Origin of the sequence: Microbacterium sp. zg-Y818 (assembly GCF_030246905.1) — a bacterium.
In the GTDB taxonomy this organism is placed as follows: Bacteria; Actinomycetota; Actinomycetes; order Actinomycetales; family Microbacteriaceae; genus Microbacterium.
This window is the reverse complement of sequence record NZ_CP126741.1, coordinates 803,763-861,433: the sequence shown is the minus strand read 5'-3', so window position 1 is coordinate 861,433 and position 57,671 is coordinate 803,763. Positions and strand designations below refer to the sequence as shown.

The 57,671-nt window shown below is 70.2% G+C and carries 50 protein-coding genes (2 of these 50 cut by a window edge); 22 read left to right on the top strand and 28 right to left on the bottom strand.

Annotation, left to right across the window (positions count from 1 at the left end; genetic code table 11):
• Nucleotides 1-87, bottom strand: the 5' end (the start) of a protein-coding gene (gene nusA / locus QNO21_RS03805) for a transcription termination factor NusA (RefSeq protein ID WP_257519412.1). The gene continues 903 nt to the left of window position 1, outside the view; the window shows 87 of its 990 coding nt (coding positions 1-87); the start codon lies at nucleotides 85-87; its stop codon lies beyond the left edge, outside the window.
• A gap of 102 nt (nucleotides 88-189) precedes the next feature.
• Nucleotides 190-2,046, bottom strand: coding sequence for a lipase family protein (locus QNO21_RS03800; RefSeq protein ID WP_257519413.1), 1,857 nt, complete (start codon nucleotides 2,044-2,046; stop codon nucleotides 190-192).
• A 55-nt stretch (nucleotides 2,047-2,101) separates the two neighbouring features.
• On the opposite strand from QNO21_RS03800, the gene QNO21_RS03795 reads away from it, so the two are divergent.
• Complete coding sequence (locus tag QNO21_RS03795; protein ID WP_257519414.1) at nucleotides 2,102-2,935, top strand: DUF1206 domain-containing protein; 834 nt, start codon at nucleotides 2,102-2,104, stop codon at nucleotides 2,933-2,935.
• A gap of 21 nt (nucleotides 2,936-2,956) precedes the next feature.
• On the opposite strand, the gene QNO21_RS03790 is transcribed toward QNO21_RS03795, so the two are convergent.
• Nucleotides 2,957-4,711, bottom strand: a complete 1,755-nt coding sequence (locus QNO21_RS03790; protein ID WP_257519415.1) for a proline--tRNA ligase — start codon at nucleotides 4,709-4,711, stop codon at nucleotides 2,957-2,959.
• Between the two features lie 53 nt (nucleotides 4,712-4,764).
• Nucleotides 4,765-4,935 carry a hypothetical protein gene (locus QNO21_RS03785; protein WP_257519416.1) on the bottom strand — a complete coding sequence of 57 codons (171 nt, stop codon included), beginning with the start codon at nucleotides 4,933-4,935 and terminating at the stop codon, nucleotides 4,765-4,767.
• 442 nt (nucleotides 4,936-5,377) lie between these two features.
• Here QNO21_RS03785 and QNO21_RS03780 point away from each other — a divergent pair, with 442 nt between their 5' ends.
• The 11 genes from QNO21_RS03780 (at nucleotide 5,378) to pcp (ending at nucleotide 18,405) form a co-directional block, all read left to right on the top strand.
• Nucleotides 5,378-6,196 carry a glycosyltransferase family 2 protein gene (locus QNO21_RS03780; RefSeq protein ID WP_257516657.1) on the top strand — a complete coding sequence of 273 codons (819 nt, stop codon included), beginning with the start codon at nucleotides 5,378-5,380 and terminating at the stop codon, nucleotides 6,194-6,196.
• A complete protein-coding gene (locus QNO21_RS03775) occupies nucleotides 6,196-7,140 on the top strand; it encodes a glycosyltransferase family 2 protein (protein ID WP_257519585.1) in 945 nt (314 codons plus the stop codon). Before QNO21_RS03780 ends, QNO21_RS03775 begins: the two co-directional genes overlap by 1 nt.
• Complete coding sequence (locus QNO21_RS03770; RefSeq protein ID WP_257519418.1) at nucleotides 7,137-8,471, top strand: lipopolysaccharide biosynthesis protein; 1,335 nt, start codon at nucleotides 7,137-7,139, stop codon at nucleotides 8,469-8,471. The genes QNO21_RS03775 and QNO21_RS03770 overlap by 4 nt, the downstream gene beginning before the upstream one ends.
• Complete coding sequence (locus QNO21_RS03765) at nucleotides 8,468-10,072, top strand: glycosyltransferase family 2 protein (RefSeq protein ID WP_257519419.1); 1,605 nt, start codon at nucleotides 8,468-8,470, stop codon at nucleotides 10,070-10,072. Before QNO21_RS03770 ends, QNO21_RS03765 begins: the two co-directional genes overlap by 4 nt.
• Nucleotides 10,069-11,841, top strand: coding sequence for a hypothetical protein (locus QNO21_RS03760; RefSeq protein ID WP_257519420.1), 1,773 nt, complete (start codon nucleotides 10,069-10,071; stop codon nucleotides 11,839-11,841). The genes QNO21_RS03765 and QNO21_RS03760 overlap by 4 nt, the downstream gene beginning before the upstream one ends.
• Nucleotides 11,842-11,959: 118 nt before the next feature.
• A complete protein-coding gene (locus QNO21_RS03755; protein WP_257519421.1) occupies nucleotides 11,960-13,411 on the top strand; it encodes an MATE family efflux transporter in 1,452 nt (483 codons plus the stop codon).
• A complete protein-coding gene (locus tag QNO21_RS03750; RefSeq protein ID WP_257519422.1) occupies nucleotides 13,408-14,391 on the top strand; it encodes a polysaccharide pyruvyl transferase family protein in 984 nt (327 codons plus the stop codon). The genes QNO21_RS03755 and QNO21_RS03750 overlap by 4 nt, the downstream gene beginning before the upstream one ends.
• 2 nt (nucleotides 14,392-14,393) lie before the next feature.
• Nucleotides 14,394-15,638 (top strand): hypothetical protein, encoded by a 1,245-nt coding sequence (locus tag QNO21_RS03745; RefSeq protein ID WP_257519423.1) that lies wholly within the window; start codon nucleotides 14,394-14,396, stop codon nucleotides 15,636-15,638.
• A complete protein-coding gene (locus QNO21_RS03740) occupies nucleotides 15,635-16,534 on the top strand; it encodes a glycoside hydrolase family 16 protein (RefSeq protein ID WP_257516319.1) in 900 nt (299 codons plus the stop codon). Before QNO21_RS03745 ends, QNO21_RS03740 begins: the two co-directional genes overlap by 4 nt.
• Nucleotides 16,531-17,556 carry an acyltransferase family protein gene (locus QNO21_RS03735; RefSeq protein WP_257519424.1) on the top strand — a complete coding sequence of 342 codons (1,026 nt, stop codon included), beginning with the start codon at nucleotides 16,531-16,533 and terminating at the stop codon, nucleotides 17,554-17,556. The genes QNO21_RS03740 and QNO21_RS03735 overlap by 4 nt, the downstream gene beginning before the upstream one ends.
• 219 nt (nucleotides 17,557-17,775) lie before the next feature.
• Nucleotides 17,776-18,405: a pyroglutamyl-peptidase I gene (pcp, locus tag QNO21_RS03730; protein ID WP_257516321.1), complete on the top strand. Its 630-nt coding sequence runs from the start codon at nucleotides 17,776-17,778 to the stop codon at nucleotides 18,403-18,405.
• A 22-nt stretch (nucleotides 18,406-18,427) separates the two neighbouring features.
• Here the strand turns inward: pcp and ispG are convergent, their stop codons facing one another.
• The gene (gene ispG, locus QNO21_RS03725) at nucleotides 18,428-19,579 is read right to left on the bottom strand and encodes a flavodoxin-dependent (E)-4-hydroxy-3-methylbut-2-enyl-diphosphate synthase (RefSeq protein WP_257516322.1); all 1,152 of its coding nucleotides are present in this window, start codon (nucleotides 19,577-19,579) and stop codon (nucleotides 18,428-18,430) included.
• A 194-nt stretch (nucleotides 19,580-19,773) separates the two neighbouring features.
• Between ispG and QNO21_RS03720 the strand changes: the two genes are divergently transcribed.
• Entirely contained in the window at nucleotides 19,774-21,714 is a 1,941-nt protein-coding gene (locus QNO21_RS03720) for an anthranilate synthase family protein (RefSeq protein WP_257519425.1), read from the top strand.
• 26 nt (nucleotides 21,715-21,740) lie between these two features.
• On the opposite strand, the gene QNO21_RS03715 is transcribed toward QNO21_RS03720, so the two are convergent.
• Entirely contained in the window at nucleotides 21,741-23,045 is a 1,305-nt protein-coding gene (locus QNO21_RS03715) for a M50 family metallopeptidase (RefSeq protein ID WP_257519426.1), read from the bottom strand.
• 304 nt (nucleotides 23,046-23,349) lie between these two features.
• Here QNO21_RS03715 and gad point away from each other — a divergent pair, with 304 nt between their 5' ends.
• The 5 genes from gad to pflA all read left to right on the top strand — a co-directional run bounded on the left by gad (nucleotide 23,350) and on the right by pflA (nucleotide 31,371).
• Nucleotides 23,350-24,729, top strand: a complete 1,380-nt coding sequence (gad, locus tag QNO21_RS03710; RefSeq protein ID WP_257515401.1) for a glutamate decarboxylase — start codon at nucleotides 23,350-23,352, stop codon at nucleotides 24,727-24,729.
• A 10-nt stretch (nucleotides 24,730-24,739) separates the two neighbouring features.
• Entirely contained in the window at nucleotides 24,740-26,335 is a 1,596-nt protein-coding gene (gene gadC / locus QNO21_RS03705; protein ID WP_257515402.1) for a glutamate/gamma-aminobutyrate antiporter GadC, read from the top strand.
• A 101-nt stretch (nucleotides 26,336-26,436) separates the two neighbouring features.
• A complete protein-coding gene (locus QNO21_RS03700) occupies nucleotides 26,437-28,056 on the top strand; it encodes a Mur ligase family protein (RefSeq protein ID WP_257515403.1) in 1,620 nt (539 codons plus the stop codon).
• Nucleotides 28,057-28,279: 223 nt separating this feature from the next.
• Entirely contained in the window at nucleotides 28,280-30,553 is a 2,274-nt protein-coding gene (gene pflB, locus QNO21_RS03695) for a formate C-acetyltransferase (RefSeq protein WP_257519427.1), read from the top strand.
• A gap of 5 nt (nucleotides 30,554-30,558) precedes the next feature.
• On the top strand, nucleotides 30,559-31,371 hold the full coding sequence (pflA, locus tag QNO21_RS03690; RefSeq protein WP_374113710.1) for a pyruvate formate-lyase-activating protein: 813 nt from the start codon (nucleotides 30,559-30,561) through the stop codon (nucleotides 31,369-31,371).
• Here pflA and dxr read toward each other — a convergent pair.
• The gene (gene dxr / locus QNO21_RS03685; protein ID WP_257515299.1) at nucleotides 31,359-32,450 is read right to left on the bottom strand and encodes a 1-deoxy-D-xylulose-5-phosphate reductoisomerase; all 1,092 of its coding nucleotides are present in this window, start codon (nucleotides 32,448-32,450) and stop codon (nucleotides 31,359-31,361) included. The two genes, pflA and dxr, sit on opposite strands and share 13 nt — an antisense overlap.
• A gap of 16 nt (nucleotides 32,451-32,466) precedes the next feature.
• Nucleotides 32,467-33,414, bottom strand: coding sequence for an FKBP-type peptidyl-prolyl cis-trans isomerase (locus QNO21_RS03680; protein ID WP_257515300.1), 948 nt, complete (start codon nucleotides 33,412-33,414; stop codon nucleotides 32,467-32,469).
• 83 nt (nucleotides 33,415-33,497) lie between these two features.
• Between QNO21_RS03680 and QNO21_RS03675 the strand changes: the two genes are divergently transcribed.
• On the top strand, nucleotides 33,498-34,313 hold the full coding sequence (locus tag QNO21_RS03675; protein WP_257515301.1) for a lysophospholipid acyltransferase family protein: 816 nt from the start codon (nucleotides 33,498-33,500) through the stop codon (nucleotides 34,311-34,313).
• Nucleotides 34,314-34,328: 15 nt separating this feature from the next.
• On the opposite strand, the gene QNO21_RS03670 is transcribed toward QNO21_RS03675, so the two are convergent.
• Nucleotides 34,329-34,799 carry an OsmC family protein gene (locus tag QNO21_RS03670; protein WP_257519428.1) on the bottom strand — a complete coding sequence of 157 codons (471 nt, stop codon included), beginning with the start codon at nucleotides 34,797-34,799 and terminating at the stop codon, nucleotides 34,329-34,331.
• 51 nt (nucleotides 34,800-34,850) lie between these two features.
• On the opposite strand from QNO21_RS03670, the gene QNO21_RS03665 reads away from it, so the two are divergent.
• Nucleotides 34,851-35,840, top strand: a complete 990-nt coding sequence (locus QNO21_RS03665; RefSeq protein ID WP_257519429.1) for an asparaginase — start codon at nucleotides 34,851-34,853, stop codon at nucleotides 35,838-35,840.
• A gap of 37 nt (nucleotides 35,841-35,877) precedes the next feature.
• Entirely contained in the window at nucleotides 35,878-36,993 is a 1,116-nt protein-coding gene (gene ald, locus QNO21_RS03660) for an alanine dehydrogenase (protein WP_257519431.1), read from the top strand.
• Nucleotides 36,994-37,034: 41 nt separating this feature from the next.
• Here ald and QNO21_RS03655 read toward each other — a convergent pair whose 3' ends face one another.
• From QNO21_RS03655 to prmC, 19 genes are all read right to left on the bottom strand, one after another.
• Nucleotides 37,035-39,818 (bottom strand): FtsK/SpoIIIE domain-containing protein, encoded by a 2,784-nt coding sequence (locus QNO21_RS03655; RefSeq protein WP_257519433.1) that lies wholly within the window; start codon nucleotides 39,816-39,818, stop codon nucleotides 37,035-37,037.
• A gap of 67 nt (nucleotides 39,819-39,885) precedes the next feature.
• Nucleotides 39,886-40,797 (bottom strand): PP2C family protein-serine/threonine phosphatase, encoded by a 912-nt coding sequence (locus tag QNO21_RS03650; RefSeq protein WP_374211416.1) that lies wholly within the window; start codon nucleotides 40,795-40,797, stop codon nucleotides 39,886-39,888.
• Between the two features lie 57 nt (nucleotides 40,798-40,854).
• Nucleotides 40,855-42,810: an ABC transporter ATP-binding protein gene (locus QNO21_RS03645; protein ID WP_257519435.1), complete on the bottom strand. Its 1,956-nt coding sequence runs from the start codon at nucleotides 42,808-42,810 to the stop codon at nucleotides 40,855-40,857.
• Complete coding sequence (locus QNO21_RS03640; RefSeq protein WP_257519436.1) at nucleotides 42,807-44,540, bottom strand: ABC transporter ATP-binding protein; 1,734 nt, start codon at nucleotides 44,538-44,540, stop codon at nucleotides 42,807-42,809. Before QNO21_RS03640 ends, QNO21_RS03645 begins: the two co-directional genes overlap by 4 nt.
• A 99-nt stretch (nucleotides 44,541-44,639) precedes the next feature.
• Complete coding sequence (locus QNO21_RS03635) at nucleotides 44,640-45,626, bottom strand: aldo/keto reductase (protein ID WP_257516627.1); 987 nt, start codon at nucleotides 45,624-45,626, stop codon at nucleotides 44,640-44,642.
• Complete coding sequence (locus QNO21_RS03630; protein WP_257516628.1) at nucleotides 45,623-46,381, bottom strand: DUF5684 domain-containing protein; 759 nt, start codon at nucleotides 46,379-46,381, stop codon at nucleotides 45,623-45,625. Before QNO21_RS03630 ends, QNO21_RS03635 begins: the two co-directional genes overlap by 4 nt.
• A 63-nt stretch (nucleotides 46,382-46,444) precedes the next feature.
• Nucleotides 46,445-47,200 carry a YaaA family protein gene (locus tag QNO21_RS03625; RefSeq protein WP_257519437.1) on the bottom strand — a complete coding sequence of 252 codons (756 nt, stop codon included), beginning with the start codon at nucleotides 47,198-47,200 and terminating at the stop codon, nucleotides 46,445-46,447.
• Between the two features lie 79 nt (nucleotides 47,201-47,279).
• Nucleotides 47,280-47,540, bottom strand: coding sequence for a F0F1 ATP synthase subunit epsilon (locus QNO21_RS03620; RefSeq protein WP_257517075.1), 261 nt, complete (start codon nucleotides 47,538-47,540; stop codon nucleotides 47,280-47,282).
• Nucleotide 47,541: 1 nt separating this feature from the next.
• On the bottom strand, nucleotides 47,542-48,987 hold the full coding sequence (atpD, locus tag QNO21_RS03615) for a F0F1 ATP synthase subunit beta (protein WP_257517074.1): 1,446 nt from the start codon (nucleotides 48,985-48,987) through the stop codon (nucleotides 47,542-47,544).
• 19 nt (nucleotides 48,988-49,006) lie between these two features.
• Entirely contained in the window at nucleotides 49,007-49,909 is a 903-nt protein-coding gene (locus QNO21_RS03610) for a F0F1 ATP synthase subunit gamma (protein ID WP_257519438.1), read from the bottom strand.
• A gap of 20 nt (nucleotides 49,910-49,929) precedes the next feature.
• Nucleotides 49,930-51,570, bottom strand: coding sequence for a F0F1 ATP synthase subunit alpha (atpA, locus tag QNO21_RS03605; protein WP_257517223.1), 1,641 nt, complete (start codon nucleotides 51,568-51,570; stop codon nucleotides 49,930-49,932).
• Nucleotides 51,571-51,634: 64 nt separating this feature from the next.
• On the bottom strand, nucleotides 51,635-52,423 hold the full coding sequence (locus QNO21_RS03600; RefSeq protein ID WP_257516956.1) for a F0F1 ATP synthase subunit delta: 789 nt from the start codon (nucleotides 52,421-52,423) through the stop codon (nucleotides 51,635-51,637).
• Nucleotides 52,423-52,974 (bottom strand): F0F1 ATP synthase subunit B, encoded by a 552-nt coding sequence (locus tag QNO21_RS03595; RefSeq protein WP_257495043.1) that lies wholly within the window; start codon nucleotides 52,972-52,974, stop codon nucleotides 52,423-52,425. The genes QNO21_RS03600 and QNO21_RS03595 overlap by 1 nt, the downstream gene beginning before the upstream one ends.
• 28 nt (nucleotides 52,975-53,002) lie before the next feature.
• Nucleotides 53,003-53,239: an ATP synthase F0 subunit C gene (atpE, locus tag QNO21_RS03590; RefSeq protein ID WP_141380743.1), complete on the bottom strand. Its 237-nt coding sequence runs from the start codon at nucleotides 53,237-53,239 to the stop codon at nucleotides 53,003-53,005.
• A gap of 44 nt (nucleotides 53,240-53,283) precedes the next feature.
• Entirely contained in the window at nucleotides 53,284-54,087 is an 804-nt protein-coding gene (atpB, locus tag QNO21_RS03585; protein ID WP_306813542.1) for a F0F1 ATP synthase subunit A, read from the bottom strand.
• 131 nt (nucleotides 54,088-54,218) lie between these two features.
• Nucleotides 54,219-54,707, bottom strand: a complete 489-nt coding sequence (locus tag QNO21_RS03580; RefSeq protein WP_257519439.1) for a Cg1360 family ATP-synthase-associated protein — start codon at nucleotides 54,705-54,707, stop codon at nucleotides 54,219-54,221.
• Nucleotides 54,704-55,858 carry an MraY family glycosyltransferase gene (locus QNO21_RS03575; protein WP_257519440.1) on the bottom strand — a complete coding sequence of 385 codons (1,155 nt, stop codon included), beginning with the start codon at nucleotides 55,856-55,858 and terminating at the stop codon, nucleotides 54,704-54,706. The genes QNO21_RS03580 and QNO21_RS03575 overlap by 4 nt, the downstream gene beginning before the upstream one ends.
• Nucleotides 55,855-56,565 carry an L-threonylcarbamoyladenylate synthase gene (locus QNO21_RS03570; RefSeq protein WP_257519441.1) on the bottom strand — a complete coding sequence of 237 codons (711 nt, stop codon included), beginning with the start codon at nucleotides 56,563-56,565 and terminating at the stop codon, nucleotides 55,855-55,857. Before QNO21_RS03570 ends, QNO21_RS03575 begins: the two co-directional genes overlap by 4 nt.
• Before the next feature lie 67 nt (nucleotides 56,566-56,632).
• Nucleotides 56,633-57,520 (bottom strand): peptide chain release factor N(5)-glutamine methyltransferase, encoded by an 888-nt coding sequence (prmC, locus tag QNO21_RS03565; RefSeq protein ID WP_257519442.1) that lies wholly within the window; start codon nucleotides 57,518-57,520, stop codon nucleotides 56,633-56,635.
• 116 nt (nucleotides 57,521-57,636) lie between these two features.
• Between prmC and cysK the strand changes: the two genes are divergently transcribed.
• Nucleotides 57,637-57,671, top strand: the beginning of a protein-coding gene (gene cysK / locus QNO21_RS03560) for a cysteine synthase A (protein ID WP_257519443.1). The gene runs 904 nt beyond the window's last position; only the first 35 of its 939 coding nucleotides appear in the window; its start codon is at nucleotides 57,637-57,639; its stop codon lies beyond the right edge, outside the window.

Here is a 57,671-nt window from a genome sequence, read left to right as displayed (position 1 = left end):
GGCCTGCTCGATGATGCGCACGAGCTCATCGAAGGGGATCTCCTTCTCGCGCTCGATCGTCTTCAACAGTCCGAGATCGATGTCCACGGTGTTCTCCCTATTCAGCTCTTTCACGGCGCGCGAACGGCGCGACCGCATCCCCCATACGTTACCGGATGCCGCATGGCGGGGCCTGAGAACGCGTCGGCCTCACTGCGGACAGGAGTCCAGCACGCGGTCGGCGCGCGCGGCACCGCTCACGGTGTCGGTTTCGGCGCCCAGGACGGTCTCGCTCCACCGCAGCAGCAGCGGGAGCATCGTGGAGCGCGGCTGGAGGATGTCCTGGTGGCCGCCGTCGGGGACGACCCAGGTGAAGACCCGCTCGCCCTCGGCGCACAGCCGGGAGACCAGGCTGCGCTGCAGCACGGTCGGAAGCACTTCGTCCTGCGCACCCCAGCCGACGAAGATCGGGCTCTGCCACGGTCCTTCGGGCACGTTCTCGGCCAGGCGCTCCCCGAGCGCCCCTGTCGTCAGGTCCGGCAGCGATACCGGCTCATTCTCGGACAGTCCCAGCGCGGTGAGCGCCGAGACCACGACGCCGGGTTCGCTCAGGCACCGCTGCGCCATCTCTCGGATCACCTGCCGCGCGCCCTGGGCGACGTAGTCCTCGAGGTGCACGTCGGCATACGTCTCCGCATAGGGCACGAGCACCCACGACACCATCACCGTCAGCAGCGCGTTGGCCTCACCCGACGCGAGCTCCTCGGCGAGCGCCAGCGGATCCGCGGCGGGTGCCAGGAGCGCCGTGCCCCGCACATCGACCCCCGGGGTGTAGTCAGGGGCGATCTGGGTGGTCCACAGCGCCGCATGCCCGCCCTGCGAGTGACCCCAGACAACGGTGCGCGGGGACAGCACGAGGTCCTCCAGCTCACCGGCGGCCAGCACCGCGTCAAGCGCCGAGCGGGCCTCGCCGCGGCCGATGAGATAGGGGAAGTCGCCGGGCGCGCCCTGCCCGGTGTAGTCCGGCGCGACCACCACCCAACCGTTGGCGATGGCCCGGTTGACGTCGGGGATGGCCCAGTGCGTGGCGGTGCCGTCGGCGAGACTGGGGGCGCAGCCGCGCGCGACCCCCGTGGTGCCGTGGTTCCAGATCACCACGGGGCGGGGACCGTCCGCCGGTTCGTCGGGGACGATCACGAAACCGCTGGCCACCGCCGGGTCACCGAGCGACGAGCGGGTCGTGTAGAGGATGCGCTGCACGGTGGCTCCCGGCGGCGCCGCTCCGAGGTAGTCGCCCGATCGGATGAGCCGGCCGTGTCCCTCGGGCAGGTCAGCGGGCGGATCGTAGAAGGCGTCGACGACGGGCGCGCCATCGGCGAGCCAGCCGTTCAGCCAGGATCCGCCCGCCGCCGCGGCCACCAACAGCGCCGCTACGGCAAAGCGCCCCACCGCGACCCACGCCCGACTGCGGCGGCTGCGCAGACGCGTCCGCGACGGGTCGACACGCTGCCCGTCGGCGAGGATGCCGCGCACGCCTCGCACGACCAGCGTCACGCCGAACACCATCGTGCGCACACCGAAGAGCACCGCCACGACCAGCACGCTGACGTCGGGCCAGGTCAGCGCCAGCACGCCGAAGACGATCTGGGCCCCGCCCCACGCGACGTCGAGCACCCGCCGGCTGACACCGCCGCGACTGACGGCGTCACCGAGAGACGCCACGCCCGCGAGGATCAGCAGCACCGCCAGGGCGGTGGGGAGAAGGTCCAGCCTGCCGCCGAACCAGACGGCCAGTGCGATCCCCCCGACGATCCAGGCGATGCCGACCGCCCGGTTCCACCGGTGGCGATGGCGGGGCGCGATCATCTCGACCACCCCCGCGACCACGGCGCTCGCACCGATGTAGACCGTCAGCAGCAGCAGCGAGGTCAGCGGTCGGAAGACGATGAGAAGAGCGAGCCCGACCACGACGAGGCCCATCGCGAGCAGAGCCGGCGCCGGAGCGCGCACCAGCAGCCGCGGGAGAGCCGCCAATCCCGCGCGCAGTCCCACAGCTGGCTTTGTCACCCAGGAAGCGTACTCGCGGTCACCTCCGTGAACCCTGCGCCCCTAGGCTGTGGCCGTGCCAGAAACCGTCTCACCGCGCGCCAGCCGTGAGGTCGCCCGTGAGGTCGCCTACCACCCGGCTGCCCGGTTGGGCGCGAGAGCCGGATACGTCGCGAACGGCGTCGTCCACGGTCTCATCGGGTCGATCGCCCTGGGCGTGGCCTTCGGCGGCACGGGCGAAAGCGACCAGACCGGCGCGCTGAAGGCGATCGCCGACGCCCCTCTCGGATTCGCCGCGCTCTGGGTGCTCGCCGTGGCCCTCTGGGCACTGGGCACCTGGCACCTCGCCGCGGGCGTGCTTGTCCGCGACCCGCAGGGCGACGTCAAGGGCGCCGCGAAGAAGTGGGGGGTGCGGGCGGCGGAGTGGGGTCAGGCGGCGACGTTCTCGGCCATCGGCTTCATCGCGGCCGCCGTAGCGCTGGGCGCACGGCCGAACGCGGAAGAGGCCGCCGAGCGGGCCAGCGAGGGCGTGCTCACCGTCGCGGGCGGGTCGATCCTGCTCAGCCTGGTCGGACTCGGCGTCGCCATCGGCGGCATCTCGTTCATCGTGATGGGGGTGATGCGCAGCTTCCACAGCAAGCTGGACATCCCCGACACGCCGCTCGGGCACGCCGTCGTCCTGCTCGGCGTCGTCGGGTTCATCGCCAAAGGCATCGCGCTGGTGATCGTCGGCATCCTGCTGCTGGCATCAGCCGTCACGATCGATCCCTCGACCGCGGGCGGACTCGACGGCGCTCTGCAGGCGCTGCTGGCGATGATGTTCGGGCCCGCGCTGGTCGCCGCGGTCGGAGCCGGGTTCATCGCGTACGGGGTCTTCTGCCTGTTCCGCGCCCGCTACGCCACCCTCTGACCGGCGCGCGGGCAGCGAACGTCAGCCGCGCAGCCGCGCGACCGCGTCGGCCGCGGCGACGACCTCGCGCTCACCGGTGCGGCGATCCCACAACTCCACCTGGCCTTCGGCGGCGCCCCGGCCGACGATGACGATGTGCGGCACGCCGACGAGTTCGGCGTCGCCGAACTTGACGCCGGGCGAGACCTTGGGGCGGTCGTCGTAGAGCACGTCGAACCCGGCATCCTCGAGGTCGGCCGACAGTTTCTCGGCGAGCTCGAACGCGGCGGCGTCCCGCCCCGTCGCCACGACATGCACGTCGAACGGCGCGACGGATGCCGGCCAGATGAGGCCCTTGTCGTCGTTGTTGAGCTCGGCGATGATCGCGAGGATGCGGGTGATGCCGATGCCGTAGGAGCCCATCGTGACGGTGACGAGCTTACCGTTCTCGTCGAGCACCTTCAGCCCCAGCGCCTCGGCGTACTTGCGGCCGAGCTGGAAGACATGGCCGATCTCCATGCCGCGCGCGAGCTCGACAGGACCCGAGCCGTCGGGGGCGGGATCCCCCGCGCGCACGGTGGCGACCTCGACGAACGCGTCGGCGGTGAAGTCGCGCCCCGCAACGAGGCGGGCGACGTGCTTCTGATCGATGTTGGCGCCGGTGATCCACGCCGTGCCGTCGACCACGCGGGGGTCGAGGAAATAGCGGATGCCGGTGGCCGACTCCTCGCCGAGGATCGGTCCCTTCTCGGACCACGGGCCGATGTAGCCCTTCACCAGCAGGGGGTTCGCGGCGAAGTCCGCCTCGGTCGCCGGCTCCACAGCGGCGGGGGCGAAGGCCACTTCGACGCGCTTGTCGTCGATGTCGCGGTCGCCCGGCAGTCCGACGACGACCAGCTCGCGCGTGCCGTCGAGGTGGGTGAGGGCGAGCACGACGTTCTTCAGCGTGTCGGCCGCGGTGTACTGGCCGTCGAGGTGGGCGTTGCAGTGCGCCACGAGCGTCTCGATCGTCGGGGTGTTCGGGGAGTCGAAGATCACCGGGGCGGGTAGTCCGTCGAACGGGATCGGGTCCGGGACGACCGTGGTGAACGCCTCGACGTTGGCGGCGTAGCCGCCGGCGGAGCGGACGAACGTGTCCTCCCCCACCGGGGTGGGGTGCAGGAACTCCTCGGAGCGCGATCCGCCCATCGCACCGGCATCCGCCTGGACGATGACGTACTCCAGTCCGAGGCGCTGGAAGATGCGCTCGTACGCGTCGCGCTGCGCCTGGTATGAGGCGTCGAGTCCGGCGTCGGTGTAGTCGAACGAGTACGCGTCCTTCATCGTGAACTCACGGCCGCGCAGCAGGCCCGCCCGGGGACGCGCCTCGTCGCGGTACTTGTCCTGGATCTGGTAGATCGACAGCGGCAGGTCCTTGTACGACGAGTAGAGGTCCTTCACGAGCAGCGTGAAGACCTCTTCGTGCGTCGGCGCGAGCAGGTAATCGGCTCCCTTGCGGTCCTGCAGTCGGAACAGAGCGTCGCCGTACTCCTCCCACCGGCCGGTGGCCTCATAGGGCTCGCGCGGCAGCAACGCTGGGAAGTGCACCTCGTAGGCGCCGGCGGCGGCCATCTCCTCGCGCACGATCTGCTCGATCTTGCCCTTGACGCGCAGCCCCAGTGGCAGCCAGGCGAACACGCCGGGCGCCTGGCGGCGGATGTAGCCGGCGCGGACGAGCAGCCGGTGGCTCGTGACCTCCGCATCGGCGGGGTCTTCACGGAGGGTACGGAGGAAGAAGTGCGACAGACGGGTGACCACGAGGATTCAGTCTACGGATGCCGCGGCCCGGCCGTGGCTGCCACGGCCGCGGGTCAGCGTGTGCGCGTGTACTCGGTGACCGTGACGGCGGTGAACGCAGAGCAGGCGCGTACGTCGCACAGGGAGCATTCCGTGCCCGGGCGGTAGTGCTCGTGCGCCTCGCGAACGTGCCCGCACGCGCACATGTTCGACTGCGGTTCGGTCTTCTTCGGGGTCTTTCTCATGTCTCGTCCCTCCCTCGGCCGACGGGACTCCCCGGGCTCGGTCATCCGGGGTTCCCTGTCCTCCCAGACAGCCGCTCACTCCATTGTGGACCGCAAATGTCGTTTGTCCACCGAATGGGGGACGTCACGCGCCGACGACGCCCCGCTGTCCCCCATTCGGTGGACGAAAAACCGCGGAATTCCGCCGATGTCCTCCGAAGAGGGGACACGTTTCGGCCAATTGGTAACCGGCCCCGTCGGTAGCGTTCACAGGGATGTAACACCCGGCCGGAACGCTCAGACCATCGACATCGGAGCATCAGGTTCCCTGGCCGGGCCTCCACCAAGAGGACACGACCCCCTGGGTGCGAAGGCGCGCCGCCGTGCATGCGCCCGCCCGATTTCGTGGCATCGCCGACCCTCGGAAACCCATCGCGCCCCCCGACGAAAAAGGTGACTCCCTGTGACCATCCCCGTGCACTCCGCACCCCGCATATCGATCATCGTCCCCGCCCGGAACGAGGCCAAGAACCTCGAGATCGTGCTGCCCCTTCTTCCCGACGTGCACGAGATCATCGTCGTGGACGGTCACTCGGTGGACGGCACCGCCGACGTCGCCCGCCGCGTGCGACCGGGCGTCGACGTCATCACCCAGACCCGCAAGGGCAAGGGCAACGCGCTGGTGTGCGGTTTCGAGCACGCGACCGGGGACATCATCGTCATGTTCGACGCCGACGGCTCCGCCGACCCCGACGAGATCCCGCGCTTCGTCGACGCGCTCGTGCAGGGTGCCGACGTCAGCAAGGGAAGTCGTTACATGGCCGGCGGCGCGAGCGAGGACATCACGTTCCACCGCAACCTCGGCAACCGGGGCCTCAACCTGCTGACCAACATCCTGCTCGGCACCCGCCACTCCGACCTCTGCTACGGCTACAACGCCTTCTGGCGCCGCATCCTCCCCGCCTTGGAGCTTCCCGCAGCGCACATCCCGGGTGCCGAGGGCCAGATGGTCTGGGGCGACGGCTTCGAGATCGAGACCCTGCTGACCTGCCGCATGGCCGAGAACCGTCTGCACGTGGTCGAGGTTCCGAGCGTCGAGCTTCCCCGCATCCACGGCGAGAGCAACCTCAACGCCGTCACCGATGGGCTGCGGGTGCTGCGCACCGTGCTCGACGAGCGGATGAGGCGCTGGGGTCGCAAGCGCGGTGCCCGCACAGCCGGCTCCCCGGCTTCGCCCGCCCCCACGGCGCCCGCCGAGCGCGCGGAGTCGATCGGCCGGTGATGTCGGTCAGTGTGGTGATCTGCGCGTACACGCTCGATCGCTGGGATCAGCTGGCTTTGGCCATGGCCTCGGTAACGGACCAGGCGATCGCAGACGAGACGATCCTCGTCATCGATCACAACGACGAGCTGCTGCGTCGCGCCCAGGCCCGGTGGCCTGAGTCGCACGTGCTGGCCAACGCCGGCGCGCAGGGACTCTCCGCCGCGCGCAACACCGCCCTGCAGGTGGCCCGCGGCGACATCGTCGCGTTCCTCGACGACGATGCGGTCGCCGAGCCCGGATGGCTGCGCACCCTCGTCGACGGATTCGCAGAGCCGTCGGTCGTCGCCGTCGGCGGCAGCGCGGTGCCGCTGTGGCCGGGCGACGCTCCGGCGGTGCTCCCCGAGGAGCTGCTCTGGATCGTCGGGTGCAGCTATCGCGGACTTCCCACACGACCCGGCCCGGTGCGCAACGTCATGGGCTGCTCGATGGCCTTCCGCCGCGACCCGCTGCTCGCCGTCGGCGGCTTCAACACCGACACCGGCCGCGTGGGCAAGCTGCCCATCGGCTGCGAGGAGACCGAGGTGTGCATCAAGCTGCGCCAGGTCGACCCGGCCCACATCGTGCGGTACGAGCCGTCCGCGCGCGTGCGCCATCACGTCAGCGCCGACCGGACGCGAATGGCATACGTCGCCCACCGCAGCTGGTGCGAAGGGATCTCCAAAGCGGGGATCGCGCGTACCGTCGGGCGCCAGGACGCGCTCTCGGCCGAGTCCGCCTATGCCTCGCGCGTGCTCCCCGCCGCCCTCTGGCGGGAACTGCGCCGCGGGCCGCAGGGCGTGCCTGCAGCCGCCGCCATCGTGCTCTCACTGCTTCTCGCCGGCGCGGGTTACCTGCGCGGGAGCGTCGCCCCCGTTCGGGCCGGCAGCCCGCGCCGCTCGCTGACAGGGCGGACGCCCGCGTGACGGGGGTACGGCGCCGGCACCCCGACGCCCCCGGCGCCGGCACCTCGGTGGGTCGACGCATCACGCGCGACTCGCTCTGGCTGTCGGCGGGGTACGCCGTGACCTCGGTGTCCGGGTTCGTCTTCTGGATGCTGGCGGCACTGTGGATCCCGCAGGCCCAGCTGGGCCTGGAGGCCTCGGCACTGGCGGTCATCATGGCCGCGGCCGCGCTGGCGTCCAACGGCCCGGGAAGCGCGCTGGTCGTCATGCTCCCGCTGGGCGGCCCGGCAGCCTGGTCGCTGCTGGGGCGCGCCTATGCCGTGACGGCGGGGCTCGGCGCGGCGACCGGACTCGTGGCGGGAGGGCTGGTGGCCATGGTGCTGCGTCCGGATCCGCCGGTCGTGGTCACGGTGGCCGTGGTCACCCTGTGCACCGTGGTGTGGGCTCTGTTCAACGTGCTGACCCAGGCGCTGGCCGGCGCCGCCGACGCCCGCAGCACCCTCCTGCTCAATGGCTCGGCGAACCTGCTGAAGCTCGCCCTGTTGGCGGTGCTCGCCTTCGGGGCGGTCGGCCCGGCGCATCCGCTCGTGACGGCCACGATCGTGCCCGCTGTCTGCGCGGTCGCCGTCGGCGCCCTCGTGCTGGTGCCGCGCGCCCTGCGACGGGAGCAGGCGCGGCGGCCGAGCACGCACACCTGGAACGCCGGGGTCGCCCGGGCGTTCGGCCTCTTCACCGCGCAGAACGCCATGGCTGTCGGAGTGGTCCTTTGCGCGGGACTGTCGCTGTCGTTCGTCGTCACGGCCCTGGCCTCCCCCGAAGAGGGCGCGGTGTTCGCCATCGCCTATCAGTTCAGCGTCGCGCTGGACCTCGTGGGCGTCGCCGTCGCGACGGCGCTGGCCAAGAGCGCCGCGGCCGACTTCGACCCCAGCGCGGTGCTCGCCCGGTCGTACTCGCGCTCGGTCTTCTTCGTGGTGGGCGCGTTGGGAGTGTGCGCGACCGTCGCCACACCTCTGCTGTTCCTCATCGCCGGCAAGGCGTACCCACCGCTGTACGGCATGGCCGTTGTCGGCGCCCTGGCGCTGGCGAGCCTCATTCGTCCCGGCTACGACATCTGGTCCGCGCTCTCCCGCGCGCGGCACCGGGTGCGGCCGGTGCTGTGGAGCAACCTGCTCTACGTCTTGATCCTGTTCACCGTCGTGCTGCTGCTGGTCCCCTCGTACGGGGCCCTCGGCGCAGCGCTGGCCATGGTCTGCGGCGCGTGCGCCCTGGCAGCCGTGGGCGCGGTCGGACTCCGTCGTGTGCGCGGCCTCGCGCCCGCATACGCCCTCGACCCGAAAGGTGTTGCCGCATGACGGCACTGACTCTCCCCCTCGCCATGCCCCTGCGCGGCGACGTCGACCGACGAGACGCGATCTGGGTCGGCCTCGTCGAGGCCGACGACGTCGCCGCGTCGCCGGACGCCGTCGTACTCGAGTCCGGCGGATCGTTCGACCGGGCCCGCCTGCTGGTGCGCGACCGCGGATCGGTGCGCGGCTACGTCACCCTCCCCGTCGCGGAGGGCACGCTCGACCCGCACGCCCTGCAGGAGGCGATCGCTGCACTGCCCTCGGTCCCTGCGGCATCCCGCCCGGAGCCGACCCCCATCACGGTGGTCGTCTGCACCCGTGACCGCGCCGACATGCTGCGGGAGTCCCTCGAGGCCATCCGGGCGCTGGAGTACCCCTCGTACGAAGTGGTCGTGGTCGACAACGCGCCCGCGACCGGCGAGACCCGCGATCTGCTGGCGTCGCAGTTCCCGGACTTCCGCTACGTGCGCGAGGATGCCGCCGGGCTCTCCCATGCCCGCAACGCCGGGCTCCGCGCCGCGCAGTCGGCGATCGTCGCGTTCACCGACGACGACGTCAGCGTCGACACGCAGTGGCTGTGGGCGATCGCCGCCGGATTCTCACGCGGTCCCGACGTCGCCTGTGTGACGGGCGTGGTGCCGACCGGCGAGCTGCGCAACGAGGTGCAGGCGTACTTCGACGCCCGCGTCAGCTGGTCCAAGCTCACCGCCGCGCGAGTGTTCCGCCTGGACGACCCACCGTCGGATCTGCCCATGTTCCCCTTCTGCGTGGGCGAGTTCGGCACGGGCGCGAACTTCGCCGTCCGTCGGGCGCACATGCTGGAGCTCGGCGGCTTCGACACCGCCCTGGGTGCCGGCACCCGCACTCAGGGCGGTGAGGACCTCGACATGTTCCTGCGCGTTCTCTATGACGGCCAGGCGATCGCGGTGGAGCCCGCGGCACTGGTGTGGCACCGCCACCGGGACGACCTGGCCGCCCTGACCGCCCAGGCCGTGGGCTACGGCCGCGGATTCGGCGCCTGGGCGACCACGGTCGCACTCGACCCGCGCATGCTGGGAGCTGCGGTGGCCCGCTCGCCCCGCGCGCTGGCGCGTCTGCTGCACAAGCCCATGTCGACCGTGGACGACTCCCCCGCCTCGTCGACCCTCTCGGTCGCGGCGAAGAAGGTAGGCCGCGTGGAGCTGCGGAGCATCGTCGGCGGCCCTGCCGCCTACTTCGCGGAGCGTCGCACCCAGCGTGACGCCGGCACCCTCGCGGGTCCCGCCTCGCGCGGGCCGGCGATGGAACGTCGCTGCTGGTCGGGGCTGGCGGCAGTGGGCGGGTTCAGCGGTCTGCTGGCGCTGCTTCCGCTGCCGACCGGGCTGTCGCTGCTGTTCGTCGCGGTGTTCATCCTGCTCGGTCCCGGCGCGCTGGTGCGCGCCTGGGTGGTGCTCCCACCCCACTTCGCGCCCATCGTCGTCCCGGCCATCGGGGTCTCGACGATGCTGCTGCTGACCACGGCCGTCGTGTACGCGCAGCTATGGAACCCCGTGGCGTGGCTGTTCATCCTGGCGGGGGCCACCTGCCTGGGCGCCGCAGTCACCTTCGGCATCAGGAGGACGGCATGACCCTCACCGCACCCCGCACGCACGCGTCGGCACCGCCCGTCGAGCCGTCGAGCGCTTTTCGCCCGTGGCTGGTCCCTGCGATCGTCCTGGTCGCCGCCGCCACCTGCTGGGCGGTGGCGCTGCCCGGCCTTCGCGACGCACCGTGGAACCTCTTCGGGCTGCTCGCCGCCTCTGGACCGCTCTTCCCGGTGTCGATCGTCCTGGCAACGGTCGCGTTCTGCCTCGCCATCGCGCTGCGCACTCACCGCACGGCCGGCGCCGCGCTGGTGTCGACCGTCCTCATGATGCGGCTGCCCACCGCCGTCTCCACCGATGCCCCCCTCTATTCGTGGACGTACAAGCACTTCGGCCCCACGGACTACATCCAGCGTTTCGGCGTGGTCGACGTGGACGTGGACATCTACCACAACTGGCCAGGGGCCTTCTCCTTCATCGCGTGGCTGAACACCGTCACCGGCGTCGAGACGATCGCCGTCGCGCAGTGGTTCACCGTCGGCTCCCAGCTGGCGGTGACCGCCGCGGTGTTCTTCCTCGCCCGCACCTACGGCATGGGCACGCCCACGGCCCTGGTCGCGGCGTTCGGCGCCCACACCGCCAACTGGGTCGCGCAGGATTACCTCTCCCCGCAGGCGATCGGCTTCGCCCTCGCCATCGTGGTGATGGCCCTCCTGCTCGCATCGGGCACGACGAAGGCCGCGGCCTGGGTGGCTGTGCCGATCTTCGCGGCCATCGTGGTCACCCACCAGCTGACGCCGTACTGGCTGCTCGCCGCGTTGTTCGTGCTGACCCTGCTCGGGCGGGTGAAGCCGAAGTACATCTTCCTCGTCTTCGCGGCGATCGCGATCGGCTACATGCTGCTGCACCTGAACGTGCTCAGCCAGTTCGGGCGCCTGCTGAACTTCGACTTCCTCAGCAACATCCTGACCCCCTCGGCACGCAACGAGACCCTGGGAAACCCGAGCCTGGGACAGGTGGTCAGCTCATGGTCCGCGCGAGCGGTGACCCTGCTGCTGTGGGTGTCGGCCGGCATCGTCACCGTGGTGCGCCTGGTGCGCCGCCGCGACCAGTGGCGCGACACGCTCGTGCCGGCGGTCGTCGCCTTCTCCCCCGGTCTGATCCTGGTAGCCCAGGGCTACGGCGGCGAAGCACTCTTCCGGGTGTTCCTGTATTCCATCCCCGGCTGCATGCTGATCCTCGCGCCGGGCCTGACCCGCATGCTGCGCGGAGAGGCCGCCCGCGCCCGCCGCACCGCGCAGGCGGGCGCCGCCGTCATCGCGTCGATCGCCGGCCTGCTGTCGATGCAGGCCTACTACGGCGGGTGGTTCGCGAACCTGGTCACCCCCGAATCGGTGCGCCTGACCACCGACATCCTGCAGAACGAGGATCCCGCCACCCTCACCATCGGCGTCGCACCGGGCGCCCCCGGTCGCCTCGTCGCGGAGTACGTGGACTTCGTGCAGGCCAACCAGCAGTTCGACTCCGGCATCGACATGTGGCTGACGTCGTGGCCAGGGTGGGAGAACGAGCAGTTCGCCGACCCGCGCCGCGTCACCCGCCTCACCGACAGCCTCGTCTGGGAGCAGCGACCGGCCCTCGTGGTCATCACGCAGCAGATGCGCGATTACAGCACCTACTACGGCACCCTCCCCGACGGCGCGCTGGGACGGTTCGAGAACATCCTCGAGGACGACCCCCGCTGGGAGCTCGCCCACGAGTCCGACGAGACGCTCGTGTACCGCCTGAACCTCGGCGTCACCCCGCAGGGCTGAGATGGGCAGCGCAACCGAGACGACGCGGCGTCACAGGGCGTCGGCCGCGCCGAGGGGAGGCATCACCGGGGCGGTCATCACGACCTACCTCGCGCGCTTTTCCTCGATGATCGCGTACGTGGTGTTGCTCCCCGTGGTGCTGGGGGCTTTCGGTGCCGAGTCGTACGGGCTGTACATGCTCACCGTCGCCCTCGGTGCGCTGTTCCAGCAGGATCTGGGGATCGGGGATGCCACGACGCGCTTCATCGGCGTCGCGCGGCCCTCGGGCGACGTCGCCCGCATGCGCAGCGTCGCCTCGGCCAGCAACGTGTTCTACATCGCCGCCGCCCTCGTCCTGGCGACCGCGACCGCGGTGGCCTTCGCCCTGACGGTGCCGAACGCGGACTTCAGCGACGAGCTCGGGTCCACGGCGTGGGCGCTGGCGATCCTGGGCATCGGCAATGTCTTCCTCCTGTTGGTGTTCTCCGCGAACCGGCAGATCCTCGCGGGCATCGGCCGCCTCGCCGAAGTGAACTACCTGCTCATCGGGCTCGCCGCGTTCCGCGTCGTCTTCACCGTGATCGTGTGCTGGGCCGACCTCGGCATCGTGGCGGTCGCGGTCGTCGACGTGCTCGGCATCCTGGGCTTCGGCATCGCCACCTACGTGGTGCGGCGCCGCCGGGCTCCGGAGGTCACCGCGCGGTTCGCCGACTTCCGCTGGGACGTCTTCCGGGAGCTCTTCCGTGTGAGCTCGCAGCTCATGGTGCTCGGGATCGCCAGCGTGGTGATCATGCAGGTGGGCGGCATCCTGACCGCGCTCCTCCTCCCCATCGGCTTCACCGCGGTGTATGCCGCCGGCCAGCGCATCTACCTGCTGGTGAAGGAGGTGACCGGCTCACTCGCCGTCGCCCTGCTCCCGACCGCCTCGATGCGCCACGGCGGTGCCGAAGGGGCCCCGATCGGGCAGATGTACCTGCGCGGCACGAGCCTGGCGAACATGCTGATGACCCTCGTGCTCGTGCCGATCGTGATCTTCATGCCGCAGATCATGAACGTCTGGCTCGGCGATGCCGGGCCAGGCGCCGCGCTGGTCGCGCAGATCCTGGTGCTGTCGATGTTCGCGAACAACAATCACCTGCTGGCGGTTCCCATCCTCACCGCGCAGGGGTCTCTGCGCGGCTATGCCGTGCTGCACACGATCTGGGCCGTCTCGGGGACGCTCCTGGCCACAGCGCTGGGCGGATCCCTCGGGCTCCCCGGTATCGCCCTCGGGCTCGCCCTTCCGATCCTGTTCCTCGAACCCGTGTACATCGCGATCGCACTGCGGCGCCTGCACATTCCGCTGCGGGACTTCGCCGTGCGCTGCCTGGTGCTGCCGTTCGCGACCGTCGCCCCCCTGGCGGCTCTGCTGTACGCGGCGAGCCTGACCGGCCCCCCGCTCCCGCTCATCGTGGCCCTCGCGGGCGTCTGGGTCGCGGCAGCGCTCGCGCTCTACTACTTCCTCGCTTTCGACAAGACCTCGCGCGCCCGGCTGAGGTCGGCTCTTCCCATCCGGTCCCGCACCGGCCACGTCCTGGAGGACTCCCCGTGACCCTGCCCACCGAGAACACCCGTGAACCCCGCCCGCACACCGCCGGGCACTTCATCGACGAGATGCAGCGTCGCTCCTTCGACGCGCTCACGCAGCTGCACCGCGGCGTGGAGTCGCTGGTGCTGACCGACTTTCCCGACTACGAGAACATCGGCGACTCGGTGATCGCGCTCGGTCAGGCGGAGTTCTGGCGCCGTGCCGGCATCCAGGTGGAGGCGACCTACTCCTGGCGCACGATCTCGCCGAAGGTCTACGACTCGCACACGACCGTGGTCATCCAAGGCGGCGGCAACTTCGGCGGGCTCTACCCCCAGCACAGCGAGCACCGCTACCGCCTGGCCGAGCGACTGCGCGACGAGACGCTGCTGATCCAGGAGCCGCAGTCGGTGCACTTCGCCTCGGCATCGGACCGCACGCAGTTCGCCAGCCGCATGGCATCGCGGCCGCAGCTGCGCCTGGCGGTGCGCGACACCGCCTCGCTCGCGGCGGTGCGCGACCTCGTCGCCGATGTGACGCTGGCGCCGGACAGCGTGCACATGCTGGGGCGACTTCACGCCGCCGCCCCGACGCGCCCGGTGGTCCAGCTGCTGCGCCGAGACGATGAGAGCGCTCTGCCGCCGGGCACCGGGGCCGAAGCCGTGGACTGGCCGGCGATGACCTTCGCCGATCGCCTCCGCCGCCGCGCGCGCCGCACCGTCATCGAAGGTGCCGTGACCCGCGGGATGAACCGCACCACCGACCGCTGGTTCGCCGATGCCGCCACGCGCCTGGCCACGGGCGTTGCCCTCCTCGCCCCCGGTGAGACGATCGTCACCGATCGCCTCCACGCCATGCTGATCGGGCTGCAGATGGGCCGGCGGGTCATCGCGATCGACAACGCCAACGGCAAGCTCACGAGCTACGCCGCGACGTGGCTGGCGGACCTCGAACTGCCGCTGCAGTTCGCCCCCGATCTGCAGACGGCCCTGGAGATGGTCTGAGAATGGTCGTCGCACGTGACGAGGAGGCCGGCGCGGTGCCGGAGCGCACGCCGCGCCGCGCGGCACGTCGGGTCGAGACATCGGGGCGGGTGCAGGGCAGGGACCTGCTGTCGGACGGGGTGCGCATCAGCGTCGAACTCGCCCCCCTCGATGTGCCCGAACGCGAGACGGTCGTCGCCGCCGTCCGCGACCTGCTGCGGCTTGGTGCCGCCGCCCGCGCCGGAAGGACCTTCGACGGCCCTCGCTGGCGGTACGACCCCGACGCCCTCGACGCCCAGGCCGAGCGGATCGTGCGTCCGTTGCCCGTGGAGCTCACCGGAGACGCGGGCTTGCCGAAGCTGCGCGATGCCGCCGCCGCCGACCTGCCCTTCACCGTCTTCCTCGGCGAGGACCGCGCATCGCTGTGCATCGACCACCGCCTGGGCGACGGCTTTCTGAGCGTCATGCTGACAGCGGGAGCGCTCACCGGACGGAAAGCACCGGGCGTCTTCACTTCGGGCCCGGACGTCGACCCGCTGCCTTCGGCACTGGCCGCGACGTTCCTGCGGCACCCCGGCCGGGCGGGAGCGGTCGTCCGTGACCGCATGGCACAGCGCCGCACCCCGTACGCCGGACCGACCGTCGATGCGCAGCGCAGGTCGCTGGACCTCGTCACCGGCACGATGGAGGCCCAGACCTACCGGGAGCTGGCGGCCTGGAGCCGGGGCAGGGTCCCCCCGACCCTGGCGATGATGTTCGCGCTCCGGGAGGCGCTTGACCGGGTGGGCGTGCCGGTCATGGACGAGGGCTCGCTGCTGGTGGACCTGCGCCGCTACCTGCCGTCGGGGCGGTCGACACTGGCGAACTTCGTCGTCGGGCATCCGGTCGACCTCACGCCAGGGCTGGATGCCGCCGGAGCACGCTTCACCCGCGACCTGCACGTCGGAAGACCCCTCGCGGCCCTCGCCGCCGGGTTGCTCACCCGCGGCTGGCAGCGGTCCGGCCCCTCTCAGGTCCCGGCGGCTGCGAAGCCGATCGTCAGCGACATGGGCTTTCTCCGCGCGCTCGAGCCTCTCCCCTGGACGGGCGAAGGCGTCGTTCGGGTATCGGTCGATCCTGCAGGGCGCAACGGCATCACCGCCCTCACGGCCGTGCTCAGACGGCGCCTGCACATATCTGTCAGCTTCGACGGCTCGCTGTACGACCGCGACACCATCACCGCCGCGACCGAGTTGCTGCGCCGTGACCCGAAAGGACTGCTGCCGTGACCGTCACCGACACCGCGCCCGCTCCCAGCGCCGCGCCGCGCCGCACCCGCCGCCGCAGGTGGCTCACCCTCGGCATCCCCTCGGCGATCCTCGTGATCGTCCTGGTGGTCGGCGGGCTCTGGTGGTTCACCGGGTTCTCGTTCCTCACGCCGCGCTACGGCGACAGCGAACCGCTCTTCGACGACTTCGACGGGCCGGCCGGCAGCAAGCCCAACCCCGCCTTCTGGAACATCCAGACCGGCGGCGGCGGGTGGGGCAACAACGAAATCCAGGAGTACACCGAAGACGCCGTCGCACTGGATGGCGAAGGCAACCTCGTCATCACGGCGACCGTGCCCGCCGACGGCAGCACGCCCACCTCCGGGCGTATCACGAGTCACAAGAAGTGGTCGTTCACCTTCGGGCAGCTCTCGGCGCGGGTGAAGCTGCCCGAAGCCCAGGGCCTGCTGCCGGCATTCTGGCTGCTCGGCGACAACATCGACCGGGTGGGCTGGCCCAACGCCGGCGAGGTCGACATCATCGAGACGCCCAACGACACCTCCCGCAGTCGTCACCACCTGCACGGGCCGATCGGCTGGACGAAGCACTGGGCCCTCAACGAGGGCGTCGACCAGCCGGCTCCTCTCGCCGACGACTTCCACGTCTACACGGTCGAGAAGCGCCCCGGCCGCATCATCCTCGCGATCGACGACCAGGTCGTGATGGACGTCGAGGAGTGGGACGTGCCACTGACCGGTCGCTGGGTCTTCGACGAGCCGATGCATGTGCTGTTCAGCCTCGCCGTCGGCGGTGATTGGCCCGGTGACCCGGATGCCACGACCCCCGAGGTGAACAGGATGGTCATCGACTGGATGGCATACACGCCCGCGGACCAGACCGAGGAGATCGTCCCGTGAGCGGTCGCGTGACCTGGCTCGACGGCGCCCGCGGCATCGCGATCGTCCTGGTGGTGCTCTTCCACGCCGGCATGTTCACGGTGCCCACCGGCCTCGCCTCGCCGTGGTGGGAGCCGCTGAACCTGGTGTTCGCCCTGCTGCGCATGCCCCTGTTCTTCCTCGTCGCGGGCATGCTCGCCGTCGGGGCGGTGCGGCGCTCGTGGCCGCAGCTGTGGCGCACCCGGCTGGCGGTGCTGGTGTGGGTGTTCCTGGTGTGGACGGTGCTGCGCTTCGCCTACTACCAGGTGGTGCCGGAGCCGATCGACCTCAACCAGTCCAGCTGGACGGACTTCGTCCTTTCCGTGGTGCGCCCGTCCAACGGGCTGTGGTTCCTGTTCGCGCTGGCGCTGTTCCTCATCGCCGCCAAGGCGCTGGACAGCCGGGTGAACCGCTGGGTCGCCCTCGGTGTCGCCGGCCTCGCGGCGACCGTCATGTACGGCGGCGTGACGTTTCACAACGTCGCATACGACGGCATCGCGAAGTACTTCGTCTTCTTCCTCATCGGGCTGCACTTTCGACAGTCGATCATCCACGCCGTCCACCGCCGCCGGTGGGCTGCCACCGCGGCGCTGCTTCTGCTGTTCGCGGCATCCATCGTGCTGCGCGGCGCGACGGGCTGGTTGATGGATGCCGTCACTGCGATCCCGGTGGGACTGCTCGCCGTCGCGTTCGGCATGTGCCTGGCGCGCAACCTCGTCGGCACGGCGCTGTCGAGGCCGCTCGAGCACCTGGGGCAGCGCACGCTGCAGGTGTACGTCACGCACATCCTGTTGCTGTCGACGTTCACCAGCATCCTGATGCCGTTCGCGGATACCCCTGCGCTCGCGGCGCTGCGTCCCGTGATGCCGATCCTGATGACGGCGGTCGTGATCCCGCTGAGCCTCGTGATCGCCGCCGGGGCCGCGCGGGTTCCGGTGCTGCGGCTGCTCTACGTCGCCCCGGCGTGGTTCTCGCGCGAGCGCGTCGGCGCCCGGCCGGCCTGAGGCCGTACGCCGCCGCGCACTGCTCCGCCGTCTCCCGGAGACAGGCGAACTCACCGCAACAGGAAGATCCGGCGCGGAACGTCCTGTGCCGCGGAGACTTCCTGTTCCGGGGACGGCCGCAGCGGTTCAGCGAAACGCGCAACGATCGGTTCACGCCATCGCGCGCACGGCATGCGTCCTGCGCCGTGACGACCCGCGGTGCTCACCTACGCTGGAGGCGTGTCCACCGTGCTGCTGACCGGGTTCGAGCCCTTCGCCGATGCCGCCGTCAACCCCAGCGCGGAGGCGGTGCATCTGGCCGCCGATCTCTGGGAGGGCCCGGAGAAGCTCGTGACCGACGTGCTCCCGGTGACCTTCGCAGGCGCCGCATCGCGGCTGCGGGAGCTCATCGCGACGCACTCCCCCGACCTCGTCATCGCGTCGGGGCTGGCTGGCGGCCGCAGTGCCGTCGGAATCGAGCGCATCGCCGTGAACCTCATCGACGCGCGGATCCCCGACAACGACGGCGCGCAGCCGGTCGACGAACCGAGCATCCCCGGGGCGCCCGCCGCGTACTTCTCGACCCTGCCGGTGAAGGCCATCGCTCACGCGGTGGCGGCCGCCGGCATCCCCGTCGAGGTATCCCACTCCGCCGGCACGTTCGTCTGCAACCACGCCATGTTCGTGGCCCTGCATGAAGCGGCACGGCGGCCCGGGATGCGAGCCGGCTTCGTGCACGTACCGTGGGCGGACGGCGAGGGTGAGCCCTCCTTGCCGCTGGAGAAAATCGCGCAGGCGCTGCTCATCACCGTGCGGACGGCGCTGGCCACTCCCGCCGACGTGGCGGCGCCCGGCGGCGCCCTGCACTGACGAAGGGGATGACGGGCCGTTCTCAGGCGGTGACCACCTGCGCGGTGCCGAGCGGTGCGGCCGGCCCCATCTCGGCGGCGAGGCGGTTCGCCTCTTCGATGAGGGTCTGCACGATGTCGGCCTCGGGCACGGTCTTGATGACCTCGCCCTTGACGAAGATCTGGCCCTTGCCGTTACCGGATGCCACGCCGAGGTCAGCCTCGCGGGCCTCGCCCGGGCCGTTGACGACGCAGCCCATGACCGCCACGCGCAGCGGCACGGTCATGTCCTTCAGGCCCTCGGTGACGTTGTCGGCGAGCGTGTAGACGTCGACCTGAGCTCGGCCGCACGAGGGGCACGACACGATCTCGAGCTTGCGCTCGCGCAGGTTCAGCGACTGCAGGATCTGGTGCCCGACCTTGACCTCTTCGGCGGGAGGCGCCGACAGCGAGACGCGGATGGTGTCGCCGATCCCCTCGGACAGCAGAATGCCGAAGGCGGTGGCGCTCTTGATCGTGCCCTGGAAGGCCGGCCCCGCCTCGGTCACGCCGAGGTGCAGCGGCCAGTCACCGCGCTCGGCCAGCAGCCGATAAGCCTTGACCATGATCACGGGGTCGTTGTGCTTGACGGAGATCTTGAAGTCGTGGAAGTCGTGCTCCTCGAACAGGCTCGCCTCCCACACGGCGCTCTCCATGAGAGCCTCCGGGGTGGCCTTGCCGTACTTCTCGAGAAGACGACGGTCAAGCGAACCGGCATTGACGCCGATGCGCAGCGAGACGCCGGCATCCTTCGCCGCCTTGGCGATCTCGCCGACCTTGTCGTCGAACTGCCGGATGTTGCCGGGGTTCACCCGCACCGCCGCGCACCCGGCGTCGATCGCCTGGAACACGTACTTCGGCTGGAAGTGGATGTCGGCGATGACCGGGATCTGGCTCTTCTTCGCGATGATGTGCAGCACATCGGCGTCATCCTGGCTGGGCACCGCCACGCGGACGATCTCGCAGCCCGATGCCGTGAGCTCGGCGATCTGCTGGAGCGTCGCGTTGATGTCTGTCGTCTTGGTGGTCGTCATCGACTGCACGCTCACGGGCGCGTCCCCACCGACGAGGACCTTCCCGACGCGGATCTGACGGCTCTTGCGGCGCGGAGCGAGAAGCTCCGGCACACGCGGCATCCCGAGGTTGACTGCTGGCACGCTTCCACCCTACGCCGGGCGACCTGGAGAGAGGCCGAACGGCACTCGCGGGCGGCCGTGTGGTAGTTTCGGCCCCATGTCCGCGAACCTCACCTGGTGGCTCACCGCATAGGCGGTGGGTTCGTGTGACGACAGACCGCCCGCGGGGCGGTCTTTTCATTTGGGGTGGCCGCTCCCATGACGAAAGACCGACCATGACCGCGTCCCTCACCGCCACGCTGGCCGCCCTGCCCGCGTTCGCCCTCATCGCCCGCGACGCCGACACCGTGGAGATCCTCTCCGGCGAGGTCGTCGACGTCGAGCTGCTCGCCGACATCCCGCTGACGGACGCCTCAGGCGCGCCCCGCGAAGTGCTCGCGATGGTGCCGTTCCGTCAGGTGCGCGAGCGCGGCTTCGCCTGTCACGACGACGGGGCTCCGCTGCGCTGCCTGATCGTCGACCGGCACACCTCGGTGCCGCGGGCACAGGCGCTGTCCGAGCTGCCCACCGCCCCCGTCGCCCTGGCCGACGCCGGGTTCGACATCGCCGACGACACCTACGCCGACATCGTTCGCCGTGTCATCGCCGACGAGATCGGCCGCGGCGAAGGCGCGAACTTCGTCATCCGCCGCGACTTCACCGCCGAGGTGAATGTCGACCCCCGCACGGCCGCACTCACGTGGTTCCGGGCGCTGCTCGAGCACGAGCGGGGCGCGTACTGGACGTTCGCCGTGGTCACCCCCGGCCATGTCGCCGTCGGTGCGACCCCCGAGGGGCACGTGAGCGCGCAGGGCGGCGTGGTGACCATGAACCCCATCTCCGGCACGTTCCGCCACCCCGCCGGCGGCGCCACCGCCGAGACGCTCAGCGCGTTCCTCGCCTCGACCAAGGAGACCGAAGAACTCTTCATGGTCGTCGACGAGGAGCTGAAGATGATGAGCGCGGTGTGCTCCGACGGCGGGCGCATCACCGGGCCCCGCCTGAAGGAGATGTCGCGTCTGACGCACACCGAGTACGTGCTGCGCGGACGCAGTCGGCTCGACCCCCGCGACATCCTGCGCGAGACGATGTTCGCTCCCACGGTCACCGGATCGCCCATGCAGAACGCGTGCACCGTCATCGCGCGGCACGAGACCGCACCGCGCGGGTACTACTCGGGCGTGGCCGCGCTGTTCACCCCGCGCGAAGCGACGGACTCCGCGACGGAGGATGACGACGCCATCACGCACGACCTCGACGCCCCCATCCTCATCCGCACCGCCTACCTCGAAGACGGGCGGCTGCGGGTGCCGGTGGGCGCGACGCTCGTGCGCCATTCCGACCCCGACGGCGAAGTGGGAGAGACCCACGGCAAGGCGGCCGGCGTGCTCGGCGCGATCGGTGCCATCCCCCGCGACGCCGCGGCCGAGGCCGCGGCCGCAGCCGCCGCTTCGGTCGGCAAGCCGGACACCGACGCCCCGGCATCCGCCCCCCGATCCCTCGCGGACGACCCGCACATCGACGAGCTGCTCGCTTCGCGCAACGCCCGGCTGGCGGAATTCTGGCTGAACCCGCAGGGCGATGACGCCGAACCCGGCCCGTTCGCCGGTCGCACCGCGGTGGTCGTCGACGCCGAGGACCGCTTCACCACGATGCTCGCCCACCAGCTGCGCCACCTGGGTCTCGACGTCTCGATCGTGCCGTGGTCCGACGCGTCGGATGCCGCCCTGGATGCCGCCGACCTCGTCGTGGCCGGCCCCGGTCCCGGCGACCCCCGAGACCCGGACAGCCCCCGCCTGCGGCGGATGCGCGAGGTCGTGCGCGGACGCCTGCGTGACGGCCGGCCGCTGCTGGCGGTGTGCCTCAGCCACCAGATCCTCGCCGACACCCTGGGCATCGGCCTGGCACCCCTCGACGCGCCGCACCAAGGGCTGCAGAAGACGGTGGACGTGTTCGGTGAGCCGGCGTCGATCGGCTTCTACAACACCTTCACCGCCCGCGTCGCTCCCGGCACGGCGGCGGTCGGGGCGGCCGAGGTGGCTGCCGATGCGGCATCCGGCGACGTCTACGCGCTGCGCGGACCCGGGTTCGCCTCGGTGCAGGGCCACCTGGAGTCGATCCTCTCGCGCGACGGCATGCGCACGCTCGAGCGTCTGGTCGCGACCGCGCTGGCCTGAGGACGGCGCCCGACTCCCGACTCGGGTCAGCCGAAGAAGGAAATCGGGTTGAACACGTCGGCGAGGATCAGGATGCCGCCCATCCCGATCATCAGCACGACCACCGCGAACGTCGCGGGCACGAGGCGCGCGGCGTCGACGGGCCGCGGCGGCGGCCGGCGGAAGACCTTCGCGACGAGCCGCTTCAGTCCGTCCCACATGGCCACCGCGACGTGCCCGCCGTCCAGCGGCAGCAGCGGGATGAGGTTGAACACGAACAGGGCGAGGTTCAGCGACGCCAGCAGCCCCAGCAGGCCCGATACGCGGTTGAGCACCGGCGCGTCGATCGCGGCGACCTCGCCGGCGAGGCGTCCGGCACCGACCACCGAAAGCGGCCCGTCGGGGTCGCGCTCGGCGCCGGTGAACAACGTCACCGCGGTGTCGTAGATCCGCACCGGCAGCTGCACGATGACCCCGGCGACGCGCTGAACGCTGTCGACGGTCATCTCGGCGCCGGCCCAGATCGGCTGGGGCACGTACTCCGAGCGGGCGGTCATGCCCACCATGCCGACCTCGGCGGTGGTCACCTGCCCGTCGGCGTCGACGATCTCCCGCTCGGTGAGCGCCGGCGTCACCTGCAGTGTGCGGGTCTCGCCGTCCCGTTCGATCACGACGGGGAGGGTCTCGCCGGGCGAGTCCTGGATGATCTGCGACGCCTCGGCGAAGGTCTCCACCGGCACGCCGTCGACGGAGACGAGCACGTCGCCGGGGCGGATGCCGGCGGCCGCCGCGGGCGCGGCCGGATCGTCCGCGGTGCACTCGGACTGCGCGGACGCACCCGACACGAGGCACTCGCTGACGCCGGCGATCGTCGTCGTGGCCGTCTGCACGCCGATGCCGCTGAGCATGATCGTGAACAGCACGACGGCCAGCAGCAGGTTCATCAGCGGACCGCCCAGCATGATGATGATGCGCTTGTAGACGGGAAGCCGGTAGAACAGCCGGTCCTCGGCGACGTCGGTCATCGTCTCGGCGTTGGCCGCGCGGGCGTCCTGCACCATGGTGGCGAAGAACCCGCCACCGGCACGGCCGCCCCGCTCAGCCGCCGTGGGAGACGGCGGGTACATGCCCGACATCGAGATGTATCCGCCCGCCGGGATCGCCTTGAACCCGTACTCGGTCTCGCCGCGCCGGCGGGACCACAGGGTGGGGCCGAAGCCGATCATGTACTGGCCGACGTGCACGCCGAACTTCTTCGCGGGCAGCAGATGCCCGAGCTCGTGGAGCGCGATCGAGAGGGCCAGTCCCACGACGAGGACGAGCACTCCGATGACGAAGGCGATGACGGTCACAGCGGGTCACGCTACCGCGACCGCCTTTGAATTCGCCGTGGCGCGTCTGCACCGCACGCTGATCCCTGACCGCCGGCGTCATCGCCGGCGCCCCCTTGTCCCTGGCCGCTCCCCTGCACGCCCGTCGGCGCCCTGCACGTCCTCGATACGACAGCGACAGCCGCCCACCACGAGGCCTCTTGTCCGACCGCGACCCGCGGCGTAACGTCCCCCCCCAGATGCGCACCGAACTGCACCGCAGCTCGTGTTTCGCATTCGCGGCCCGCACACCGCGGGCGCCGGACATCGAGGATGGGAGCGGCTGATGAGCACAGCGAACACCGGGGACGAGGAACTCACCCCCCGATTTGCACGACCCGGCGAGGCATCCGTCTCCGCCAGGCACGTCATCCCGCAGCAGGAGTCGCTGCCCGACACCGCCAAGCAGATCGTCGACGACGAGACGATGCTCGACGGCAACTCCCGGCTGAACCTGGCGACCTTCGTGGGCACCTGGATGGACGACGACGCCAAGCAGGTGTACGAGGCGTCCTTCGACAAGAACATGATCGACAAGGACGAATACCCCCAGACCGCCGCCATCGAGGACAACTGCTGGCACATGCTGGCGAATCTGTGGAACGCGCCGGACGCTTCGCGGAGCATCGGCACCTCCACCATCGGCTCGTCCGAGGCCTGCATGCTCGGCGGACTCGCCTTCAAACGGCGCTGGCAGCAGTCGCGTCGTGCCGCGGGCAAGGACACCTCCAAGCCGAATCTCGTGATGTCGTCCGCGGTGCAGGTGTGCTGGGAGAAGTTCTGCAACTACTTCGACGTCGAGCCACGCTTCGTCCCCATCAGCCTCGAGCACAAGACGCTCGACGGGTACGACCTGGAGAAGTACGTCGATGAGAACACGATCGGGGTCGTCGCGATCATGGGCGTCACCTACACCGGCATGTACGAGCCGGTGGCGAAGATCGCCCAGGCCTTGGACGAGATCCAGTCCAAGACCGGTCTCGACATCCCCATCCACGTCGACGGCGCCTCCGGCGCCATGATCGCCCCGTTCCTGCAGCCCGATCTGGTGTGGGACTTCCGCCTCGAGCGGGTGCACTCCATCAGCACGTCCGGCCACAAGTACGGCCTGGTCTATCCCGGTCTGGGATGGGTCGTCTGGCGCGACACGCAGTGGCTGCCCGAGGACCTCGTCTTCAAGGTGAGCTACCTGGGCGGGGAGATGCCGACATTCGCGCTGAACTTCTCACGACCCGGCGCACAGGTGCTGCTGCAGTACTACATGTTCCTCAGGCTCGGATTCGAGGGATACCGCGCCGTGCAGCAGGCCTCGCAGGACGTCGCGAAGTACCTGTCGGCCGGCATCGCGAAGATCGACGCGTTCGAACTCTGGAACGACGGCAGTGACATCCCGGTGTTCGCGTGGTACCTCAAGGAGGGGCACACCAAGAACTGGAACCTCTACCACCTGCAGGACCGTCTGCGCATGAAGGGCTGGCTCGTTCCGGCGTATCCCATGCCGGATGATCTCGCCGATCTCACCGTGCAGCGCATCGTGGTGCGCAACGGCCTGAGCATGGATCTCGCCGCCGAGCTGCTCGGCGACATCGAGACCGAGACCGCGTATCTCGACGCCCTCGAGTCGGCCATGCCGGTCGAGGGCCAGCACCCCGCGTTCCACCACTAAGGGGCCAGTCATGTCGACCAACGCATCGAACCAGGCGACGGATGCCGCGAAGGCGGCATCCAACCATCCGCTCACCTCCCACAAGGCCGTCACCGCCTTCCTCGGAGTCGGCCAGCTCGCGATGCTGACCCTCGTGGTGGTCGCGAGTCTGCGCTCGCTGCCCGCCATGGCGGTGTACGGCCTCGGCAGCATCACGCTCTACATCATCCCGGCCATCTTCTTCCTCATCCCCACGGCGCTGGTCGCCGCAGAACTGGCGACGGGATGGAAAGGCGGCGTCTACGTCTGGGTGCGGGAGGCTATGGGGAACCGGTGGGGCTTCACCGCGGTCTGGCTGCAGTGGATCCAGAACGTGGTGTGGTATCCGACGCAGATCGCGTTCATCGCGGCCGCTCTGGCATTCGTGTTCCTCGATCCCTCACTGTCGAACTCCGGGCTGTACACCGCGATCATCATCCTGGCGCTCTACTGGGGGTCCACGCTGATCACCCTGCGCGGCGGCAACCTGTTCGCCAAGCTCGGATCGTGGGGCGGCATCCTCGGCACCCTGCTGCCGGCGGTGCTGCTCATCGTGTTCGGGTTCATCTGGCTGGGCACCGGCGAGAAGAGCGAGACCTCGCTGGATCCCTCGGCCGTCATCCCGCCGTTCACCGGCATCGCCTCGATCGTGCTCATCGTGTCGAACGTGCTCGCCTACGCGGGCATGGAGGTCAACGCGGTCCACGTGAACCAGATGAAGGACCCGGGGCGCGGGTATCCGCGGTCGGTGCTGCTGGCGTCGATCCTCATCCTGCTCGTGTTCATCCTGCCGACGCTTGCGATCTCGATCGCCGTGCCGGAAAAAGACCTCGGGCTCACGAACGGCATCATGCTCGCGTTCCAGGCCTACTTCGACAGATGGGATCTGGGGTGGGCGACGGCAGTGGTGTCGGCGCTCATCGCCGCCGGCGCCCTGGCCTCGGTGATCACCTGGATCGCCGGTCCGTCGAAGGGCCTGCTCGCCGCGGCCGAGACCGGGCTGCTGCCGCCCGCCCTGCAGAAGCGGAACAAGGCGGGCGTGCAGTCCGGCATCCTCATGCTGCAGGGCACCATCGTGACGGTCCTGGCGGCGATCTTCGTGATCGTGCCGAACGTGAGTGCGGCGTTCGTCGCGCTCATCGACATGGCGGCTGCGCTGTACCTGATCATGTACATGCTGATGTTCGCGGCGGCGATCATCCTGCGCCGCAAGGAACCGAACGTGAAGCGCGCCTACCGGGTACCGGCGATGAACCTCGTCGCCGGGGTCGGCTTCCTCGCCTGCCTCACGGCGTTCGTGCTGGCTTTCGTCCCGCCTGACGGGTTCACCGCGTTCCCGGTCGCGGCGTATCCGTGGATCGTGGGCCTCGTCATCGTCGTGCTCGGCGGACCTCCCTTGCTCTTCTACGCGCTGCGCAAGCCCGCATGGGACCGGCGGAGCCCGGCGGAGAAGGCCCTGCACGGCACGCATGACGAGGATGAGGCTGCGGCTGCGGGCGCGACCGCGTCTCCGGCCGCCGGCTCCGCGCCCCCGCCCTCGACAGGCGCGGCGCCCCGGTCGGACGGAGCCCCGCCTCCATCCACCTGAGCTCGGCAGTGATCTGCGGTCGTGGCGCATCGGTGCTGCGACCGCAGATCTGCGTGCAGGGTGGAGGTGTCGGCCATGCCGGATGAGAGGATGGGAACGCCATGCCCACCGATGCCCCCACCAATCTCCCGCCCGTCCTGCGCCCCGAGCACCCGCCGGTGCGCGCGCTCGACGAACTCGCCCGCCGCTTCGGCATCGACGTCCGCGGCGACGTCGCCGGAGTAAGCCTGTCGGGCATCACACTCGCCACCGCCGACCTCCGACCCGGCGAGGCGTTCGTGGCCATCCGCGGCGCGGCCCGCCACGGTGCGGAGTTCGCCCGCGCAGCTGCCGAGAAGGGCGCCGTCGCGATCGTCACCGACGCGGCCGGGGCCGATATCGCCGCCGACGCCGGGCTGCCGATCGTCGTCGTCGACGACCCGCGTGCGATGCTCGGCGACCTGTCGGCCTGGGTGTACGGCACCGGCTCCGGCGACGACCTGCCCCTGCTGTTCGCCACGACCGGCACCAACGGCAAGACGAGCGTGTCGCACCTGCTGGAGGGGATCCTCGAGCAGGTGGGCGCCGTGACCGGCCTGTCGTCGACGGCGGAACGTCACATCGCCGGTCAGGTGATCGTGTCGCGGCTGACGACCCCCGAGGCATCCGAGTTCCACGCGCTCCTCGCCCTCATGCGCGAGCGCGGCGTCGAGGCCGTCGCCGTCGAGGTGTCGGCGCAGGCGCTGTCGCGTCACCGCGTGGACGGCATCATGTTCGACGTCGCGGCGTTCACGAACCTCAGCCACGACCACCTCGATGACTACGCCGACATGCGCGAGTACTTCGAGGCGAAGCTGCCGCTCTTCCGCGCCGACCGCGCGCGCCGGGCGGTCGTCTCCCTCGATTCGGCGGCCGGCGCCGAGGTCGTCGCACGATGCGAGGTGCCCTGCACCACCGTCGGCACCCCCGACATCGCCGCCGACCCCGCGGTCGCGGCGGGCGCGGACTGGATCGTCGAGATCGTCGACGAGCGCCAGGAGGGCACCGAGTTCCGCCTCACCGGCCCCGGGGGTCGCTCGCTGCAGACCACGGTCCCCGTCATCGGTCGACACATGGCCGCCAACGCAGCCCTCGCGATCGTGATGATGCTCGAGGGGGGCTACGCGTGGGACACCATCGCCGCCGCGCTCGAGCGCGATGGCGGCATCCGCGCCCATCTCCCCGGCCGCACCCAGCGGGTCTCCGGGGAACGCGGACCCGCCGTCTACGTCGACTTCGGTCACTCCCCCGACGCGTTCGAGAAGACGCTCGCCGCCGTGCGGCGCGTCACCCCCGGCAAGGTGCTCATGCTCTTCGGCGCCGACGGCGACCGGGATGCCACCAAGCGCCATGACATGGGACGCACCGCCGTGCTCGGCAGCGACATCCTCGTCATCACCGACCACCACCCGCGCTTCGAGGACCCCGACTCGATCCGGGCGACCCTCATCGAGGGCGCGCGCCTGGCTCGGCCCGACGCCGAGATCCACGAGTACTCGCCGCCCGAGCGCGCCATCGTCGAGGCCGTGAAGCTCGTCGGCGAGGGGGATGCCATTCTGTGGGCCGGCCCCGGCCACCAGGACTACCGCGACATCCGCGGACAGCGCACACCCTACTCGGCGCGCGAACTCGCCCGCCGCGCCCTCCGCGACGCGGGGTGGCCGGTGCCCGAGCCCAGCTGGCCCGTCCCGTATTCCGACTGACCCCGTTCGCGAGCCCTCCGCGCCCCTCGGCGCGAGCTGCAACGGCCGCGCATCGTCACTCTTTGTGGTCACGCCACATCTGACGGACGTTCGGCGCGGGGTTTCTTGTGCGTCGCGTGCATGCTCGGTTCCGTGTGGTCAGACCACGGAGTAGTCTGGGGATACGCCTCCAGGGTCCCGACGAGACCCGTATGGCGATCATTCGCAGAGGATTGAGGAAACGATGACCACGGTCACTCCCCCCACGCAGCTTTCCGGCGCAGACGCCATGCCCGAGGCCTGGGAAGGATTCACTCCCGGCCCCTGGCAGGACGGCATCGACGTCCGCGGGTTCATCCAGGCGAACTACACCCCCTACACCGGTGACGCCGCGTTCCTCACGGGCGCGACCGAGCGCACCGAGCGGGTGTGGCAGACCCTCATGGGGATGTTCCCCGAAGAGCGCGAGCGCGGCGTCTACGACGTCGACAACCACACGCCCGCCAGCATCACCGCCCACGCCCCCGGCTACATCGCCGAGGATGACGAGCTGATCGTCGGCCTGCAGACCGACGCGCCCCTCAAGCGCGCGATCATGCCGTACGGCGGATGGCGCATGGTCAAGGGTGCACTGGAGACCTACGGCTACGAGATCGACCCCGTGCTGGAGAAGATCTTCACCAGCTACCGCAAGACGCACAACGACGGCGTGTTCGACGTCTACCCGCCGGCCGTCCGCCGCGCACGCAGCAGCCACATCATCACCGGGCTGCCCGACGCCTACGGCCGCGGCCGCATCATCGGCGACTATCGCCGCGTGGCGCTGTACGGCACCGACGCGCTCATCGCAGGCAAGAAGACCGAGCGCGCAGAGCTCGACATGCACTTCTCCTCCGAGGAGATCATCCGCCAGCGTGAAGAGAACGCCGAGCAGATCCGCGCCCTGCAGGAGCTCGCCGAGATGGCCGCCTCCTACGGCTACGACATCACCCGCCCGGCCGCCACGGCGCGCGAGGCGCTCCAGTGGCTGTACTTCGCGTACCTCGGCGCGGTGAAGGAGCAGAACGGCGCCGCGATGAGCTTCGGGCGCAACACCGCCTTCCTCGACATCTACATCGAGCGGGACCTCGCCCGCGGCATCCTCACCGAGCAGGACGTGCAGGAGCTCGTCGACGACCTCGTCATCAAGCTGCGCATCGTGCGGTTCCTGCGCACCCCCGAGTACGACGCGCTGTTCTCCGGCGACCCCACGTGGGTGACCGAGTCCATCGGCGGCATCGGCGAGGACGGGCGCACACTCGTCACCAAGACCGCGTTCCGCTTCCTGCAGACCCTCTACAACCTAGGCCCCGCCCCCGAGCCGAACCTGACGGTGCTGTGGAGCGACGACCTGCCCGAGGGCTTCAAGGAGTTCTGCGCGAAGGTCTCCATCGACACCTCGTCGATCCAGTACGAGTCCGACGCCCACATCCGCGCCCTCTGCGGCGACGACGCAGCCATCGCCTGCTGCGTGTCGCCCATGGCCGTCGGCAAGCAGATGCAGTTCTTCGGTGCTCGGGTCAACCTCGCCAAGACGCTGCTGTACGCCATCAACGGCGGACGCGACGAGGTCAGCGGCAAGCAGATCACGCCCCTGCTGCCTGCGGTGACCGGTGACGTGCTGGAGTACGACGACGTGCGCGAGAAGTTCCGCACGACGATGGAGTGGCTCGCCGAGACCTACGTCGACGCGCTCAACTGCATCCACTACATGCACGACAAGTACGCCTACGAGCGGCTCGAGATGGCGCTGCACGACCTCGAGGTCATGCGCACCATGGCCTGCGGCATCGCCGGCCTGTCGGTGGCCGCAGACTCGCTGTCGGCGATCAAGTACGCCACCGTCCGCCCCGTGCGCGACGAGACCGGCCTGGTCGTGGACTACGAGGTCGAGGGCGACTACCCCACCTTCGGCAACGACGACGACCGCGTCGACGACATCGCCCGTGACCTCGTGAGCGAGTTCATGGAGATGCTGCGCCGCCACCCCACCTACCGCAACGCGGTGCACACCCAGTCGGTGCTGACGATCACCTCGAACGTCGTCTACGGCAAGAAGACGGGCAACACCCCCGACGGACGCCGCGCCGGTCAGCCCTTCGCCCCTGGTGCCAACCCGATGAACGGACGCGACACCCACGGCATGCTGGCGGCGGCCCTCTCGGTCGCGAAACTCCCCTTCGAGCAGGCGCAGGACGGCATCTCGCTCACCACCACGGTGGTCCCGGCCGGCCTCGGCCGGACCGAAGAGGAGCGGGTGCACAACCTCGTGGGCCTCCTCGACGCCCAGATGGTCTCGGGCGGCTACCACCTCAACGTCAACGTGCTCACGCGCGAGACGCTGGAGGATGCCATGGAGCACCCGGAGAACTATCCGCAGCTGACCATCCGTGTCTCCGGATACGCGGTCAACTTCGTGCGACTGACGCGCGAGCAGCAGCTCGACGTCATCAGCCGCACGTTCCACACGGGAATCTGACTCCCGTGTCTGCCATCCTGGTGCCGGCGCCCGATGCCGCACGCCCTGACTCCGACGGACGTCACGCCCACCTCGAAGCTGTTCGGGCGGGTCGCGTCGCGAGCGTGCACTCCTGGGAGCTCGTCACTTCCGTGGACGGTCCCGGCACCAGGATGACCCTCTTCCTCGCCGGATGCCCGCTGCGCTGCCAGTACTGCCACAACCCCGACACGTGGCAGCAGCGCGACGGCATCCCCACCGAGGTCGACGATGTGCTGGCGCGCTTGCGCCGGTACCTGCCGGTGTTCAAGGCCACCGGCGGCGGGCTCACCATCTCGGGTGGCGAGCCCCTGCAGCAGCCGGCGTTCGTGACGCGACTGGCCCGCGAGGCGAAGGAGCTCGGCATCCATGTCGCCCTCGACACCTCGGGCAACCTCGGACGCAACGCCTCCGACGCCCTGCTGGACGACCTCGGCATGGTGCTGCTGGACGTGAAGTCGGGCCTGCCGGACACGTACCGCGAGGTGACCGGCCGCGAGCTGCAGCCCACCATCGACTTCGGCGACCGCCTGGCGGCCAAGGGCGTGCCGGTGTGGATCCGGTTCGTCCTCGTTCCGGGTCTGACCGACGCCCCCGAGAACGTGGAGGCCGTGGCTGACATCGTCGAGCGCTGGCCGAACGTCGCGCGCGTCGAGGTGCTGCCGTTCCACCAGATGGGCACGTCGAAGTGGGAGCGCCTGGGCATCGACTACGCCCTGGCCGACGTGCAGCCGCCCGAGGCGGACCACGCCGAGAGCGTGCGCGATCGCTTCCGCGCGCGGGGTCTTCAGACCTTCTGACCCCCGGCGATCAGGGCGTCGGCGGTGCGCCGCGCCCATTCCTCTGCCTCGGCGAGACTCTCGCGCGAGAGAGCTGACGGCGCCTCATGCCGGTCGACGACGGCGCGCACCGTGTCGACGATGTCCGTGAAGCCGAGCCGACCCTCGTGGAACGCGTCGACGGCCTGCTCGTTCGCGGCGTTGAACACGGCGGGATACGTTCCGCCGATACGGCCGACCTGCTTGGCGAGCGCCACGGCGGGGAAGGCGCGCTCATCCAGCGGCTCGAACGTCCACGAGGTCGCTGTGGTCCAATCCAGCGGGCGTCCGACGCCCGACACCCGGTGCGGCCAGTCCAGGCCCAGCGAGATCGGCAGGCGCATGTCCGGCGGTGACGCCTGGGCGATCGTCGAGCCGTCGACGAACTCCACCATCGAGTGCACGATCGACTGCGGGTGCACCACGACATCGATGTCGGCGTAGTCGACGCCGAACAGCAGGTGGGCCTCGATGACCTCGAGGCCCTTGTTGACGAGCGTCGCGGAGTTCGTGGTGACCACTCGCCCCATGTCCCACGTGGGGTGCGCGAGGGCCTCGGCGGGGGTGACGGATGCCAGCTCGTCGCGGGTACGGCCGCGGAACGGCCCGCCCGAGGCGGTGAGCACGAGCCGGCGCACCTCGCCGGGCTCCCCCGAGCGCAGCGCCTGGGCGATGGCGGAGTGCTCCGAGTCCACCGGCACGATCTGGCCGGGGGCGGCGAGCGCGGTGACGAGGTCGCCGCCGACGATGAGCGACTCCTTGTTGGCCAGGGCCAGGGTGCGCCCGGCTTCGAGCGCGGCGATGGTCGGGCCGAGCCCCACCGAGCCCGTGATGCCGTTGAGTACCACGTCGGCTTCGACGTCGCGCACCAGCTGCTCGGCCTCGACCGCCCCCAGCGCCGTGTGCTCGACGCGGAACTCCTCCGCCTGGCCTGCCAGCGCGTCGCGCTGCGAACCGGCCGACAGGCCCACGACCTCGAACCGGCCCGGATGGGCGCGGATGACGTCGAGGGCCTGACTGCCGATGGAACCGGTGGAGCCGAGGATCAGAACGCGTCGCACGCGCCTCAGCCTACGATCACTGGGTCGCCGCGGGCTCGATGTCGAGGATGTCGATGACGAAGACCAGGGTCTGACCGACGAGGTCCTGCTCGTTGATCTCGCCCTCGCCGTACGCGACGGCCGGCGGAAGCACCGCGATGACCTGTGAGCCGACCTTCTGGCCGACCAGCGCGTCGCCGAAGCCCTTCACGACCGCGGTCGTGGGGAAGGCGGTGGGGCCCCTGCCCCAGCTCTGGTCGAACACCTCGCCGGTGTTCCACGACACGCCCTGGTACTGCAGCTGGACGTTGTCGCCCTCGGCCACGGTGTCACCGTCACCCTCCTTGAGCACGGCGAGCTGATACTCGGTCGGCGCGTCGCCCTCGGGAAGCGTCACCGTGGGCGCGCCGGTCTCATCGAGTTCGACCGTGGGCATGCCCTCGACCGGCTCCTGCTCCTCGCCCCACGCGGCGCTGGGGACGATCTCGAGCAGGTCCATGACGTACACCTGGGCTGCGGTGCCGGTGGCATCGTCTGCGGGAAGGGCGACCGCCACGCGCGTGCCGACCGTGGCGCAGCCGAGGAACTGCCCGATCCCCGTCTGTGCGCCGATCTGCTGGGCGGCCATCTCCCCCTCGACATAGCCGATCGCACCGATCTCGGTGGCGGTCTCGGCATCCAGTCCTACGAAGGCGACGTTGACGTAGTCGCCCTCCGTGACCCGGTCGCCGTCACCCTCGACGAGCACCGACGTCTCGATCTGCTCGATCTCCAGCGGGGCGGAGAAGCTGACGGTGGGCGGCTCGCCAACGGGCCCCTCGGCCTCGACGGCGTCGGACGCGGCACCGGCGTCGAGCCGCGCGTCGCACAGCGCGGACGAATCCGCGCCCTCAGTCTCGGCGGGATCCGCCGACCCCGTGCATCCCGAAAGGAGGACCACCGAAACGGCGGCGACGGACAGAGCGGCTAGGGGGCGGAAGCGCACGGGGATCCTCACGGAGAGAGAAAGGGGGACCAGGCCATCCTCCCTCACTCTCCTTTGTCGTGGCTGGGAGCCTCCCGCGCCGCATGCCCGAGCGCGCATGCGAACGGGAGTACCCTCGACGGGTGACTGCCCAGCCCCCTGCATCCCCCAAGCAGACGAGCGAGACCTCTCTGGTCCCCGGAGTCGGGCTCACCTACGTCGTCGGACGCTGGATCATCGCCCCGCTGGCGCGCCTGTTCTACTGGCCGCGCATCGAGGGGCGAAAGAACGTACCGCGCAAGGGTCCGGTGATCCTCGCGAGCAACCACTTGTCGTTCATCGACTCGTTCGTGATCCCCATGGCGTCGCCGCGCGCCGTCCGCTTCCTCGCCAAGGCGAGCTACTTCGAGGGCAAGGGACTCAAGGGGTGGTTCGCCCGCGAGTTCTTCTATGCGGTCGGCGCCTTCCCCGTGCAGCGCGGGGCGGGCCAGGCGGCGCTCGATGCCCTCGACCAGCAGAAGCGCATGCTCGAGGCGGGGTGGGCGACCGCCCTGTACCCCGAAGGCACGCGGTCCCTGGACGGGCGGCTGTACAAGGGGCGCACCGGCGTGGCGTTCCTGGCGCTGCAGACCGGGGCGCCGGTCGTTCCCGTCGGCCTCGTCGGCACGAACGACGCGATGCCGGTCGGCGCGAAGTTCCCGCGGTTGCGCCCCCGCGTGACCGTGCGCTTCGGGGAGCCGATCGATCTGTCCCACCACGGGCCGGCATCCTCGGGCCGTGCCCGGCGCCTGGCGACGGACGAGATCATGTCGGCCATCCACGCCCTGTCGGGCCAGGAACTCGCGAACGCGTACAACGAGACGCCCGCGCAGAACCCGGTCGAGCGCATCAAGCAGGTTCTGCCGCACGAGCGTCGCTGACCGCTCGTCGAATGCTCACTCGGCGGTGACGACGGGGTCGTGGCGCACGGGGAAGTTCACCGAGTTCGCGATGAAGCACCACTCGTGGGCCTGCGCGTGGGCGGCGAGCGCGGCCTCGACCATCGACGGGTCCGCCACGGTGACCTGCGGGCGCAGCACGACCTCGCGGAACGCTCCCCCGCCACGACCGTCCAGCACGAGCACGCCCCGCGCCTCGTCCCGGTAGGAGGTGACCACGACCCCGGCTCGCACGCACGCGTGCAGATACGACAGCAGGTGGCACTCCGACAGCGCCGCCACCAGCAGGTCTTCGGGGTTCCACTTCGCCGGGTCGCCGCGGAACGGCCGGTCGGCCGAGGCGGCCAGCGCCGGCTTGCCGTCGATCTCGATCGCGACGGAGCGGTCGTAATCGCGGTACCCACTGGTGCCCGTGCCGCGGTCGCCTGTCCACTCCGTGCGCACGACGTAACTGTGCTCGCCCAACATTCGGCCAGTCTGCCACGCGGGTCCCCGCCGCCCCGCCGGTAGGCTTGCTGCGTGCCGCAGACGTTCTCCGCCCAGGATGCCGTGGAGCTCGCTGTCGTCGAACGCAGTGGCTTCATCGAGTCCCGTCACACCGGGAGCGCCGTCGTGCTCTCCCCCGACGGCTCGGTGCGCACCGCGCTGGGTGACATCGATTCCCCCGTGCTTCCCCGCTCCACCCTCAAGCCGCTGCAGGCACTGGGCTGCCTGACCGCCGGCGCCGACCTCGACGGCGAGTGCCTGGGCCTGGCCACCGCCAGCCACTCCGGCACCGACCGTCACGTCGACGTGGTGCGCAGCATCCTGCACCTGGCGGGCAAGAGCGAGGACGACCTCGGCTGCCCGCCGGCGTGGCCAGGCGACACGGCGACGCGCGACGAGATCGTCCGCGAACTCGGCGCCCCCTCCCGCATCCGCATGAACTGCTCGGGCAAGCACGCCGCCATGCTGCTCGCGTGCACGGTCAACGGCTGGGATGCCGCCACGTATCTCGACCTCAACCACCCCCTGCAGATGCACATCCGCGAGGTGGCCGAGCGTCTGACCGGCACCAAGCTCTCGATCTCCGCCGTCGACGGCTGCGGCGCACCGGTCTACGGCATGAGCCTCACGGCGCTCGCCCGCGGCATCCAGCGCATCGCCACGTCGTCCGAGCGCTCCCCGTTCGCGCTTCACCGCCACGCGGCGGCGCTCGTGCGCGCGGTCAAGGACAACCCGTGGACGATCGACGGCCCCGGGCGCCCCGACACCGTGGTCATCGAGAAGCTCGGCGTGTTCGCCAAGACCGGCGCGGAGGGCGTGCTCGTCATGACCGCTCCCGACGGCACCACGGTGGCGCTGAAGACGCTCGACGGCAACGGCCGGGCGGCCACCGTCGTCGCCCTCACGCTGCTCGTCCGGGCAGGCGCCCTGCCGGCGGCGCAGGTCGCCCAGGTGCTGGGATCTCTTCCGCTGACCATCCAGGGCGGCGGCAAAGACGTCGGAGCGATCCGCCCGACCGTGTGACGGCGTCCCCACGACGGGCGCGGAAAAGGAGCGATCGATGAGGATCTGCGTACCGACCGAAGTGAAGAACAACGAATACCGCGTCGCCCTGACCCCTGCCGGGGTGCACGACCTCACCTCCTCCGGGCACGAGGTGTTCGTGCAGCGCGGTGCCGGCGAGGGATCGTCGATGACCGACGCGGAGTACGCATCCGCCGGCGCGACGCTGCTGGACGACCCCGCCGAGGTGTGGGCGCGCGCCGAGCTGCTGCTGAAGGTGAAAGAGCCGGTGCCGAGCGAGTACGTCTACTTCCGCGACGACCTCGTGGTGTTCACCTATCTGCACCTGGCCGCCGACCGCTCGCTCACGGAGCGGCTGATCGCCGACCGGATCACGGCGATCGCGTACGAGACGGTGCAGCTGCCCGGCGGCGGACTGCCGCTGCTCGCACCCATGAGCGAGGTGGCCGGCCGCCTCGCGCCGATGGTCGGGTCGTCCACGCTCATGCGCTCGGCCGGCGGGCTGGGTCTTCTCATGTCCGGCGTGCCGGGGACACGGCCCGCGCGGGTGACGATCATCGGCGGCGGGGTGGCCGGGGCGAACGCGGCGCTCCTCGCGGCGGGGATGGGTGCGGACGTCACCATCTTCGACACGAACGTGCAGCGGCTGCGGTTCCTCGACGATCACTTCCAGGGACGGGTCAAGACCGCTGCGTCGAATCCGCTCGACCTGGATGCCGCAGTCGTGGCATCCGACATGGTGATCGGCTCCGTGCTCATTCCGGGCGCCAAGGCCCCCAAGCTCGTGACGAATGCGATGGTTGCGCGGATGCGACCGGGCTCGGTACTCGTGGACATCGCCGTCGATCAGGGCGGATGCTTCGAGGACAGCCACCCGACGACGCACGCCGACCCCACGTTCACGGTGCACGGCAGCGTCTTCTACTGCGTCGCGAACATGCCCGGCGCCGTCCCGAACACCTCGACGTCGGCCCTCACCAACGCCACGCTCCCCTACATCCGTCGCATCGTCGCGCACGGCTGGCGCGAGGCGCTGCGCACCGACCCTGCGCTGGCAGCGGGCCTGAACACCCACGCCGGCGCGGTCGTGAACGCGGGCGTCGCGACGGCACACGGGATGCCGCTGGGCTCGCTCGCCGACGCGGTGGCGTAGCCCCCTCGGTCGTTGAGCGAGGGGGCGCCGCGACCGGGGGCTCACTGCAGCCGCACCCGCCGGGCCGCGCTCTCGGCGTCCCATACCCACGCCCTCGCGCGCCCGGGCGATGCGTACGGCGGCAGCACCCGCGATGACGTCACGGCCCGCACCTCGCCCGCGCAGGCGGCGTCGACCACGAGCGCACCGGTCGCCCGCACCTCCTGCAGTGCGCGCCACTCGCGCAACCACGTCTCGGGCTCACCCCACAGCACCAGGGGCACCCCACCCGCCGCGGTCGGCGCGTGCTCCCCCAGCGCGACGACGTCGATTCCGTCGGCGGACCAGCCTGCGCGCACCGCACGCGCAGCGGACGACGACGAAGGGGCGACGAAGCCGGTCAGTCCCTGCGGCCGGTACAGCGGGACGTCGGCATCCCTCGGTCGCAGCGCCGCGTCGACGAGCGCGAACTGGACCGCGACGTCGTCGAGCGTGCCGCGTCCTGGGGGCAGGTCCCGGCGATGCGCGGCCGCCTCGCCGCCGGCGGCGGCATGGTCCGCCCGGGTGGGCAGCGCCAGGATCGCCCGGTGCGGCAGCAGCGCCGCCACCCGGGCGGCGACGCCGGTGAGCCGCTGCGTCGTGACGACCAGGCGGATGCCACGTCGGGCCCCGTCGCGGGCGAGTGCTTCCACCTGCTCCGTCAGGTGAGCCTGGTGATCCGGACCGAACGAGACCGGCAGCGCGTCGAGGTCATCCAGCAGCACCAGCGTGCGCGGCGGCAGATCATCGAAGCAGGCCACGGCATCCCACGCCCCCTCGGGGTCGCGGGGCACCACCAGCGTGTGGGCGGGGTCGTGCTGCGCCGCAGCCAGACGCAGCAGGCCGGTCTTGCCCGACCCGGGGCCTCCGATGACGAACAGTCCCCGGTCCTCGGGCGCGAGCACCACCGGCCGCTGCCGTTGCCGGTGCGGTTCGTCCGCAAGGCCCAGCACGATCGCACCGGGGCGTCCCTTCACCGCCAGCGACTCGAGCGGCACCTGCTCCGGCAGTTCCGGCAGCCACGGTCGCCGGGGCGGCGGCCCCGCCTCGGCTGCGGCCAGCGCCGCGAGTGTCGCATCGCTGCATACGGCCACCTGCGCGCTGCGGGCCACCCGGTCGGCCGCGCGACGCACCAGGGCGAGGCCCCGCGCCCCGGGGTCCCCCGGCAGCGTCGCCGCGTCGTCTGTGCCGATCACCAGGCGCGAATCCCCGGCGTCGGTCACCCGCAGGCTGATCCGCAGCGGACAGTTCGCCAGCAGCGCGTCGCGGAACACCCCGCCGGCGCGCTGCCCGGCGAGGATCAGGTGCATGCCCAGCGCCCGCCCGCGCGCGGCGATGTCGGCGAACAGCTCGTGCAGCTCGGGCTGGGTGCCCACGAGCGCCGCATATTCGTCGATGACGATGACCAGCCTCGGCAGGCGGTCGCCGGCTTCGCCGATGTCTCGGGCATCGACGGCGGCAAGCGCCCGTTCGCGGTGACGCAGCTCCGCACGCAGGCTCTGGATCGCGCGGTGGGCGGCCGCCTCGTCGAGGTCGGTCAGCACCCCCGTGACGTGCGGCAGCCCGGCCAGGCGGTCAAAGGCCCGCCCTCCCTTGAAGTCCGCGAGGAGGAAGGCCACCTGTGCGGTGGTGTGGGTTGCGCACAGCGCCACGATCCAGGTCGTCAGCAGCTCGCTCTTGCCGGCGCCGGTGACCCCCGTGACGACCGCGTGCGGACCGTCGACGACGAGGTCGACGACCACCTCCTCCCCGCCGTCGCGCCCGATGACCGCCGGCAGCGTGCCGGGCGCCGCGCGCGGTGCCGATGGCAGCAGGCCCGCGAGGTCGCCCGCGTGCGCGGTCAATCCGCCGGCGACGTCGCCCGCGCGGGCGGCGAGCGCGGCGGCGATCGCCGCCGCCTGCTCGCGGCCGAGGGCCTCGACGGCCACCTCGCGCGTGATGCCCGCGTGGTCCAGACGGGCGGTGGCCAGGCCGGTGAGCGTCAGCACCGCAGCGCAGCGCGGCGGCGGCGGCGAGCCGGGCCCCACCACCGCGATGGGCGCGTCCACGCCCCGCTCGACCCGGTCACCGCGCGGGCAGAGCTGCACCGCGGTGCCGGTGACCGCCCGCCGGTGCGGCATGTCGGCCGTCCAGCCGCCGTCCACCGCCGGCGGTCCGACCAGTCTCACGTCACCGGGCGCTGAGCTCAGGCACAGCTGCGCGACGAGGCCTCGCGCGACGGCGGCGGCCACCACCGGCGGACCGATCACCGCCACGCCGTCGGCGGCAGGGACCGTGAGCGGCGCATCGGCCAGCCGGGCGGCCTGCTCCCGCAGCGCGGCGTCATCGCCCGTGGCATCGCCGCCGGTCACCTGCACCCCGCTGAACGCCTCTCCCACCCCGATGCGCAGATGGCCGGCACGGCCCGGCACGACCCGCCAGATCTCGTCGGGCCGCACGGCGAAGCCGGCGACGTCGGGATGCCGGCGGTGCAGGCGATCGCGCTCGACCGCGTGGCGTCGCGTGACCTCCTCGAGCGCGCGCGCGTGGGCACCGCGGTGCTGCCGCCGTGCCCGACGACGATCCCTGCGGGCCGCGCGAAACCCGTCGAGGGCCGCACCGCCGGCCAGCAGGGGTCCGAGCGCGGCGAACCACAGGGACATGATCGACCCCGTCACCTGCCACAGCACCACCGATGCCGCCATCGGCAGCAGGGCCGACGCGAACGGCAGGGCGGGGCGCGGCGTCGGTTCGACCGACGTGGGCAGCACCAGCGGCTCGGCTCGGAGGTCAGCCGGCCAGGGCGCACCGGCGGCAGGGGGGATCACGCGTCCAGCACACCGCATCACCCGCCCGCGGCGCGGGCACCAGCCCTCTGAAGGGAGAGGTCCGGGCTCAGTCGGCGTTTGTGGAGGAGCCGGCGTCGGCTGCCGATGCGGCATCCGACGTGTTCGCAGACGCCACGTCTGGGCGCTGCACCGGCGTGGTCTGCTGCGAGACCTGAGGGCGCTCGGCGGTGTCGTCGTCGATGCCGGCGACGCCACTGAGATGCGCATTCAGCACGATGATCGAGACGTTGTCCCGCCCGCCGTTCTCGAGCGCCGCCCGCAGCATGGCGTCGACGGCTTCGGCCGGGTCGGCGTGCTCGAGCAGGAAGTGCAGGATGCCGTAGTCGGTCAGTTCCTTCGTGAGCCCGTCGCTGCAGATGACGAACCGGTCGCCGTCGATGACGTCGAGCCGCACGTAGTCGGGGGTGACGCTCTCGGTCGGGCCTACCGCACGCGTGATCACGTTGCCGTATGGGTGGTTCTCGGCCTCTTCGGGGCTGAGGCGTCCCGAGGCGATGAGCTCCTGCACCACGGAGTGGTCGGTGGTGATCTGCATCAGGCTGTCGTCGCGCATGAGGTACACGCGCGAGTCGCCGATGTTGAGCGTCACCCAGGTCGGCTCGTCGCCCGCGGCGTCGAGATACACGCCCGTCACGGTCGTGCCGGTGCCGTCATCGGTCGTGTCCACGTGTCGGCCGATGTCGTCCACGGCGCGTGCGAGGGCCTTCTCGATGCTCTTGGGGGTGACGTCGTCCTTGCCGGCGACGGCCTTCAGCCGCTCGATCGTGCTGGCGCTGGCGATCTCGCCGCCGATGTGGCCGCCCATGCCGTCGGCGACGATGAAGAGCGGGTACAGGGCCAACACGGCGTCCTGGTTGACCTCGCGTCTGCGTCCCACATCGGTGGCCGCAGCCCACGACAGGGACAGCTCGCCCTCGGGCAGCGCGACGACGCGTGTCTGGGTGGTGGCCTCGGGCACGCTCTCGCCCTTCCCTGTCGACATGGAGCGCTCCGCTGCGGAACGCGTTTTCACATCCTAGTGGACGGTTGCGGCATCGCTTTCGGTCGTGTCTGGATCGGCGGGAGCCTGGAACTGGGCGTTGTACAGCCGCCAGTACGCCCCCTTCTCCTGCAGCAGGTCGTCGTGCGTGCCCTGCTCGACGATGGAACCGTGCTCCATGACCAGGATCAGGTCGGCGTCACGGATGGTCGAGAGCCGGTGGGCGATGACGAACGAGGTGCGGTCCTGGCGCAGCCTCGACATGGCCCGCTGGATCAGCAGCTCGGTGCGGGTGTCCACCGACGAGGTCGCCTCGTCGAGGATCAGCAGCCGGGGGTCGGAGAGGAACGCCCGGGCGATCGTCACCAGCTGGCGCTCCCCCACGCTGAGGTTGGATGCCTCGTCGTCGAGCACGGTGTCGTACCCGTCGGGCAGTGCGTGCACGAAGCGGTCGACGTACGCCGCGGAGGCGGCATCCACCATCTCCTGCTCTGTGGCATCCGGACGCCCGTAGAGGATGTTCTCGCGGATCGTGCCGGAGAACAGCCACGTGTCCTGCAACACCATGCCGGTGCGCGAGCGCAGGTCGGCGCGGGTCATCTGCCTGATGTCGAGCCCGTCCAGGGTGATGCGCCCGGAGTCGATGTCGTAGAACCGCATGATGAGGTTCACGAGCGTCGTCTTGCCCGCCCCGGTGGGCCCGACGATGGCGACCGTACTGCCGGGTCGTGCAGTGAGGTCGAGTCCGTCGATGAGCGGCTTGTCCGGCGTGTATCGGAACGAGACGTCTTCGAAGTCCAGGTCGCTCGCGTCTTCGCCGACGGTGCGGGCGGGGTCGGGGTCGGGCGTCTCCTCCTCTTCATCGAGAAGCTCGAACACGCGCTCGGCGCTGGCGACTCCGGACTGCAGCAGGTTCGCCATCGAGCCCAGCTGGCTCAGCGGCTGGGTGAACTGCCGCGAGTACTGGATGAACGCCTGCACGTCGCCGATCGACAGGCGTCCGCCCGCGACCTGCAGACCGCCGACGACGGCGATGCCGACGTAGACGAGGTTCCCGATGAACATCATCGCCGGCATGATGATGCCCGAGAGGAACTGGGCGCCGAACGTCGCCCGGTACACCTCGTCGTTCTCGCGGCGGAAGTCCTCCTCGACCTCGCGCTGGTGTCCGAAGACCTTCACGATCGCGTGACCCGAGAAGGTCTCCTCGACGCGCGCGTTGAGCACTCCGGTCGTCTTCCACTGCGCGACGAAGAGCTTCTGCGACCGCCGGGCGATGAGCAGCGTCACGACCACGGTGAGCGGGATCGTCACCAGCGCGATGAGGGCGAGCATCGGCGAGATCACGAACATCATGATGAGCACGCCGATGACCGTCAGCAGCGACACGACCACCTGCGACAGGGTCTGCTGCAAGGTCTGCCCGATGTTGTCGACGTCGTTGGTGACCCGGCTCAGCAGCTCGCCGCGCTGCACCCGATCGAAGTACGACAGCGGCAGGCGGTGCACCTTCTCCTCCACCTGCATCCGCAGCCGGTGCATCGAGCGCTGCACGACGCCGTTGAGGATGCGGGCCTGCAGCCAGCCGAAGATGCCGGCGAGCAGATAGATCGCGAGCACCGCCATGAGGATCCACCGCAGCCGCTCGAAGTCGATGCCGGCGCCGGGGACGAAGTCCATCGCCGAGAGCATGTCGGCCTGCTCCTGCTCGCCCTGGGCGCGCAGGCCCTCGACCACCTCGGCCTTCGTGACGCCCGAGGGCGCCTGCAACGAGATGAACCCCGCGAACACGACGTTCGTCCCCTCGCCGAGGATCTTCGGACCGGTCACCGTCAGTCCGACGCTGAGCACGCCGAGCACCAGCACGGTGATCAACTGCGGCATGTCCACGCGCAGCATGGATGCCAGACGCTTCGCGCTCGGCCCGAAGTTCTGTGCCTTCTGCACGGGAGCGCCTACGGGGCCGTGTCCGCGCGGGCCCGGACCGCTCATGCCGTCGCCTCCGCAGCCAGCTGGGAATCGACGATCTCGCGATACGTCTGACAGGTCCTGCGCAGGTCGTCGTGGCGCCCGATGCCGACGATGCGGCCGTGCTCGAGCACGATGATCTGGTCCGCTCCCTGAATGGTCGACACCCGCTGGGCGACGACGAGCCGGGTCGTCCCCGGCAGCCGAGTGTCCAGCGCGCGCCGGAGGGCCGCGTCGGTCTGCAGGTCCAGCGCCGAGAACGAGTCGTCGAAGATCTGGATGCCTGGGTTCTTCACCAGCGCCCGCGCGATCGCCAGACGCTGCCGCTGACCGCCCGACACGTTCGTGCCACCCTGCGCGATCGGCGCCTCGAGCTGCCCGGGCATCGCCTCGACGAAGTCACGGGCCTGCGCAGTGTCCAGCGCCTCCCAGAGCTCCAGGTCGCTGGCCTCGCCGTTGCCGTAGCGCAGGTTCGACGCGACCGTGCCCGAGAAGAGGAACGCCCGCTGCGGCACCAGGCCGATGCGCCGCCACAGGTCGTCCGGATCGATGTCGCGCACGTCCACCCCGTCGACCCGCACCGTACCTGCGGTCACGTCGAAAAGCCGCGGCACGAGTCCCACGAGGGTGGTCTTGCCCGACCCCGTGGAGCCGATCACGGCGGTCGTGGTTCCCGGCGGCACGGTGAAGGTCAGATCGTGCAGCACCGGCTCCTGCGCACCCGGATAGGCGAAGCCGACGTGGTCGAACTCGATCCGCCCCTCGGGCACGGGAGGCACAACCGGCGCCGCGGGCGCAGCCACCGACGGCCCGGTGTCGAGCACCTCTCCGATGCGCGTGGCGCAGACCGCCGCCCGCGGGATCATCACGAACATGAACGTCGCCATCATGACGCCCATCAGGATCTGCATCATGTAGTTGAGGAAGGCGAAGAGCGTGCCGATCTCGACGCCGGAATTCTGCACCTCGCCCGCGCCGAACCAGATGACCGCGACGCTGGAGAGGTTCATCACGAGCATGACGGCGGGGAACATCAGCGCCATGAGGTTTCCGGCCCGCAGCGCCGTCGCCATGACGTCTTCACTGGCGCCGGAGAAGCGGGCGCGCTCCTCGCGCTCGCGCACGAAGGCGCGGATGACGCGGATGCCGGTGAGCTGCTCGCGCAGGATCTGGTTCACGCGGTCGATGCGTCGCTGCATCAGCGTGAACGCGGGCACCATCCGCACGACGATCAGACCCACGATGATGAGAAGCGCCGGCACCGAGACGGCCATGAGCCACGACAGCCCGGCATCCTGACGGATGGCCATGATGATGCCGCCGATGGCGAGCATGGGGGCCGAGACCATGAGGGTCGCCGACACCTGCACCAGCATCTGCACCTGCTGCACGTCGTTGGTGTTGCGGGTGATGAGCGAGGGCGCGCCGAACTGGCCGACCTCGCGCTGCGAGAACGCGACCACGCGGTGGAAGAGGTCGGCGCGCAGATCGCGGCCGACGGAGGTCGCGAGGCGCGAGCCGAACCAGACGGCGATGATGGCGCAGACGATCTGCACGGCGCTGACGATCAGCATGACCCCGCCGAGGGACCAGATGACCTCGATGTCGCCGGTCACGACGCCCTCATCGATGATGTCGGCGTTCAGCGTGGGCAGCAGCAGCGATGCCACCGACTGGGCGAGCTGGAACACGATGACCGCGACGACGAGCGGCCACATGGGTCGCGTGTACTGGGCCAGAAGCTTGCCGAGCACGGTCCCCCCTTCAGCGCCGGGCATGGCGCACCGATTGAGACGCTACGCCTGCACCCCGCGACGAGCCAGTCGCGCGCGTGCGCTGTGGGCGAACCGCCCTCAGACGCGCGCGGCCGGGTCGGCCGGCAGCGGGAACATCGCGTCGATGGCCTCGAGGTCTTCGGAAAGCGGCACCCATGCTGAAGCCGCAGCGTTGGCACGCACCTGCTCGGGGGTGGTCGCCCCGGCGATGACGCTCGACAGGCCGGGGCGCGAGAGCAGCCAGCCGTAGGTCGCTTCGAGCATGCTGATGCCGCGCTCGTCGCAGAAGGCGCGGTAGGCCTCGAGCGCATCCCACGGCGCGTCGTCGTAGACGTGCCGGCGCTGGCGCATGATGCGGCTGTCGGCTGGGGCCTCGTCGCGGCGGAACTTACCCGTGAGCAGCCCGTTGTGGAGGGGAAAGTACGGCAGGAAACCCAGCCCGAAGCGCTCCACGGCGGGGAGCACTTCGCGCTCGGCCGCCCGGGCGAGCAGGCTGTAGTGGTTCTGGGCGGACACGAACGGCACGTCGTTCCGCGCGCGGGCGACGAGATCGGCCTCGGCGATCTGCCATCCGCTGAGGTTGGAGTGGCCGATGTAGCGCACCTTGCCCTCGCGGACGAGGTCGCCCAGGGCATCGAGGGTCTCCTCGATCGGCGTGCCGGGGTCCGGGGTGTGCAGCTGGTACAGGTCGATCCAGTCGGTGCGCAGGCGCTTCAGCGACCCTTCGACCGCCCGCCGGATGTACGCCCGCGATCCCTTCGCCTCCGTGGGAAGTCCCGGCATGGCGGCGCCGGAGTGCCCGAACTTGGTCGCGAGCACCACCTGGTCGCGGCGCGCGCCCAGTGCCTGCCCCATCAGCGTCTCGGACAGGCCCGGCTCCTTGCCGTACATGTCCGCGGTGTCGAAGAACGTGATCCCCGCGTCGATGGCGGCATCGAGCACCGCACGCGTGCCCTCGAGGGTCTCCGTCACAGTGCCGGCGCGACCGAAGTTGTTGCAGCCGAGGCCTGCGGCCGAGACGACCAGTCCCGATGCGCCGACGCGGCGCAGCGCCGGGCCGGTCACGGCTGCCGGGGCGGCTCGGGTGCCGCGGGCGGCTCGGTGTCAGGCGGGGCCGTCGGCGGCTGCGGAGGCTCATAGGGCGGCGGCTGGGTGGCCGCGGGCGGCTGATAGCCCGCGGGCGCAGCAGGCGGCTGATAGCCGGCGGGCGGCACGGGCTGCTGGTAGCCGGCGGGCGGGTACGAGGCGGGCGGGTAGGCGCCCGTGGCGGGCGGCGGCGGGTAGGCGGCGTAGCCGGCAGCGGGGTACTGCCCCACGGCCGGGGCCTGCACCGGGATGCCCGACCACCGTGTGGTGTCACGCAGGAACGAATTCGCCCAGGGCGCCGGCGGAACGGCGAGGCTCCACCGTGAGCGGTCGAACGCGAGGATGCCGAGCCACACGATCGACAGGAAGATGTAGAGCACGACCCAGACGGGCTCCTTCTGCAGCTTCAGTCCCACGCGGTACGCGCCGAGGATCGTGTAGACACCGGCGGCGAAGAAGAAGAGCGACCCGACGCCCACAGGGGCGAGGAGGATCCCGGCACCCCAGGCGATGAGCAGCCACCAGGGGTTCAGATCACCGAGCTTGACGAAGACCATCGTGTTGTAGATCGGAACCCACGCGCGCCAGCGGCCCTGCACGCCCGCTTTGTCGAAGATCTTCATCATGAACAGCGACGTCAGCACGTACCCGCCGGCCGCGAGGAGCAGGCCGATGCCGATCCCGAGCAGGGCGAGCACCGCGACGGCGGCGCTGTCGGTGTCGTAAGGACTCATGGTGTCGGCCTCCGAAGTCAGACGATGATGGTGCGCACGACGTCGACGGGGCGCACACCGTGATCACATGCTAGCGAACAGCTCGATCTCACCGGGGGTGCCGAGGCGCGTCTGAAGGCCGACGCTCTCCGCCCAGTCGCGCAGCGTCGCCAAGGACCTGATGACGGGGCGGTCGGCGGCGAGCAGGCGCACGAGCTCGCCCTTCGCACGCTTGTTGAAGTGGTTGAGCGCCCGCACCGTGCCGTCGGGTCCCGCGGAGACCACCCGCACGTAGACGCTGTCGACGGTGGCCGGCACCGGGCCCAGCGCGACGTAGGCCTCGGAGCGCAGATCAAGCACGAAGGCGGGGTCCGCGGCGGCGATCGCCGCCGCGACCGGCTCTGCCCAGAACCGCCGCAGCGCCGGGAGGCCGGGCAGGCGCGCACCGGCGGCGAGCCGGTACGCCGGAATCAGGTCGAGGGCCGACACCGGCCCGAACGGTGCCGAGTGGATCATCGCCTGGGCGCCGAGCCAGCCGCGGGCGGACTCATCGAGCGATGCCGCACCGAGCGCGTCGAACAGCACCCCGGTGTAGCGGTCCACCGCCGGCATCGTGGCAGCCGTTCGCAGCGCAGCGTTCACCGCCACCTCGCCGCGCTGACGGTCGCTGAGCTTCAGCGCTTTCATCGCGGCCTGCTCGTCGCCGGACAGCGCGACCAGCGCATCGATCACGGCGGCCCGCTGCGGCGCGAGCTGCGGCAAGGCGAGCCCGGTGGCATCCAGGGGCTCGCCCTCGCCACCTGAGCGCTTCGTCTCGGAGGGCGGCAGCAAGATCAGCATCGTGCCTGCCCTGCCACCCCGGAACGCACGAATGCACCGAAGAGCAGGCTCATCCGGTGCATTCGTGCGTTGTCAGCGGTCAGGAGACCAGCGCGGCGTGTCCCGCCACGATGGACAGTTCGTCCCCCGCCATCGACAGGAAACCTTCGCGCGCGTCGGCGACGACCTTGCGGCCGTCCTCGGTGGTGATGCGCACCTGACCTTCGGCGAGGATCGCGAGCACGGGCTCGTGACCGCTCATGAAGCCGATCTCACCCTCGACGGTCTTGGCCACGACGAGGCTCGCCTCACCGGACCAGACCTCCGACTCCGCGGAGACGAGGCTGACGGAGATCGCCATGTCAGCCGTTCTCCTTCTGGATCTTCGCCCACTTCTCTTCGACGTCGGCGATGCCGCCGACGTTGAAGAAGGCCTGCTCGGCCACGTGGTCGAAGTCACCCTTGACGATGGCGTCGAACGACTCGATGGTCTCCTTGATCGGGACCGTGGAGCCCTCGACGCCGGTGAACTTCTTGGCCATGTAGGTGTTCTGCGAGAGGAACTGCTGGATGCGACGTGCACGCGACACGACGACCTTGTCCTCTTCGGAGAGCTCGTCGACACCGAGGATCGCGATGATCTCCTGCAGTTCCTTGTTCTTCTGGAGGATCTGCTTGACGGCGGTGGCCACACGGTAGTGGTCCTCGCCGATGTAGCGGGGGTCGAGGATGCGGCTGGTCGAGGTCAGCGGGTCGACGGCGGGGTACAGACCCTTCGACGCGATCTCGCGGGACAGCTCGGTGGTGGCATCCAGGTGCGCGAACGTGGTGGCCGGCGCCGGGTCGGTGTAGTCGTCGGCGGGCACGTAGATCGCCTGGAGCGACGTGATCGAGTGACCACGCGTCGAGGTGATGCGCTCCTGGAGCACACCCATCTCGTCGGCGAGGTTGGGCTGGTAACCCACGGCCGAGGGCATGCGGCCCAGCAGCGTCGAGACCTCGGAGCCGGCCTGCGTGAAGCGGAAGATGTTGTCGATGAACAACAGCACGTCCTGCTTCTGCACGTCGCGGAAGTACTCCGCCATCGTCAGCGCCGAGAGGGCGACGCGCAGACGCGTCCCCGGCGGCTCGTCCATCTGGCCGAACACGAGGGCGGTCTTCTCGAAGACGCCCGCCTCCTCCATCTCGTGGATGAGGTCGTTGCCCTCACGGGTGCGCTCGCCGACACCGGCGAACACCGACACGCCACCGTGGTCCTGCGCGACGCGCTGGATCATCTCCTGGATGAGCACGGTCTTGCCGACGCCGGCGCCGCCGAACAGGCCGATCTTGCCGCCCAGCACGTACGGGGTCAGCAGGTCGATGACCTTGATGCCCGTCTCGAACATCTGGGTCTTGGACTCGAGCTGGTCGAAGTTCGGCGCCTGGCGGTGGATGCCCCAGCGCTCGGTGATCTCGATCTTCTCGCCGGGTGCTGCGTTGAGCACGTCACCGGTCACGTTGAAGACCTTGCCCTTGGTGACGTCGCCGACGGGCACAGTGATGGGTCCGCCGGTGTTGCGCACCTCCTGGCCGCGGACGATGCCGTCGGTGGGCTTGAGGGCGATGGCGCGAACCAGGTCGTCGCCGAGGTGCTGAGCGACCTCGAGCGTGATCTCGGTCGACGTGTCGCCGATCGTGATCGTCGTCTTGAGCGCGTTGTAGATCTCGGGGATCGAATCGTGCGGGAACTCGATGTCGACGACGGGGCCGGTGACGCGCGCGACGCGGCCTGTGACCGTGGTCGCCTCGGGTGCGGTGAGAGTCATTGTCTTCTCTTTCGTGGTTCTACTTGCCCGACGCCAGAGCGTCGGCGCCGCCGACGATCTCGGCGATCTGCTGAGTGATCTCCGCCTGACGCGCGTTGTTGCGCAGGCGGGTGTAGTCGGTGATGAGCTTGTCGGCGTTGTCGCTGGCGGACTTCATCGCCTTCTGCGTTGCGGCGTGCTTCGCCGCGGACGACTGCAGGAGGGCGTTGAAGACACGGCTCTGCACGTAGACCGGGAGGAGGGAGTCGAGGACGACCTCCGGGCTCGGCTCGAACTCGTACAGGGGGTACACCTGGCCGGTGTTCTGCTCGTCCGGGCCGGCCTCGACGACCTCGAGCGGGAGCAGTCGCACACGCTCGGGGCTCTGGGTCATCATGCTGACGAACCGGTTGTAGACGAGGTGGATCTCGTCGACGCCGCCCTCTTCGCCGCCGCGGTCGTAGGCGTCCAGCAGGGCGCCCGCGATCAGTTCCGCGGTGTTGAAGTGCGGGGTGTCGGTGTCGCCGACCCACTCCCCCTCGGCCCGCATGCGGCGGAACTGGAAGTAGCCCACCGCCTTGCGGCCGACGAGGTAGTACGAGACTTCCTTGCCCTCGGAGCGCAGCAGCTCGGCGAGCTCCAGCGCTTCGCGCAGGATCTGGGAGTTGAAGGCGCCCGCCAGTCCCCGGTCGGAGGCGAAGATGACGATCGCCGAACGGCGGATCACCTCGCGTTCCGTCGTGAGGGGGTGCTGGACGTTGGAGTACGTCGCGACCGCGGAGACGGCTCGCGTGACGGCTCGCGCGAAGGGCGACGACGCGCGCACGCGCGCCATCGCCTTCTGGATGCGCGAAGCCGCGATGAGCTCCATCGCCTTCGTGATCTTCTTGGTCGTCTGAGCAGAACTGATCTTCTGCTTGTAGACCCGCAGTTGTGCGCCCATTGGCTATCCCTACTGAGTCGTCAGCCCCGGCGGCCCTTGACGATCTTTTCCTGGTTCACATCGTCGGCGGCTGCTGCCGCGAACTCCTCGTGACCCGGGTTGTTGATCGCCATGCCCTTGCCGGACTGGAACTCGAGCACGAACTCGTCGACCAGCTTCTCGAGCTGGGCCGCCGTGTCGTCATCGAGGACATTGGTCTCGCGCAGCGTGTCGAGGATCGACGTGTTGCGCTTGAGGTAATCGAGCAGCTCGCGCTCGAAGCGCAGCACGTCCTCCACCGCGATGGTGTCGAGCTTGCCGTTGGTGCCGGCCCAGATCGAGACGACCTGCTCCTCCACCGGGTACGGCGAGTACTGCGGCTGCTTGAGCAGCTCGGTCAGACGCGCACCGCGGGCCAGCTGGCGCCGCGAGGCGGCGTCGAGGTCCGAGGCGAACATGGCGAACGCCTCGAGCGAGCGGTACTGCGCGAGCTCGAGCTTCAGCGTTCCGGAGACCTTCTTGATCGACTTCACCTGGGCGTCGCCACCGACGCGCGACACCGAGATGCCGACGTCGACCGCGGGACGCTGGTTGGCGTTGAAGAGGTCGGACTGCAGGAAGATCTGGCCGTCGGTGATCGAGATCACGTTGGTCGGGATGTACGCCGACACGTCGTTGGCCTTGGTCTCGATGATGGGAAGACCCGTCATCGAGCCGGCGCCCAGCTCGTCCGAGAGCTTCGCGCAACGCTCGAGCAGACGCGAGTGCAGGTAGAAGACGTCACCCGGGTAGGCCTCGCGGCCCGGCGGGCGGCGCAGCAGCAGCGACACGGCGCGGTAGGCCTCAGCCTGCTTCGACAGGTCGTCGAAGATGATCAGCACGTGCTTGCCGCCGTACATCCAGTGCTGGCCGATCGCCGAGCCGGTGTAGGGGGCGAGGTACTTGAAGCCGGCGGGGTCCGACGCAGGAGCGGCCACGATCGTGGTGTACTCCATGGCGCCGGCATCCTCGAGCGCGCCCTTGACGCCGGCGATCGTGGAGCCCTTCTGGCCGATGGCGACGTAGATGCAGCGCACCTGCTTGTTGACGTCGCCGGACTCCCAGTTGGCCTTCTGGTTGATGATCGTGTCGATCGCGATGGCCGTCTTGCCGGTCTGCCGGTCGCCGATGATGAGCTGGCGCTGGCCGCGGCCGACCGGGATCATGGCGTCGATCGCCTTGATGCCCGTCTGCATCGGCTCGTGCACGCTCTTGCGCGACATGACGCCGGGCGCCTGCAGCTCGAGCGCGCGACGGCCATCGGCTGCCACGGCGCCCAGGCCGTCGATCGGGTTGCCGAGCGGGTCGACGACGCGGCCGAGGTAACCGTCGCCGACGGGGACCGAGAGGACCTCGCCGGTGCGGGTGACCTGCTGGCCCGCCTCGACGCCGGAGAAGTCGCCGAGGACGACGACACCGATCGCGTGCTCGTCGAGGTTCAGCGCCAGGCCGGCGGTGCCGTCCGCGAAGCGGACCAGCTCGTTCGCCATCACGCCGGGGAGTCCCTCGACGTGGGCGATGCCGTCTGCGGCGTCGATGACGGTGCCGACCTCGGTCGCCGCGGCCCCGGAGGGCTCGTATGCGGCGACGAAGTCCTTCAGCGCGTCACGGATGACGTCGGGGCTGATGGAGAGTTCTGCCATGGTCTTCCTTCGTGTTCATGGGACCTCACGGCCCCGAAATCTCCGCTCCGCTGAGCGGGAAGCTCTAACCGGCCAGCTTTTGGCGCAGGTCGTGCAGACGACTCGACACGCTGGCGTCGATGACGTCGTCCGCGATCTCCACCCGCACTCCGCCGACGACCGAGGGGTCGATGACGACGTTGAGGGAGATCTCGGTGCCGTACCGCTGCGACAGCGCAGCGGTGAGGCGCTCGGCCTGCGGGGCGCTCAGCGGCCTGGCGGCGATGACCGTGGCCACCGACCGTCCTCGCTGCTGCGCGACCAGGCGCATCGCACGGCCGATCAGCTGCCGTACACGACGCTCGCGCGGCTGCTGCACAGCCGACGAGACGATGAGGGTCGTGGCCACGCTGGTACGGCCGCGCAGCAGACTCTCGACAAGCGTGCCCTTGGCCGACGCCTCGCCGAGGCGGCTGCCCAGAGCCAGTTCCAGTTCGGGATTGGCGGCGATGGTGCGCACCACCTCGAACAGCTCACCCTCGATGTCGGAGCCGGGCTCCGCGATCGCGGCGGCACGGATGCCGAGCTCCTCGATCCCGTCGACGAGGTCCGACGCCGAGGACCACCGCTGCTGCGCCGCGGCCGAGAGCAGGGACACCGTGGTGGATCCGTACGTGCCGAACACGTGCGAGACCACCTGTGCCCGCGCGCCGGGCGCAGCAGAGGAGTCGGCAAGCGCGCCGCTCAGCTGGGACGAGTCGCCCAGCGTCCGCGCCGCGGCGAACAGCTCGCGAGCGACGTCGAGGTCGACCGACGACGCCGCGGCGAGCGCGGCCGTCGTCGCCGCCCGGGCCTGAGTGGTCGCGCTGCCCATTACTTGGACGCCTCAGACGACTCGAGCTCGGCCAGGAAGCGATCCACGACGGCCTGAGCCTTCGCGTCGTCCGACAGGCTCTCGCCGATCACACCGCCCGCGAGGTCGAGGGCAAGCCCGCCCACCTCGCTGCGCAGCGAGACGAGCGCCGTCTGACGCTCGGCCTCGATCTGGGCGTGAGCGGCAGCGGTGAGGCGCGCTGCCTCGGAGGAAGCGGCATCCTTCGCCTCGGCGACGATCTTCTTGCCGTCCTCACGGGCGGCCTCGCGGATCTCACCGGCTTCCTTGCGGGCCTCGGCCAGCTGAGCGGTGTACTGCTCGAGGGCGGCCTCAGCCTTGCGCTGGGCCTCGTCGGCCTTGGCGATGTTGCCCTCGATCGAAGCGGCACGCTCGTCGAGCAGCGTCTTCATCTTGGGAAGGGCGACCTTCCACATGACGAACAGGATGATGACGAAGCAGACCGCCGACCAGATGATGTCGTACCAGGCGGGGATCAGCGGGTTGGGCGTGCCACCCTCTTCCGCGGCGTACGCGACAAGAGCGTTCAGCATCCTGTCTCCTTAGGGCTGGAGGGGGCGATTAGTTCGTGAAGATGAAGTAGGTGGCGATGCCGATGAAGGCGAGCGCCTCGGTGAAGGCGATACCGATCCACATGAGCACCTGCAGGCGGCCGGCCAGCTCGGGCTGACGGGCGACGCCCTCGATCGTCTTGCCGACGACGATGCCCACACCGATGGCGGGTCCGATGGCGGCGAGGCCGTAGCCCATCGTCGCGACGTTGCCGCTGAGCTCGGCGAGAACCGTAGTTGCATCCACGGGGGTTTTTCCTTTCGGTTATGGGCGGCTGTGAGCCGACCCGCTTAGTGCTCTTCGGCGACCGCGAGCTGGATGTAGACCGCGGTGAGGAGAGCGAAGACGTAGGCCTGGAGGACGGCCACGAGGATTTCGAAGAGTGTGAAGACGAAGCCGAAGGCGAGGGAGCCCGCAGCCAGCGCCGACCACCAGCCGCCGAGGTCGAGCAGGAAGAACTGCGTCGCGGCGAAGAAGAGGACCAGCAGCAGGTGCCCGACCATCATGTTCATCAGAAGTCGGAGGGTCAGCGTGACCGGCCGGATGATGAAGGTCGAGATCAGCTCGATGGGCGTGACGATGATGTAGATCGGCCACGGCACACCGGTGGGGAAGAGCGCGTTCTTGAAGAAGTTCTTCGGGCTCTTCTTGATGCCGGCGTAGATGAAGGTGACGTAGCTGACGACCGCGAGCAGCAGCGGAACGGCGACGATCGCAGTGCCGGCGATGTTCATGAACGGGATGATTCCCGTGATGTTCATGAAGAGCACCATGAAGAAGATCGTGCTGAGGATCGGCAGGAACCGCTGGCCGTCCTTCTTGCCGAGCAGGTCTTCGGCGATGTTGACCCGGACGAAGTCCAGCCCCATCTCGACGATGCTCTGGAAGCGGCCGGGGACGACCTTCATGCGTCGGGTGCCGAGCCAGAAGATCAGCACGATCGCGAGGGTCGCGATGAACTGGATCAGGTGGATCCGGTTGATGACGAGGTCGCCGAACTGGAAGACGGCTTCGGGGAAGAACTCGTCAATCGAGGGTCCGTGGAATCCGCCTTCGTCGGCGGTGGGGGCGATCAGTGTCGCAGCGTGAATCAACAGCGCGGGCTCCAGCTTCGGGGCGCCGGTGCGGGACCGGTGCGACGATGGTCGATGAGCGTCACTCCACAAATGCTCCGGGTGATGGAGCGGGGCGGGCGCATGTCAACACTATCAAACTCCCGGGGCGCTCAGAGCCGCCCGGGGGCGTCATCAGGCCCCTCACCGACTTCCTCGGCGGTCGGGAGGGTCACATCGCTCGCGTGCGGCACGCGCGAGCGCATCAGCACGATCACGTCGATGATGAGCGACGCGATGATGCCGACGACGAGCGAGACGAAGAACACGGTGGGGTTGAGCCACGCCTGCCCGCGCAGCACGAGCAGGACGATGATGAAGACGACGAACTTCAGGATCCAGCCGCCGAGAACGATGCCGAAGAAGATCGGCACATACAGCGCGTCGCCGTACCACCGGTTGGCGATGAGGATGCTCCCACCGGTGATGCCGAGGAAGGCGAAGGCCAGCCCGACGCCCACCAGGGCGCTCCACAGTCCTTCGACTCCCCCGGCCGCGTAGCCGGCCACGGCACCGATGACGGCGAGGATCGCCGTCACGGCGGCCGACCACAGCAGGGTGGTGCGCAGGACGGGGGTACTGGACACGGGGTTCGGGGTCATCGGGTCTCCTGAAGGGCGGGACGGGCGCGTCGGGCGGGCGTGAGGGTGACCACGAGGCAGGCGATGGCGCCGATGGCACCGAAGACGACGCCCGGCAGATACTGCCCGGGCCAGTCGGCCGTCGTACCGATGTACATCAGCAGCACCGCGAGGCTGACCACCGCCGTCCAGGCGTAGAAGATCAGCACGGCGTCGCGGTCGGAGTGGCCCATGTCGAGCATGCGGTGGTGCAGGTGCTTGCGGTCGGGTGAGAACGGGGACTTGCCGGCGCGCATGCGCCGCAGCACCGCCATGCCGAAATCGAGCAGCGGCAGCAGCACGACGACCATCGGGAGGAGGATCGGGATGAACGCACCCAGCAGCTGGGAGCGGCCGAACTGGTCGGGGTCGCCCAGCAGAGCGGGGTCGAGCGAGCCGGTGATCGATACGGCGGAGCAGGCCATCAGCAGCCCGATCATGAGGGCACCGGAGTCGCCCATGAACATCTTCGCGGGGTTCCAGTTGAACGGGAGGAACCCGATGCAGGCGCCGATGAGCACGGCGGCGATGAACGACGCCATCGTGAAGTAGGTCGCCGAACCCATGTCGCGCATGAGCAGGTACGCGTACGCGAAGAAGACCAGGTTGGCGATGAGCGCGACCCCGGCGACCAGACCGTCGAGACCGTCGATGAAGTTGACGGCGTTCATGACGATGACGATGGAGAAGATCGTCAGCACGAAGCTGACGGTGCTGGAGAATCCGGTGATGCCGCCGATGGGCAGGGTGTAGATCTGCAGCTCGCCGAACCAGGCGACGATGCCGGCGGCGAGGAACTGCGCCCCGAGCTTGATGGTCCAGTCCAGGTCCCAGAGATCGTCGGCGACGCCTACGAGCACGATGAGCGTCGTGGCGGCGAGCACGGCCCAGGGCGCCGGATCGGCCCAGAAGCTGCCGAAGCGGGGATCGGGGTGCATGGCCGAGACGGCGAAGGCCGCCACGATCGCGAGATACATCGCGATGCCGCCGAGACGCGGCGTCGGCGTCTTGTGCACGTCCCGCTCGCGGATGGCCGGGTACAGCTTGTATCGCAGGCTCAGTCGCCACACCGCCCAGGACAGCACCAGCGTCAGCGACGCGGTGAGGATGACGATGAAGACGTACTGTTTCACGCGCCGCCGCCGGCCGCCGCAGCGGCGCCGTCCGCCTGGTCGGGGTCGGCTTCGAGCAGGTCGCCGAGCACGCCCCGCAGCGCGGAGCGTGAGACGGCGCCGTCGCGAAGGACCCGCACGAACCCGTCGCCCTCCCCCACGAGCCCGGTCGCGTCGACGATGGTGGAGGGGATGCCGGTCTCGCGCGTGCCGGCATCCAGATACACCGCCACACTGTCGCCGAGCATGTCGATGGCCTCGTCGATCGCGACGGCGGCGGCCTTGCCGGTGCGGTTGGCGCTGGACACCGCCAGCGGACCGCACTCCTCGAGCATCTCCAGGGCGATGCGGTCGGCGGGCATGCGCACGGCGACCGTTCCGAACGTGTCGCCCAGATCCCACGCCAGCGACGGCTGCGCGGGCAGCACGATGGTCAGCCCTCCCGGCCAGAATTCCTCCACCAGGCGCTCGACGGGCTCGGGGATCTCGGCCGCCAAGGCCCGAAGCGTCGAGACACCGGGCACGAGCACCGGCGGCGGCGACTGGCGCCCCCGGCCCTTCGCCGCCAACAGTCGCGCCACGGCGGCCGGGCTGAAGGCGTCGGCGGCGACCCCATAGACGGTGTCGGTGGGGATCACGATGAGCTCGCCGCGGGCGATCGCCTGGCGTGCCTGACGCAGGCCAGGAAGCAGCTGCGTCTCGTCGCGGCTGTCGAATACGGGTGACATGGCCGTGTCAGTCTATCGGGGCGCCTTCGGAGCGCTGTCAGCGCCCTCCCGGGTGGTGCGCCGGCGCTCAGGGCCGGACGGCCGTGGTGGCGCGGTCCCGCAGAGTGAGGTCCTGGTGGGTGGCCGTCGCGCGCCAGCCGTCCGCCGTGAGCAGCTCGCGGATCGGGTCTCCCTGCCACTCGCCGTGCTCGAGCACGAGAGTCCCCCCTGCATGCAGCAGACGGCTCGCGACGCCGCTGATCACGCGCACCACGTCCAGGCCGTCCGCTCCCCCGTACAGCGCTGCAGGCGGGTCCCAGTCGCGCACCTCCGGGTCGCGCGGGATCGCCCCTTCGGGGACGTAGGGCGGGTTGGAAACGACCACGGAAACGGTGCCGTCAAGCTCGGGGAAGGCCTCGGCGAGGTCGACGAAGGCGATGCTCGCGTTCGGAGCACCCACGGCGCGGAAGTTCTCCTTCGCCCACACGAAGGCGTCGACGGAGTTCTCGGCCGCGTACACGCGGGCGTGCGGCACCTCGGTCGCCAGCGCCAGCGCGATGGCGCCGCTGCCGGTGCCGAGGTCCACGGCGACCGGGGTCGGCCCGGCGGCGGCCGAGAGGGCGTCGATCGCGATCTGGGCGACCGTCTCGGTCTCGGGGCGCGGCACGAAGACCCCGGGGCCGACCTTGAGCTCCAGGTGGCGGAAGGGGGCCAGGCCCGTCAGGTGCTGCAAGGGCTCGCGGGCAGCGCGGCGCTCGAGGAGGTCGGTGAAGACGTCGGCGTGCCCTGCGGACACGGTGTCGCCGCGCACCGCCGCGGCGTGCAGCTCACCGCGACCCACACCCATAACGTGCGCCAGCAGCAGCTGTGCATCGACGTCGGCGGATGCCACCCCGGCACGCTGCAGCAGGTCGGTGGCGGCGCGCAGCGTCTCGGCGATGCGCGCGGGTGCGGGTTCAGGGCGGGGATGGGGCATGAGCGGCATCCAGCCTAGACCGTCACAAAAGGCCCGACCCCCGAAGCGCCCCATAGGCTGGGCTCAGGACCTCCGCCCGTCGGTGAGGCCTCCCCGACTCGCACGAAAGGCAGACCATGTCAGGAATCCACCCCGACATCACGAGCGCATT

Coding starts and splice junctions, on each gene's coding strand:
- QNO21_RS03630 (WP_257516628.1), bottom strand. CDS start 46,381: ATGAGTCCTTACGACACCGACAGCGCCGCCGTCGCGGTGCTCGCCCTG.
- gad (WP_257515401.1), top strand. CDS start 23,350: ATGAGCACAGCGAACACCGGGGACGAGGAACTCACCCCCCGATTTGCA.
- QNO21_RS03675 (WP_257515301.1), top strand. CDS start 33,498: ATGCCCGAGCGCGCATGCGAACGGGAGTACCCTCGACGGGTGACTGCC.
- QNO21_RS03610 (WP_257519438.1), bottom strand. CDS start 49,909: ATGGGCGCACAACTGCGGGTCTACAAGCAGAAGATCAGTTCTGCTCAG.
- QNO21_RS03645 (WP_257519435.1), bottom strand. CDS start 42,810: ATGAGCGGTCCGGGCCCGCGCGGACACGGCCCCGTAGGCGCTCCCGTG.
- QNO21_RS03595 (WP_257495043.1), bottom strand. CDS start 52,974: ATGCTGAACGCTCTTGTCGCGTACGCCGCGGAAGAGGGTGGCACGCCC.
- QNO21_RS03765 (WP_257519419.1), top strand. CDS start 8,468: ATGACGGCACTGACTCTCCCCCTCGCCATGCCCCTGCGCGGCGACGTC.
- ald (WP_257519431.1), top strand. CDS start 35,878: ATGAGGATCTGCGTACCGACCGAAGTGAAGAACAACGAATACCGCGTC.
- atpA (WP_257517223.1), bottom strand. CDS start 51,570: ATGGCAGAACTCTCCATCAGCCCCGACGTCATCCGTGACGCGCTGAAG.
- prmC (WP_257519442.1), bottom strand. CDS start 57,520: ATGCCCCATCCCCGCCCTGAACCCGCACCCGCGCGCATCGCCGAGACG.
- QNO21_RS03600 (WP_257516956.1), bottom strand. CDS start 52,423: ATGGGCAGCGCGACCACTCAGGCCCGGGCGGCGACGACGGCCGCGCTC.
- QNO21_RS03625 (WP_257519437.1), bottom strand. CDS start 47,200: ATGCTGATCTTGCTGCCGCCCTCCGAGACGAAGCGCTCAGGTGGCGAG.
- pflB (WP_257519427.1), top strand. CDS start 28,280: ATGACCACGGTCACTCCCCCCACGCAGCTTTCCGGCGCAGACGCCATG.
- gadC (WP_257515402.1), top strand. CDS start 24,740: ATGTCGACCAACGCATCGAACCAGGCGACGGATGCCGCGAAGGCGGCA.
- QNO21_RS03720 (WP_257519425.1), top strand. CDS start 19,774: ATGACCGCGTCCCTCACCGCCACGCTGGCCGCCCTGCCCGCGTTCGCC.
- QNO21_RS03745 (WP_257519423.1), top strand. CDS start 14,394: ATGGTCGTCGCACGTGACGAGGAGGCCGGCGCGGTGCCGGAGCGCACG.
- QNO21_RS03785 (WP_257519416.1), bottom strand. CDS start 4,935: ATGAGAAAGACCCCGAAGAAGACCGAACCGCAGTCGAACATGTGCGCG.
- QNO21_RS03775 (WP_257519585.1), top strand. CDS start 6,196: ATGTCGGTCAGTGTGGTGATCTGCGCGTACACGCTCGATCGCTGGGAT.
- QNO21_RS03570 (WP_257519441.1), bottom strand. CDS start 56,565: ATGTCACCCGTATTCGACAGCCGCGACGAGACGCAGCTGCTTCCTGGC.
- atpD (WP_257517074.1), bottom strand. CDS start 48,987: ATGACTCTCACCGCACCCGAGGCGACCACGGTCACAGGCCGCGTCGCG.
- QNO21_RS03760 (WP_257519420.1), top strand. CDS start 10,069: ATGACCCTCACCGCACCCCGCACGCACGCGTCGGCACCGCCCGTCGAG.
- QNO21_RS03580 (WP_257519439.1), bottom strand. CDS start 54,707: ATGACCCCGAACCCCGTGTCCAGTACCCCCGTCCTGCGCACCACCCTG.
- QNO21_RS03670 (WP_257519428.1), bottom strand. CDS start 34,799: ATGTTGGGCGAGCACAGTTACGTCGTGCGCACGGAGTGGACAGGCGAC.
- QNO21_RS03700 (WP_257515403.1), top strand. CDS start 26,437: ATGCCCACCGATGCCCCCACCAATCTCCCGCCCGTCCTGCGCCCCGAG.
- QNO21_RS03620 (WP_257517075.1), bottom strand. CDS start 47,540: ATGGCGATCTCCGTCAGCCTCGTCTCCGCGGAGTCGGAGGTCTGGTCC.